The organism is Sphingomonas degradans (genome assembly GCF_053502645.1).
The window spans coordinates 2,768,922-2,824,477 of record NZ_CP177172.1 but is presented as its reverse complement, the minus strand read 5'-3'; the positions used below and the strand labels follow the sequence as shown (position 1 = coordinate 2,824,477).

Here is a 55,556-nt window from a genome sequence, read left to right as displayed (position 1 = left end):
CACCAGCGCATCGTCGAGGCTGCGGCGCGCCGGGGCCATGGGCTTGCCGTTCAGCACCTCCATCAGGTCGCGCCCCATCTGGCTGACGAGCGCCCCCTGCCAGAAATTGTCGAGGATGATGACGCAGTCCCGGTTGCGTTCCGCCCGGAGATAATAGCTTTGATAACCGGGCACGCTGCCGGTGTGCGATACGACCGGCAGCGTGGCTCCCCCGGGCAACGCATAGTCGTCCACGCCCCAGCCATATCCATAGAATTTGCTGTGGGCGCTGAGCATCGTCTGTCTCGGCTGGGCAGAAAGCAGCGCGGTTCCGTACAGCGCCTGATCGAAGCGCAGCAGGTCGTCCGCCGTCGCATAGATGCCGGCGGCGGAGAAGGAGACGCTGGGATTGATCGCGTCCGGGGGTGTCGGTCGACCACCGGGTGGGACGCTGTAGCCTTCGGCGAAAGCCTTGGGGTCGGTGTCGCGGGCGAAGACGCCGCTCGACCGCATCCCCGCAGGCGCGAAGATGCGCTGGCGCAGTGCTTCGGCATAAGGCTGCCCGGTGACTCGCTCCACAATCAGGCCGAGCAGGAAGAAGCCGTTGTTATTGTACCGCCATTTCGTGCCGGGCTGTTCGACAAGCGCCGGTTTGATCCATTGGCGGGCAAAGTCTGTCGGCGTCCACGCCTTGCGCGCCGAGGTCCGCCACCAGGGATCGTCATAGCGTCCCGGCACATCGGCGAGGCCCGAGGTGTGGCTCAGCAACTGGGCGACCGTCACCGGTGCTGCCGGTGTGCCGCGATAGAGATCGGGGAGATATTCGCCCAGCGTGCCGTCGAGCCTCAAGCGCTTCTGATCGACCAGCTGCATTACGAGCGTGGCCGTGAAGGGCTTGGTGAGCGACCCGATCCGATAGCGCAGCGCCGGATCGTTCGGGCGGCCGGTTGCGACATGGGCGATGCCGTAGGACGACCGCACCAGCACCTTGCCGTTCCGCGCGATCAGGACGGTGCCATTGAATCCCCGGTTCGCGGCATAGCTGTCGACTAGCGCCTGCAACGTGGCCGCCGAGGAGGGCTGCGCGGTCGCCGGGGTAGGCAGCATCAGCAATGCCATCAACGCGAACAGCACGCCTTTCATGCGAGTAACCATGTGCACGGACTCCCTGTGTGACTACATTTGTAGTCACACAGGCGGGGTGAGGCAATGCTGCTGCCCCGCCATGGTGCTCACCCGCGCGGCGCGGCGCCGAACAGGTCGTCGGCGAACAGGTCGATGGCCTTTTGCGAAACGCCGGTGTTGTTGAGCAGCACAATGCTTTCCCGCGTGTCGTAGCGATGGGCGAGGAGCGAGCGATAGCCGTTCAGCCGCCCCGTTTCCCATGCCGCCGGGACCGGCTTGCCCGCGATGGTCATCGTCCGCACCCGGCCGCCGAGCGCATAATCCTGTTCGGGCACGCGCACCGTGCGCAGCGTCTCCAGCGATGCCGGCGCCAGGAACTCCCGGTCGAACACCCCATGTGCCAGCCGCAGCAGGTCGGGCGCCGTGCTGTAATAGCCGCCCGAGGCGACCATCACCGGGGTGCGCAGGCTCGGCCATTCGACCGGCGGGTCGACTGTGCGATAGGAACGGGCCGAACCGGGTTCGTTCTCGATGCCGATCGTAGCGGTCGTATGCACGAGGCGCAGCGGATCGAGCGTGATCGCGCGCATCGCGTTCTGGAAGGGCATGCCGGTCACCGCCTCGACGATCGCGACGACGATGAACCAGTTGGTCAGGGCATAGTCGAACTTGCTGCCCGGCGCGAAGATCAGGTCGCCCGAGGCGAAGCGGCGAACCGATTCGGCGGTGCCAAAGTCGTGCGTTACAAGATCCGGCTCAGCCTTCACTGCGTCGGTGAAAGCGTTGGGGATGCCGCTGGTGTTAGACAGCAGATGGGCAAGCGTGACTATCGCGCCCGTGTCGGCGCGGTAGCCCGGCAGCAAGGTGGCGATCGGCGCGTCGAGCGCCAGCTTGCCGGCCTCTACCAGCTTGAGCACCGTCACGGTGGTCAGGAACTTCGAGGTCGAGGCGATCCCGTACACGGTGTCCGTAGTCGCCGGCGTCTTCGCCGCGATATTCGCCAGCCCGAAATTGCGGGCATAGACCAACCTGCCGTTTCGGGCGCGGACGATCGTGCCGGCGAAGCCGTTCGCCTTCACGAAGGCATCGATTTTCGCGTCGTCCCGATGGGCCGCAGCCGATGCGGGCGTGGACAGCAGGGCCGTGAGTCCTGCGGCAAGACCGCCTTGGAGCAGCATCCGTCGATCCATCGTCATTCGATCCCTTGCGTCGACGATGTGCGTCCCGCCCGATACGTCGTTTCGAGAACGGCGTCGGCAAGGTCGCCAAGCTTCTGATAGTCCCAGCTCGCATTGTTCAGGACGATGACGGTATGCCCGTCCGCCAGCACGCGCCGGGCCACCATGCGAAAGCCACCATTGCTGCCATCCTCCCACGCCAGATCACGCAGCGTGCCGCCGACCCTGGCCGAACGAATGCGCCCGCCGAGCGCGTAATGCTGTTCTGGCATCTGGATGGTCGTCAGCGCCTTGCGGCTCTCCGGGGTGAGCAATTGGCCGCTCAGCACCGCGTCCATGACGACGAGCAGGTCGGGCGCCGTGGTGTAGAATCCTCCGGTCATCGCCATGAAACCGGGGATCGGATTGGGCTTTGGCTGCGGCGTGGGCGACAGAGTGGAATACCCCACTGCCATCCCGGCCTGTTTTGCCGAGTCGCCCGCATAGATGCCGCTGTCCGCCAAACCCAGTGGTCGCACCAACAGGCGATCGACCAGCGCCTTGTAACTGGTGCCCCCCACGCGTTCGACCACGGCCTGCACGAGGATCCAGTTCGACTGCGAATAGTCCCATTGCGTCCCCGGCGCGAAGGCCAAGTCGCCACTGGCATAGCGCCGAACCGCCTCCTGCATGTCCAGCTCCACGCCCCGGCTCGCCGGATCGGCCTGTCGCGCCTTGAGAATGTCATTGGGAAGCCCGCTCGAATGGCTCATCAATCGCCGCAGCGTCAGCCGCGCGCCATTATCGGCCCGATAGTCGGGCAGATACCGGGCGATCGGCGCGTCCAGATCGAGCTTGCCCTGATCGACCAGCTTGAGCACGATGACGGAGGCGATCCATTTGGACATGGACCCGATCTCGAACCGCGACCGGTCGGACAGCGGGACGCCATGGGCCGCGTCTGCCACACCGATCGCAGCGACATGGTCGATCGTCTTTCCCCGCGCGGTCAAAGCCACGCCGTTGAACCCGTCGTCGCGTGCGGCGTCGATCACGTCCCGCCAATTCGCCGTCGAAACCTGCGGGCCGGGGGTCGCGGCAACGGTCGTCGCAGCGGCAGCCGCTTCGCGTGCCGGTGGCTGTCGCGTTGCCTTCAGCAAGGCATTCACCGACGCAACCGCCGAGCCGTCGCCGGTCAGCGCGACGGCGGCGAAGGCGTGGTCGGCAGGCGCATAGACGACGAGGGCGCTGGCGCCCGGCGTGCCGCCCGCATGGCCGATCCACAGCAGGCGCCGGTCGCCGTCGGGTGCATCGAACACCATCGCGCCGAGCCCATAGAAAGTGCCGGAGTCGAACATCGGATACAGCGTCCCGGTCATGTCCTGCACCAGCGCCGGCGCGATCAGCCGGCCACCGAGCAGCGCGGACCAGAAGCGCACCATGTCGCTGGCCGACCCGACGACCGGACCGGCGGCACCCGCCCAGCTCGGATCGATCGGCGTCGCCTGCGCGGAGACGAGCGGCGCCACGCCCTCGGCCCCGCCGCCCGGCGGCAGTGCCCGCAGCGATGTGAGACCGAGCGGCATGAGGATTCGGGCGGTAATGGCTGCATCGATCGACCGGCCATCGACCTGCCGGACGATTTCCCCGAGCAGGTCATAGCCGGTGTTGGAGTAGCGCCAGTTCGCGCCGGGGCAGAAGAGCGCGCCATGCTTGCGTGCGATCGCCAGATTTTCACTCGGATCGCGATAGCGCGGCGCGGCATGGGCCTTCTTGTCCTCGTTCGCGCTGAACAGACCGCTCGTGTGCGCCAGCAGATCGCGTACCGTCACGACCTCGCCATTCGGCACGCCCGGAATCCATTTGGACACCCTGCCGTCGAGCGACAATTTTTGCTCCTGCACGAGTTGCAGGACGACGATGGCGGTGAAGGCCTTGCCGGCACTTGCCCAGAACAGGGGGCGCTGGCCAGCCGCGTCGCCGGTCCACACGCCCTTGCCTTCGATTCCCACTGCCGCCGTGATCGACGGCGCATGGGTGGCCGCCTTGATCGCGGCGAGGGCGCCGTCGAGCCGGGCGGTCGTTGCCGGATCGAGCGCGCTATCCGGGATCGCTGCGGGCGGGGGCACGGCCACCGCTGGGTGCAGGGGCCGCCCGGCATAGGGCGCGCGCACCGTGCAGACGACCGGCTTATAGTCCTCGGCCCGTGCGATGGCAGGCGTCAGGCAGGAAAGCGCGACGAGGATGCCACCGGCCCTCAGGAAGCGGCTGTGCGCTCGCGCGATGCGTGCAGGCAGGTTCAGCATGGATAAGCCTTGTTGTAGCGGATGAGCCCATAGAGCGCATCGAGATCGGGCGGGCATGGCGTCATGCTCGCTGCGACAGGCGGCCAGCAGATCGGCGATCTGGGGTCCGCATGGACGCTGATCGAACCTACGCCATTCGCCCGAGAGTTCCGGTTCGGCAGCCTGCCGCCCGTTTTAAAGGAAACGCAGCTCAACAGCCGAATTCGGGGCGCTCGAAGTCCTCGATCTGCCACCCATAGGCCGCGCGACGTGCGTAGAAGGTGTAGAAGCACTTTCGCTCCCTGGTGGTCGTCGGCGTATATTCGGTGCGACTCCGCGGGTGACCATTGCCGCCGCGCTCGACCCTTGTGGTAGCATCGCCGCCGCTCGTTTCAAATTCGCTCTGCATCCACTGATAGGCACGGCGGCCGTCCGGCAGGTCGCGCACGTCGACCGGCGGGCCATAGCGCGCCATCACTGCCTCGGGAGGCCGGCCGACATAGCCACGCATGATGTCAGCGGCGCAGCCGCAGAGCAGCAAGGCGAGGGCGAAGCAACCGGGCAGGGGGCTGCGGCAACGCAGGACCGGAAGAAACGAATAGGGCTTCATACGCAAACTCCAGTGGATAGCCGCACTTGTTTGCGCTGCGAAGATTGCGTCAGCCTTGCGTCCGCGCGGCGAACTCCAGCCGGATAATCGTGCCGCCCGAAGGTGCCTCGATCGCAGCTACCGATCCGCCGTGCCGTGTCATGACCTGGCGCACGAGATGGAGACCGAGACCGGCCCCCGTTGCGCGTGGACGCAGACGATGGAAGGGCTCGAATATCCGGTCGCGTTCATCGACCGGAATGCCCGGACCGTCATCCTCCACCTCGATCATTCTTCCCGCGATCCGCACGATGATGCGGCGCCCGCCATGCTCCATCGCATTTTGGATCAGGTTCGCGAGCACACGCGCAATCGCCGCGATGTCGCCGCAGACGATCTCGCCGCCAAGATCATCGACCTCGATCTCGACGCCGGCTACGAGCACCAGCGGCGCCAGATCCGCCGCAACCTCCCGCGCGACCCCGGCGAGATCGACTGTCTGGCGCAACGGCGGGTGCCGCTCCATGCGTTGAAGATCGAGCATCTGCTCGGCGAGAGTGGCGAGGCGCGCAACGTCGCGCTGCAGCCCTCGTCCCAATTCCGTGTCGGGGGCTGCATCGATCTTTGCCTGAAGGATGGCGATCGGCGTGCGAAGCTCATGCGCTGCATCGACGAGAAAGCGCTGGTGCCGGTCATAGCCGTCGTCGAGGCGCCGGAGGGCGCCGTTCATCGCCTCGACCAGCGGCACAAGTTCTACCGGGATATGGTCTGTCGGCAGTCGCGCGCCGCGGCGATCGATGTCGATTCCGCCCGCCTTGTCCGCGATCGTCGCCAAGCCATGGAGCGCGCGCCGCACAATCACTGGCGTTGCGACGATAGTGATTAATGCCAACAGGCCGAGCACCGGGATCATCATCAGGTTTGAAAGGAACAGCACGACGAAAGTCGCGCTGAACAGGCTGCCTTTGCCGAGCACGGTCAGTTGTCCGGCAGGCCCGGAGGCGCGCCGTACGATGGCCAGATACCGGAACGGCGGCTTCGTATCGCGGATGTCGGCGAAGGTGATGGCGCCGAGGTTGCGTGCCAGCGGACGATATAGCGCCGGTATCTCGCCGAAAGTGATCGTGTCACCGCGATCGCTTCGCGCGACGAACCAGAGGTCGGCGTTGGCGGCACGCAACGCTGCGAACTCCCCCGTCTCGACGATATGGAGCCGGCCATCCGCCCCACGCGCGACGGCACGTGCCGCTACTTCGGCGAACTTGGGGCTGACCAGCACGCCCCCCTCGTCGGTGACCACCAGATAGCCGACGAAGGCAAAGCCGAACAGAAGCAGGATGCTCATCTGGAATCCCAGCAGCCGCCCGATCAGGCGACGCTTGAGCGAGCCGGGCCGTTTCCTGGTCAATCTTGCCGTCGCAGCAGGTAGCCTACGCCACGAATGGCGTGGATCTCGACCCCAGCGCCTGCTTCCGCGAGCCGCTTCCGCAGCCGGGAAACATGCGAATCCAGCGTATTCGACTGGATCGCATCGTCGAAACCATAGACCGCGTCCTCCAGCGCGCCACGCTGCACCGTCCGCCCGCGCCGCCGCATCAACGCCGCGAGCACGCGCAATTCGCGGCGCGGCAGGTCGAGCCTTACGCCACCGACAAGCGCCTCGTCGTTCGCCATATCGTAAACCAGTTCACCCAGTTGCACCTGCTGGAGCGGCAGTGCAGTCGGGCGTCGGCGGACCGCACGCATTCGCGCCAGCATCTCCTCCATTGCGAAGGGCTTTGCGAGATAGTCGTCGGCACCGGCGTCGAGCCCGGCGACGCGATCGGTGACGTCGCCACGCGCGGTGAGGACGATCACCGGCACGCCCGGATTGGTGCGCCGCAACTCGGCGATGGCGTTGAGTCCGTCACCGTCGGAGAGCGTGCGGTCGAGCAGCACCAGATCACTGATGGCAAGCGTTGTCGCTTCATGGAGTTCGGCGAGCGAGGCGACATGATCGACGACATATCCCTCGCGCTCCAGCACCGTGCGGACCGCGATCGCCATCTCCGCCTCGTCCTCGACCAGCAATATTCTCAACCTCGCGCCCTCCCAGGGCCGGGCAGACGGTCGGTCCGACCGATCGCCTGCCCAACCGTTCACGGCTCAAAAGCCGATCGACATTCCGATCTGGACCTTCGACGAAGTCAATCCGTCGCCATAGTTGACGCGATTATACTCCGCGCGCGCGAAAACTCCCGGTATGAGCGCCACCTCGGCACCGCCGCCCCACAGGAAGCCGCTCCTGGTGTTGCTGGCATGGACATCGGCAAGGTTCGTCGCCCGGAAATCCGTGGTTTCGCGCGTCCGCAGCCAGCTATACCCCGTCCGACCATATAGCAGCACGCGCGGCGCCGGCAGCACACCGACACGACCGGAGACATCCCAAGCCCATCTTGGCTTCAGCGCATAATCGCCGATGGTGCTTGCGGCCTTGAGCGTGGCGCCGCCGCGGCCGATCCCGCCTTCGCCGCCGATCACCAGAACGTTGCCGAGCTGGACATCGTAGCCGACATGACCGCGATAGCCGATCCCGCCCTCCTTCTCGTCGAGCATCGAGGCGATGCGGGGCAACGCAAAGTCGCCTTCCTGCCAGCGATAGTCGACGGACGCCCCGATCTTGACGCCCGTAAAGGTCACGTCATCGTCCGATTGCGCGCGGGCAACAGTGGGTGCCAGCGCCAGGGCGCAGAGCAGCAAACAGATACGCTTCATCACAGATCCCTTCGATCCTTCTTACGGCTGCGCCAAATGCAGCCGAACGCCCGGATGGACGTGGAACCTTGTGTCAGCATTGCGGACGCCGGATCCGGCGATCAAAGCCGCGCCCGGCAGCCTGCGCCTGCCGCATGATTCTCCCAAGATCAGGACGCCCGCGCATGGGGCGCGTTTCAGCTTTGCCCTCCAGGCGATCCCATGCGCGCTTTCCCATTGAACTACATTGCGCCGACACGGCTGCCGCGTTTTTGACTTGCCTTGACAGTGCGTTTGGCTTGATCCAACTCCGCGGTATTGGGGGGGGGAAGCATGCGCAAAGCTCTTGGCCTGGCTGCTGTGGCCATCGCGGCGGTCCTTTCAGGCGGGGCCACCCTGGCGGCGGACGGCTATACGGGGCCGGTGATCGACACCCATGCCCATGTGCGGACCAGCCAGACCAACGGTTTGACCGACACGCATCCGATGGGCACGGCGGCTCTGCGCGCCCTGGACGCTGCCGCCGGTGTCCAGCGCAGCGCCCTGATCGTCATGGCTGACAAGGGCGACATGCCCGCCACACGCGCCCTCAACGACGCCCTGCTCGCGGCGGTGGCGGCCGATCCTGCCCATTTCTATCCCATCGCCTCGGTCCATCCGGCGGACGGCGACGCGGCGCTGGCGGAGCTGGAGCGCCTGGCGCGGCTGGGCGTCCGGGAGATCAAGCTGCATCCGAACAGCCAGCAGCTGGATGTCGCCGACCCGGCAGTGGCCCGCGTGACCGAGAAGGCCGGCCAGCTGGGCATGGCCGTGCTGTTCGACAGCTACAACCCGATGGATACCAACCAGCCGGGCAAGCTGATGATGCTGTCGTTCCGGCAACCGGGCACGAATTTCATCTTCGCCCATATGGGCTTCACGGAATTTCGCGAGTTCCAGAGCCTGGCGACACTGCGCAAGCTGGGCCGCGGCGGCAACGTCTGGCTGGACGTCTCGGCCATCGCTTCGGCTTATGCGGGATCGCCGGTGGCGCCGGAACTGGTCTGGACGCTGCGCCGGCACGGCATGGACCATGTGTTGTTCGGTTCGGACTGGCCCGTGGACACTCCCGCCGAAGCTTTAAGGGCGGTCCGCGCCCTGGGCCTGACCGCTGCCGAAGAGAAGCTGGTGCTTCACGACAACGCCGTCAAGCTGCTGAAGCTGGACCAAGGCTCATGAACGCCCGCAGCGTGGAAGCGTAGGCCCGGCCAATCGGCAGGACGATCGCACCCGACAGCTCGGCCAGGCGACCGTTAGGCCCGGCTTTCGTGCCATGAAGGTGCCGGACATTGATGGCATGACTGCGATGGATGCGGACGAAATCGGGTGGTAGAAGCGCGAGGACGGCTTTCAGTGTCATCGTGACCACGATTTCACGACCATCGGCCATATGCAGACTGCAATAATCATCGTCAGCCTTCAGGAACACGACCTGGGAAGGGGCTACCAGATGGTGGCGGGCACCGTCGCGCAGTGTCACAACCGGCTCGGCGGCAGGACTCGCGACCGGCACTTCCGCGACAGATGCGGGTCGCAATATCGCCCCGACCACTAACACGATCGCGGCGATGGCGGCAGAAACGTAATAGCCCGTATCGAGGAAATCGGGGCCGGCGACGTAGGCCCAGACCGCCAGCGCCGCCGCAATCAGCGCAAGAGCGATCGCGCGTCGGTCCTTGCGGAGGGCTGCCTGCATCGTAAGCGCGGCGATCGCCAGCATTGCGATCTCGAAGATGGCCAGCGACTGGCGGTCGGGGCCGCCGATGATCAGGCACGCCACCCCCATCGCCATGCCGGTGATACCGACGACGATACGGGGCTTGAGCGGCACCAACAGGCGGCTCGTCATGCCAACCAGCAGCAGACCGACGACCACTGTCAGTCCGGTCAGCACCTCCATGCGGGCGAGGTGCCACGGATAGGTGTAGGATATCGCGATCTTGCTGATCTCGACAAAACCCTGCGCGACGATCGCAGCCAGCACGGCCATCGCCGGGGCAGCCTGTCGCCCGATCCGGCCCGCGAGCAGTAGCGCGCCGAGCACCAGGAGCGCGACGGCCGGAAGCACCAGCGTCGCCAGCGTCGGCAGATAGTGGCGCAGCGTATAGCCTTGCGCGTCGCGTGGCGGTCCGATCGCGATGCGGTGGATCGGTTGCCCAACCGGGAGCCACAGATGATGCGCGGACAGGACGATTGTCACTCGGTTGTCCCCGGCACGGACCAAGGCGCGGGGTACGGCCAGGCTGGCGCTATAGCGACCCGGCGTCTCGCTTGCCCTGTTCACCCCGGGTGAGCCGTTCGCGCCGATAACGACGCCGTTCCAGCGGACCAGCGCGCTTGCCATCGCATCGATCTCGACCGCGATCGGGTCGTTGACGGCACCGGGCAGCACGCGAAAGGTGGTGGAGAGTGTCGTGAGGGGGGCTGTCAGTCTTTCATATTCCGGCGTGACGATACGGCACAGAACCGTTCGTGCATCCTCGCACGCCTGCCAGCGAGCAGGCGCGATGGCCCAGGCAGGAAACCCGAAGCACAGGGCCAGTAGTACGGCAAAGACACGGTACGCCATCATTCCGCTGATGTAGCATGGCACTGACGGTCGTTCACCGATCCGTACGGTCGTCCACCGATCAGTGATTTCCATCCACAGTCGAACACCGGCACGGTCGCCCAATCATTCCTGCGCACGAGTAGCCCGCATGTCCCCGATTCGCTTCGCCACCCTGCTTCTATCCGTCACTGCCTCGATCGTCGCCACCTCCGCAGCAGCAGCGGAGAGCTGGATCGTGCGCACCGATCTCTGGGGTAATCCTGCCTTCTCGACGCTCACCGTCGAGCGTCGCGGCAAGGACGTGACCGGCGATCTGGATGGCGACCGCATCGAGGGGCGTGTGACGGGCGACCGGCTCACCCTGACCGCAACCGACGGCAAGGGCCGCACATCGACCTACAAGGTGAGGGTACGCGGGAACGAACTGGCCGGCACCGCCGATATGCCCGACACCAACGATCCTGCCGCTCGCGTCACGCATGCGGTGACGGGATGGCGTGTCCCCGAACGCCAGGGCGGCGGTCCCCGCACTGTCGAGTACACGCCGACGGATTATTCCAATAGCTGGAACGCCGATCGCCGTCCGGTGCTGGTCGTCTGGCCGGGCGACACGATCCATACCACCACGATCGATTCCGGCGGGGTGGACAAGGACGGCAAGACCCGCGCCCTGTTCGGCAATCCGCAGACTGGTCCGTTCTTCATCGCCGGCGCACAGCCCGGTGATACGCTGGCGGTCCATATCCGCCGTCTCAAGCTCAACCGCGACTGGGCCGACAGCCTCGATGCCATCGTCGGGCGTGCGCTCGGCACGTCGCTGGTGCCGGAGGCGGGCACGCTCAACAAACCCGTCAAGTGGCTGCTCGATCGTGAGGCCGGTCGCGCCCGTCCCGAGAAGGCCGAGGGCGCGCTTGCAGGCTATTCGGTGCCGGTGAGGCCGATGCTGGGCGGACTTGCCGTCGCGCCCGGGTTCGGGATGCCGGCGATCTCAACCGGCGACACCGGCCGCTTCGGCGGCAACATGGATTTCCCCGAGGTAGCCGAAGGCAACACCGTGTATCTTCCCGTCCAACAGCCAGGGGCGCTGCTCTATTTCGGCGACGCCCACGCCCTGCAAGGCGATGGCGAGACGACGCAATATGCCCTCGAAACGTCGATGGAGGTGACCGTCACCGTCGAGCTTATCAAGGGGCGCAGCGTGTCGATGCCGCGCGTCGAATCGCCGACGCAGATCATGGTACTGGGCCAGGCCGGCTCGCTCGACGAGGCGCTGAAGTTCGCCAGCACCGGCATGATTCAGTGGCTGCGCCAGGACTATGGCATGACGCTGTCGCAGACCGCGCAGGTGCTTGGCACGGCGATGCGCTACAGCGTTCCCAATCTCGCGGGACGCAGCGTCGGCGTCGCGGCCCGGATCGACAAGGCGCTGTTGCCTCCCAAACGCTACTGATCGCCAAGCCCGGTCAAGACAGCGATCTACCCTTTGCCGCAATCGAACGGCGATAAAGGCCGTCGAGATCTTTCCATTGGGATTCTTGGCGGACTGTCCCTCGTTGTTCTGCGCGTCTGACGAAACACCGATACGATCCGCGGCGCTCGGCGGATCGATCTCGCCTGAAAGGATGTCGAGCATGCTATCGCTTTATGCCCTTGCGATCGCCGCGTTGACCCAGTCCGACGCAGCTACCGCCTGTCCTGTCGATCCCGCACAATATCTGGCGATGCCGCTCGAGGTGTTCGATCAGGATTTGTCCAGTGGATGGCGCGGTCTTGAGCGACAGGGATGCACCGCCCAGGCTGCGGATCTGCTCGCCGCCTATCGCCGCGGGCACCGCCAACTGACCGATCGCGAACGTAGCATCCTGTCCTGGCATGAGGGGCAGGTACGGGCGATGGTCGGGGACAGCCGCCGTGCGATCCCGCTGATGATGGGCGGGGTGCAGGACGATGGCGGCGTAATCGACTTCGTCGATTACGCACTCGGTACGATCGCCTTTCTACAACGCGACTATCCGGGGCTGCAGGCGGCCCGGGCACGGCTCGCGGCGTTTCCAAAACCTGCGGGGTTCAAGGACACCGCCACGGTCATGCACGAGGGCAAGGCGCTGACGGTGCATATCACATGGCCGCCCAATCTCGACGTGCTCGACCGGCTGATCCGCTGCTAGACAAGCCGTATCGCCAGGCTTATTCATGCTGAGCGAAAGCCTTATGATCGCCGTCGAAGAATGTCGACCTGTCTGCCGATGACCCGCTCGGCGCAGCGTCGCGCGAGTCTGGTGGAGCGGCTCATGCAGCTCAGTCGGCCCCTCCGAAAAAGTCCGAACATCACGATCCGATGGGAGGTGGCCGAGTGGGAACCAAAAATCCGTACATGTTGGGAGTGTTGGAAATGAAGATGATTACGCTGATCGGATTCGCAACGCTGGCATTCGGCCAGGTCCTGCCCGCCTGTGCCCAGAAGGTTGGACCGACGGCTTCATCGTCATCCGGATCGAACGAAGACCGCGCGACCTTGGAGACGTTGAACAGTGATTGGCTCACAGCCTACAAGACGAGCGACAGGGCGGCACTCGATCGCATCCTCGCCGATGACTTCGTGGCGGTCTATCCTGAAGACCGGGTTTTGCGCAAAGCCGATCTGATGGCGGCGGCGACCGGCACGTCGCGAACGGTCGAGACGGTTTCGTGGGATCGGTTGCGGATCATGGTTTTTGGTGATGTGGCGGTTGTAACCGCCCGAAGCCATCTGACCGGCGTGGCAGCGGGCAAGAGCTTCGACGCCTCCAACGACTATGCCGATGTGTACGCCAAGCGACACGGACGCTGGCAGGCCGTCAGCGCCCACGTCGTTCGGGCGGCGCCTGCACCCTGATGGTTAGCTGCACTTCGCAAGCATAGTTTCCGAACTGGTAACCTGATGCGGGGCAGCTGGTAACTGAATGCACAGGCAATCCGGTGACAAGCTTGCCCTTCTCGAAACCTGCTCGCGATTGTGTTTTCCCGAAATGGCGCATCGGAGATGGAGAAACGGGACGATTGCTCATGCCCCAAACGACCAGTTTCCGGAGCTGATGTGGTCGATTGAACGGCGAAATCTGTGGCGCTTATTGTCCGGCGGGTCAGTGGCGCCGGTCAGCGGCTTCCGTCAAGTTCCGACGTTCGGGTCAACACGTGTGAACGGCATTATCTGGTCGCCAGCTGCCGGGAACGATGCGCCCATGATGGTGGCCTGCGGATATCCCGGAGGAAGGTGGAAAGGCGGAGTCTGGGGTACGAATCAGACACTCGCCAGGGTCCCGCAAGCTGCGGATATCGACGCCATGGGCCCCAGACCAATCCGTCAAAGTCCGTCGATTTCCAGCTACGGTTTTGCAGTAAATTGCACGTTTGTGCAGCCATTAAGCAGCTAAGCGATTGAAATCGCTGGTGACCCCTACGGGAGGCGGAAACGCAGGATATCTATTTGATAGTATTGTATAATCTATAAGACGGGACACTTCATACCATTGAACATACCATCAAATTTCTCTCGAACTTGTGCTCTCGGCTTCGACCGGCGGGCACAGGCAAGAGTCACACAGAGAAAAGAAGGTTTAACGGCCGAGCGTTTGCGGTCCCCGCCGCTGTTTGGCGGACCAGGGGAGGGTTGATTGCTGCCTATGGGCTCTAGCAGCGCCTGACCTCCTTACCCGACTTCGATGTCGCGTCGGCCTGGTCGATTGGCCGGGCCCAATCCTATTTTGCCAGCGACCTGTCCCTGCCCACGGCGGCCTTGGTGCGGAAATAGGCCTCGGACACCAACTTGTTCGGCTTGGTGAGCAACTGGTCCGCCTTGGAATAATATTCGAGCGCCGCATTAGGATCTTCGGGCAACAGTACTTCCTGGCACGCGCCCATATTGTAGAGAATCGCGATGTTAGTCTGGTTGGCCCCGGCGAAAAGCGTCTCGAAGATCGCGCAGGTCCGGTCGAGGCGGCCGGCCGCCGCAAAGGCGATTGCGTTCGAGAACTGCTCCGATTCGGGCTTGGGCAATTTGCCCGGCTTGTCCATGAAGGTCACAGTGACCGACCTGTTGTACGGCGCCACATCCATCCGGATCTTGTCGGCAACCTCGGTCCGCAATGCATTGAGCAGCGCGTCGGGCGACGCGACCACAGGCTTGGCCGGCTCGGTCTTCTTCTTCCCGAACAGGCCGCCGAGCAGGTCTCCCAAGCTCCCGGTGCTCTGTAGCTGTCCGCCGCAAACCGTATACTCCCCCTGTGAGGACACCGTTTGGGAATAGATGATCGCACCGCCCTCGACGCGTACCGCGCGCGGCGTGACCGTATACTGGCCGACGACCTTGGTGCACGGAATGTTTCGCGTCTCGTAGCGCTTGCATTTTAAAAAGCCCGCGCTCTCGGCGCAGATTTGCTCCTGCTTGATGAAATCGGTGCTGTTTATGGAAGCCGATCCGACCGTGCCGGTGAAGATCACCTTGACGCCCAGCTTCTGCCCCTGGCGTATCGCGGCCGCCACTTCCGCCTTGGAAATGTCGGTGACCGAGCGATAGTTCATGCTGTCGAGCGTCTTGACCGTGAAGATCGAGCGGCCGTCCAATTGTGCGGACTGGAGCGAGGCAGTGAGCGTCGACGCGAAGATTTCGCCATCCTTGCCGTTGAAGTTCAGAACGCCGATTGTCTCGGCGTCGGAGACGGCGGGAAATTTGGGTTGGAAGCGCGCGTCATATTTCGCGGTCTTCTGAGCGAGAGCAGGCGTCGAGACCAGCGCGCCAGCCGCCATCGCCAGCACCAGGGTAACGCTCTTCATTGTCATCTCCTGCTACCTCGCTGTATTTGTTCGCGCTATTTGCGAAGGATCACGATCGCTGTGCTGGGACCGCGCTTGACGAGCAGCTTGACGCGGCCCTGCGCGCCGAGCGCTCCTGACAACTGCGTTGCCGGAGACGCGCTTCGGCTCGTCGCCGCGGTGTTGATTGCGACGATCACGTCGCCGGGAAATAACTGACCCGAAGCGAGTCCGCGCGAATCCACTGCGTCGACCGCGATGCCTGCTCCGTCGTCGCTCGGCCGGACCCTGATCCCCAGGCCGGAGACGGCTTCGGCCGGGAACGCGACCCGCGCAGGTTCCGGTGCCGGCACCGGGGCCGGAGCGGCCGATGTCGCGGAAAAATCGGCCAGCCGCGTCCGCGCCAGATCGGCGAATTTCCCCTTCGAGTATCTGGTAAGATAGGAATCGCAGGGCGCGCGCGACGCGCCGGCGCGACACAGCGACCAGGCTTCGGCTTCGAGGTCGAGCGTCAGCGTTGGCGCAACCGAGGCGGTGGCTGCCGCCGGCCGGAAATAGAATTCCCGGCTCGACAGCGAGCCATAGGTGAATGGCTCCTGCTCGCCCGCGGTCTCCTGCAGCACGTCGTCGCGGACCTTGCGGAACACGAGATTGATTTCGTTTCCGGGCTCGATGAGGCGCCGCGCCAGCGCGCGGGCAAAGGGGCTGTTGCGCGCGCTTCCGTCCGCCGCTGTCCTGCCCGCCTTGGCGGCATAGACGACCAGGCTTTCGCCTGCCGGCTCGATCGGCGCCAGCCCGCGCGACGCCGCGCGGCTGCCGCCCGCTCGGACCATCGTCGTGTCAAAGGGATTGTTCCGGCATGCATCCAGGATCACGATCCGCAGCCGCTTGGCGCCTTCGGTCATCTGGAGGAGCGTATCAAGCTTGATCGCTTCCATTTCCGCATCGCGGTCGCGCGCGAGGCGGGCGTCGACGGGAATGAGATAGTTGGTGTTGCTCACCTCCATCCCGTGGCCGGCATAATAAATCACCGCCACATCGGCCTTGTCGGCGAGAACGCTGAAGTCGCGCAGCGCAGTCTCCATGCCGCTGCGGGTGCCATTTTCGACGACCTTGATGGTGTCGAACCCCAGCGCGGTCAGCGTCGTCTTGATCAGCGCAGCATCGGCGGCTGGATTCGCCAGCGGACGAGTCTGCTCATACTTGGAATTGGCGATAATGAGCGCGACCTTCGAGACCGAAGTCTCAGGCGTCGCGCCCGCCGGAGCAACGCACGCGAAAAATGCCAGAATCACGGCCAACAAACCACAGAAAATGACGCGTGAAGCCCCGCTCATCTCCAGCATCCCCCTTGTCCGCGAAAATCTCCACCCCAGAAAGAGTCGCAGATTACATGAAATCATAGGCAGATGGCCTGGTGTCTGCAAGGCGCGACCATGCCATTGTCGATGCAACTGCGCAGATCGAGGCTTCGACTATCCAGTCAGAGCTATTCTCTGCGGGCAGGTTTCCCGCGAGAAAATCCTGGAACTCGGTCGTGCCTCGAAAACTTTTTTCGGGGCGGCGCGCACACCCCTTCACCGGCCCCCTTGATATCTGGTCAGAGGCGCTCCCGCCTCGCTGATGGAGGGAACCATGCTGAACATTCGTCTGACGGCCGTTGCCGTTGCCTTGGCCGGCGTCCTCGGTGCGACCGCTCCTGCTCATGCGCAGCTTGCCGCGAGCGCGGAGTCGATCGAAAGCTCGAACGCGCCCTCGACCTATATCGGCGGCGATGTCGACATCGATGCGCAGACCAACGTGCTCGCCAGCATCGTGCTCGGCGACGGCTCGACGGCGCGCGCCGACCAGGGGATCGTCTACGAATCGACCTATGTGGGCGGCAATCTGCGGATGCGCTGCCGCAGCAACGTCCAGGCGGCGATCGTCCTGGGGGACAATTCGACCGCTTCGGCGAGCCAGTGCTCGATCGGCGCGCCGAAGCGCTGAGCCGAGTTCCTCCGGCCCCTCCCCGACAAGCTTCGGGGAGGGGTTTTTTATCGGCCCGCTCCAGGGTTCCGAAGGAGACAAGCTATGTGGATGCTTCGCTGCTCGACCTGGCTCATCGCATTCCTGGCTGCGAGCGCGGCCATCGCCCCGGCGCAGGCGCAACTCGCGGCGAAAAGCTCCGTCGACATAACGGGTCCCCCGAGCGGGCGCGATCTATCCGACGGCGGCTATATGGGAGCGCGTGTGGAAAGCCCGACGGTGATCGATGCTCGGAAGAACCCGGACATCCTGTCGATTACCGTGACCGGCCATATCGGTTCGAGCGAACGCGATTGTTTCATCCCGGCTTCGGCATATGACGCCAAGGTTATCACGAGCTGCGGCACCATCGGCTCCGCAGAGCGTCGCCGCATGATCGTCCTCGATGACAAGGAATTTGCCGCCAGAATGAACCTGCATCACGAGCATTGAATTGAAGGGACGATGATCGTCCGTTGCTATTCTGCAGGCGCGTGGCGTGAAACAAATTCTCCGAGGATCATTGCCCTTGTGCTTCGCGGTGGCGCTATCGTCGGGATTCCGTACTTGTGAGCGCTGAATTGTGCCGATAGCTTCGCGCATCGACAAGGGGGCATGATGACGCAACTGGGGCAGGACGAGCGCCATTGGCTCGAGTCCAACTGGACGAGCATGAGCCGGTCGGTGCTCAATATCGTGGTCCCGCTTGCCGACGACGTGATCGAAGCGACGATCACCGCCGGCGAACCCAGCGACCCATGCTGGACTCGCTTCGTCGACCGCGCCGCGCGCGCGCTCGACCGGATCCGCGCTGCCATCGCGGCACAGGAGCGCGGCGGGGCCGGCCCTGGCCGCAGCAGCATGTACGCCGCCGCGATCAGCCTTTTTGGAGATGCCGACCCGATGCGGGAAGAATTGATTCGTGCGCGCGAGCGCCTGTCGGGGAAGGAGGGCGGCGCAGTGGCCTGGGCCTGCCTGCGCAGCGGCCTCTACCGAATGCGGCTGCGCGCGACCGCCGATGTAGAGAATCGCGCGAAGACCTGGCAAAGGCTGCGGCCGATCGTCGCGCTGGTCCGCGACGGGGCGGGCTGGCACGCCGCATATGACGATCCCGCGTCAAGCTATTCGGACGAGCTTTGCGAGCTGGTCGCGGCGCATGTCCGCGCCCACCATGCCAGCGATCACAATCTCCCGCGCGAGGCCGATCGGGTGAAGGGGTTCTTCGCGCAGTTCTGCGAAGACTTTTTCGAACCCGACGAAGTCCTCGAGGTAACCGAGGATGACGTCGAGATGCTTCCCGATCTCGAGCGGGGGCTCGCCTATCTGCGCGAGTGCGCCAAGGCGCTGGTGAGCCCGTTCGCCGAAGTCTATGAGACGTCGCTCCATCGCGGAGACACGACGGTCTCCGCATTTTGCCTGCGCGCGGGCATGGACCGGCGCAGATTTCACCACATCCGCGTCAAAGCCGAAGCGCAGCTCACCGACTGTGTGACGCGCAAGCTGCGTGAGCGCATGATGGCGGCGGTACGATGACGAGTTCCGAGATACGTGCGCTCGCCGCGATCCTCAACCGCCAGCACGAGGCGGCGGAGCCCGACGCGCTCGAAGTCGCACGGCCCCGTCTCGAAGCCTATGCGCGCGGCGAGCCGTGGCGCGAGGAGGACGCCGCGCTGGTCTGGACCTCGCCCGCGGCGCGCCGCGCCTATGTCGCCGCGCGGCGCGCGGTGCTCGCCGAGCTGGAGAGCCACTGGTCGGACAGGCAGTTTGGCCGCGAGTTTCTCCGGCGCGCCGCCGACGACGGCAATTCGAACGAGCTGGTGCTTGGAGAAGCCGGTGTCACCATCCGGATCCTGCAGGCCCCGGGATCGGGCGACTGGCTGATCAGCGTCGCGCTGTCCCCCGACGCGCTGGCACTGATCCCGGTGGGGACCAAGGTCAGGCTCGTCGACAGCGGCGGCGTCACCTGGCTGGCGGGCGAGCCGGATCGCGATGGCGGCGTGGACGCGTTCTGGGAGCAGCCCGAATCGCCGATGGCCCGGCTGCGCGATCACAGCCTGTCGCTGGGATTTCTCTGATTCATGACCCGCCAGGCCGTCGCCGAGATCGCATTTCCGATCGTGGTGCTCGGCGAGGCCGTGCTGACCGAAGTGCGTGTCGAACGGATGCCCGCGCTCGATCGCGAAGAGCGGTTCGCGGTGGGCCAGCAGCGCGGCGACGCCCTCGACATCCTGACCGACGCGCGCGCCGACGAGGCGGACGAGCGACGGCTGGACGGCGTCATGGTCCGGTTCCTGCGCCGCGACTTTTCGGGCATGTCGTTCGGGCTCGCGCTTGCGCTCGCCGACAAGCGCGCGCGATATGCCGCGCCGCCCGGCCGCGTGATCGCCACTGGCCGCCTTCCGTGCGGCGGGCGCGGGGCGCTGGCGCCGGTCGAAGGGTTCGATGCCAAGGTCCGGTGTGTGCTGGCGAGCCTCGACGCCGATGGGCCGCCGCTGGTCTTTGCCTGCGCGGGCGAGAATCTGCGCGCGGCGCTGGAGACCACGCGCGCGTCGCTGGCTGCGGCGGAGAAATCGGGAAAGATCTTTGTTCGCGCCGCCGAGCAGCTCGCCGAGCTGTCGGACCTGTGGGGCAGCGCGGAGCGCGATGGCGTCGCGCAGCCAAGCAGCCGGGGGCTCCGCACATGGCAGGTTCTGGCCGGAGCGGCGGCGACTGGACTGCTGCTCATCGCCGGGATGGGCTGGTGGCAAAGCGCGCGGGACGCCCCGTTGCGGGCCTGCGAAGCCGCGTTGGAAGCGATCGAGGCGGAGGCGGCGCGCGACCGCACGGGCATTGCCGCGGCGGTCGAGCGGTGCGGCGCCGCGGCCGCCGCGACGCCCAAGTCGGGCCGTGCGCTGTTTCTCGCGGCGCAGTCGCACGCGCTCAACGGCGGCGATCGCCTCGCTTCGGCCTATTGGAAGCGCGCGGCGCTTGCCGGCGACCGCGACGGGCTGGCCGCTCACGGCCGCGACCTGTGGCTGTCGGGGCCGGGTGATGCGGATTCGATGCGTGCGGCGTTGAAATTCCTGAATGCCGCCGCGGACAAGGGATCGGCCGCGGCGCTCGAGGATATGGCGGAAATCTACCGCGACGGACTCGGCGTCCCTGCGGACCTGGGCCGCGCCGAGGCCTTGTTGAAGCGCGCGGAGCGCGTTCGGGAGGAGCAGCGCAAATGAACATCTGGTTGACGATTCCGGCGCTGATGTCGGCGGCTGCGATCGGCGCGGCAAGCCCGGTGGAGGGGATCGGGCTGAACGTCGCGGTCGACCGGCCGGCGGGAGTCTATGCCGTCGGCGACACCATTTCGCTCACGGTCTCGGTGGCGCGTGACGCGGCGGTCCGCGTCTGGCTGCGCGATCCGTCGGGCAAGATCACGCCGGTGATTCCCGCCCGTGCCGAAGGCGAGCCGATCCGCGTTCGCGCCGGCGAGCGGGCGCGGCTGCCGCGCTCGGGCGGGTTACGGATCACCCCGCCTGCCGGGAAATACGAATTCCTCGTTACCGCCACCACCGACGGGGGCGGGGACCGGTCGCTTACCGACGCCGATTCAAGACTGGCCGGCCGGGCAGTGCGCGAACAACGCAGCGTTTCCTTCAAGGTGGAGCAAATTTAGGAGTGGAAAATCGAGAGGAACGTGCACATGCTCGATTTGCCCCACCCGATACGTATTTGGGAGCGCGGCGAGTGAGACGCGCATCTGGGAGAATCAACATGCGGACGACCGTCTTTCTTGTTGCGGGTGCGATGTTCTTGACGCCGGCAATGGTGCCGGCCGCCCATGCGCAGCTCGCCGAGATCAGCGGCGACGTCGAGCAGAGGTCCGACGTCTCGACGATGGCGGCGGTCGCGCTTGGGCCGAACTCGCGCGCGACGATCGTGTCGAGCAGCGTCCAGGAAGGCGCCGAGGTCGATGGCTCGGTATATCAGCGCTCTAGCGGCGGGCTTCGCGTTGCGGTGGCCGCCGGGGCGGCTTCGCGCGCATCGATCGCGGAGTCGACGATCTGCGGCCAAGTTCATGGCGATGCGCGGCAGTCCAGCAACATCCGCACTGCGGCCTCGGTCTCGCTTCTTCCGGGCGGCGGCAGTCGGATCAGCTCGGCGTCGGCGGGCCCGGGCCATCAGGGATCGGTGAGCCTGTTCGTCTCGGCTGGCACCGTGGTCGCCACCGATTTCAACCCATGGGGGCGTTCGACGATCATTCTCGGTTCGACGAACCGCGGCTGCTGAGGGGAAAAGCAATGCGCACCGGCCTTGTTTTCCTGGCACTCGCGGGCGCCCTGACCTGGGCGTCCGCCGCGAATGCCCAGCTTGCGGATCCGCCGCGCTACGATCCTGAACTGTCCGGCCCTCCCACCCCCGCACCCATGGCGCGGCTCAGGACGCAGGAACTCGATCTGGGCACGCAGTCGACGCAGAGCTCGCTCGAAGTGGTGACGGCGACGCAGATGCTGCGCACGATGGTCGCGCCGCCCAAGCCGCAGATCGTCCGCTGCGACCCGCGCACGCTGCCCGACGCCCAGGCCAGCACGCGCGAGGGGCTGGCGCAGCCGCGCCCGGATGAACTGGTGCTCGGCAGGCCGGGCATGGCGGTGGTCGCCAACGATATCTACTTCATGGGCACCAGCGACGGCACGCAGTGCCCGCAGATCGGGGAAGCGATCCGGCTGCCGCCGTTTTTCAACGAGGTGCAGCGTTGATTGTGGCGGGCCGATGCGGGACGGCGGCACTTGCCGCTATCGCGACCCTCGCCGCCACGCCGTCCCTGGCGCAAAGCCGGCCCCATCCGGGGCGGGCGCAAGCTGCGCCGGTCGACGCGGAAAGCGCGTTCGAGCCGGCGCTGGAGTGCATGGACGAGCTCCTGTCGCGCAGCAATTCGGTGGGGGCGGGGCACATTCTGGTGCCCGTGCCGATCGCCGATCCGTCGGAAAAGGGCGGGTTTACGCGCGACATGATAATCGGCGCGGCGACGAAGATGTCGCAGCGGAGCCACTTCTTCAAGCTCATCCTCGATCCGGCGCGCGTCCCCAAGCAACAGGGCTATTTTCAGACGGGAGGCTCGGTAACCGGGTTCGAGCAGCAGATCGAAACCAAGGACACGGGAGGCGGCGTCTCGATCGCTTCGGCGATCGGCGGCACGGCGACCAACCGGACCGGCATCTCGAACCTGACGGTCTCGCTCTATCTGATCGGGCCCAACCAGGAGCTGATCGACGGCACCTATCATTCGCGAACATTGAGGTTGGAAGCGAAAGGCAAGTCGCGGTTCCTGAGCGGCTTCCTGAGCTTTCTCGGCGGGTCGCTCTCGATGACCACGTCGCGCTCGGAGGGGCCCCAGGCCGGGGTGAAGGCACTGATCGATCTGGCGATGATCGAGGCGGTCGGTTCGCTGGCGCAAGTGCCCTATGCGACATGCCTGGCGCGCGTGGCGAACGCGGAAACCACTGATGCGCGCTGGAAGAGCTTCACGCGCATGAAGGCGCCACAGCAGCGCGCCCTTGTCGTCGCGGAGCTGGTGCGTCGCGGCCTTGCCCCGGCGAACCCGGACGAGGTTCAGCTCAAACAGGCGATCACTGCCTTCGAGCACAGCCAAGGACTGGCGCCGAGCGGGCTGGTTCGCTTCGAACTCTATGAGGCGCTGATGCGGCTCGAGGACGTGGTCGCGCCCATGAACCGGCCGGCCATGGGAAGGCCCGCGGTCAAGGTGTCCGGCGTGCCGGGGCCGTTCCGCTATGCGCCCAACGCAATACCCAGGGTCAGGAAAGGCGACAAGCTGGGATTCCAGGTAACCGTTGCCGAACCCGCCTATGTCGCCTGCTATTATACCGATGCCGCGGGCAAGGTGACACGCGTGTTTCCGAACCGGTTCCGTCCTTCCTACCGGCTGTCACCCGGCGAGATATTGCGGATGCCGGGCGAGCAGGATCCCTATGTGATCCAGCCGGAGAAAAGCGGTTCGGGCGAGTGGTTCACCTGCTTCGCCGCTCGCGAGGACTTTGTTCAGCGCATCGCCGGCGCTGTCCCCGATTCGGACTTCGATCCGCTCGACGGGTTCCGTTCGGCGGGACAGCTTGTCGACGCCGCGCTCGCCGCCGACCCCACGCTTTCGACCGACACGCTCACCTTCCGCGTCGAGTAGGCGCCGGTCAGCTTCAGATGCAGATGTCGACGCGCCGGTTCTTGAAGCTGGTCAGATCGGTGGCGTCGATCGGCATCGTCGTGGCCATCCCTCGCGCCTGAACGCGATCCGCGCGAACGCCGCCCACGATGAGCCGCTGCGCGACGGCTTCCGCGCGCGCCTGCGACAGCCGCAAATTGGTCTCGAAGCTGCCCGTCGCGTCGGTATGGCCGCGGACGAAGAAGCGGACATGCGCATTTTCGGGTGTGACGAGCGCTGTCGTCAGGGCACCCAAGGTCTTCTGGGTCTGGTCGTCGGCGGATATCCGGGCGGAGCCGCGATCGAACAGGATCAGATTGAAATTGAGCGCAACCGTGCATGTCGCGGGATTCGACGCGACCGGGGAAGGCACAGGTCGAGGCGGTGGCGGGGCCACGACATCGGCGGGCCGGCGGCCGTTTCCGGTGCGATCGTCCACGCCATTCTCGATCGTGAAGGTACGGGTGTTGGATGGAGCGGCGTCGCCAGAGCGCGCTTCCGTTCCCGCTGTGCGGTGGATGCTGCGAATCATCTCGTCGACGCTCATCTCCTGCGCCGAAGCCGCGGAAGGGCACGCCAAGATGCCGGCGGCGAGAAAAATCAATGTCCGCATGGCCTGGTCCCCCAATCCTTGCCCGTAATCGTCATCATAACCGTCTTGCGCATTTGGGCAATTGGAATTGCTCGCTCAGAGATTCATCGAATACTTTCATTCTTGACGATTCTATCGCCGTTAGACCTCACCATTCATTTTGTTGAGCGTTCATGCCGGCAGTGGTTCAATCGCCGGCCGATCGGGTGGCTTGCTGGCTGTGGTCGAGGTGGCAACGGGGCTGCCACCGCTGCCGGCGGTTGCGCAATAGTCGGCGATCCGAATCGGGCTCAGGCCGCTGCTGGATTGAGCAACCCTTGGCGACAATCCTCAGGTTCATCCAGCGCGCGCAGCAACTCCGCGGAAGCGAGCGACGGCAGCGCAGACGCCCTACCGCCAGAACGCGAACGAGGCTCAGTCGCCGGCACGATAGAACATCGGATTCCTCATCCAATCTGCGACAGCTGATTCCCGCCAACCTGCGCAACGTGTGCTGATCTTGATGTTCCGCGGGAACGTCCCGTTGTCCATCTTCCGGTACATGGTCGATCGGCTGAGGCCGGTACGGGCGAGGACGCTCTTGAGGCGGAGAATGCGGTCGGGGCTGTCGGTCTGCATGGTATCACCTTGAACTGAGTACGCCTGAGTGGTGCTCCCTCGGCAAAGTTGAGACGGAATTCGGCAGGAGAAAAGACCCTCTCGGGGGCACGTAGGGGCATTGGCGGTGTTAGGCGCGATAAAGGCACCCCAGCGTAGATTGCTGTGATCACGGGCAAAGTCCCATGGCGTCTCACGCCTGCGGCGTGACCGCGCTCTACGCCGCGAATCGCGGCGCCGAGTCGCTCTGCGGCGTCTCGGCCCGTCCGGGTTTCGATCGCATGACGCGAGGGCCGGCTCCTGCCGGCAAACAGAACGCGGGGATCAGTTGAGCGCACACTGGCGGGTCTTGCGAACCTGCCAGAGGTCGCGGTGCTTTTGGTGTCCGCGTGGCACACTCGATCCGGCCGGAGGGCACGGCGGCGGCTGGCGCACAGCATGCGCGCGCACGCCGCCGCGCCGGACGTCCGGATTCGAGAGTGCATATTTTTCGGGCTCCGCGAGCCCCGGGAGCGCTGCGCGCTGACTCTGCTGCGGTCACCGCGCCTGGGCGCGGTGGCGTTGGCCTCCGGCTTCGATCTGGCGGGGTGGGCGTCGCTACCCTCTAGTCCCGCCGCGGCGTGCCGCAAGCCGAGCTACGCTCGGCTCCTCCTCTTCGTTTCGGCCCTCCGGGTGCGGCCCGCCTCTGCCGGCGGGACTGCCGGTCCGCTCCTGCCGCCCACCCCGCCATTCCGGCGCCGGTTGCGGTGTTTGAAGAGGAGTGAAGGATCATGGAACTCAAGCATATCGACATCGCCAATCTCTCCGTTTCGGCTGCGAACATGCGGGCGAAGGGGAAGCCGGACATCACCAACATCCTGCCGTCGATCCGGGCGCGGGGCATCTTGGTTCCGCTTATCGTGCGGCCAGCGCAGGCCGAGGACCGGTTCGAGATCGTGGCGGGCAAGCGGCGCTACCATGCGGCGCGCGCGCTGGCAGAGGAGAGCGGCGAGAGTGAGCCGTTGCCGTGCGCGGTGATGGCGGCGGGCAACGACGCAGCGGCGCTGGAGGCGTCGCTGATCGAGAACGTCGCGCGGCTGGACCCGGACGAGGTGACCCGATGGGAGAGCTACACGCGGCTGGTCCGCGAGGGGCGTTCGCCCGAGAGCATCGCGCTCACCTTCGGGCTGACCGAGTTGCAGGTGAAGCGGACGCTGGCGCTGGGCAACCTGCTGCCCCGCATCCGCAACCTGTACCGCAAGGGCGACATAGACGTCTCGACCGTGCGGCATCTGACTCTCGCGTCCAAGACACGGCAGCGGGAATGGCTGGCGTTGCTCGACGATTCCGAAGTCTATTGCCCGACCGGGCATCAACTCAAGGCATGGCTGTTCGGCGGCGCTTCGATCCCGGTCAGTGCAGCACTGTTCGACGTGTCCGACTATCCCGGCGAGATCGTGTCCGACCTGTTCGGCGAGGAGCGGTATTTCGCCGACAGCGCGAGCTTCTGGACCGCGCAGACCGCTGCCGTCGAGGCGAAGGCGGAGAACTATCGCGAGGCGGGCTGGACCGAGGTCGTGGTGCTGCCGACCGGCGAGCCGTTCCACAATTGGGAGCATGAGCGGTGCCCAAAGCGCAAGGGCGGCAAGGTGTTCGTCGCTGTCAGCGCGCGCGGCGACGTGGCGGTTCACGAGGGCTATATCTCGCTCAAGGAAGCGCGGAAGCGCGAGCGGGGTGAGGCTATCGAGAAGCCGGTGCGGCCCGAGGTCAGCAGCCCGATTCAGAACTATGTCGATCTGCATCGTCACGCAGCCGTGCGGGCGGATCTTGCAGGCAGCCCGGCGCTCGCGCTGCGATTGATGGTGGCGCACGCCATCGTCGGTTCGCCGCTATGGAACGTCCGGGTCGAGGCGCAGCGTGCCGCCAGCGATGCGATTGCCGAGAGCGTGGAGAGCAGCGCGTCGGAAGCGGCGTTCGACGAGAAGCGGCGGGCGGTACTGGCGGGGCTCGGGTTCGATCCCGAGACGCCCACGGTGACCGGCGGCTATGACGGCGAGCATGGCCTGGCAGGACTGTTCGCCCGGCTGATCCAGCTTCCCGATCCCGCGGTGCTGGACGTGGCGGCGATCGTCATGGGCGAGACGCTCGAGGCGGGCAGCGCGCTGATCGAGATGTTGGGTTCAATGCTCGGCACCGACATGGCCAAGGTCTGGCAGGCCGATGACGCGTTGCTCGACATGATCCGCGACCGCGAGGTGCTGCAACTGGTTCTGGAGGACGTGGCGGGCGAGAGCGTGGCGCAGGCCAACGAGGCTGCCACCGGCAAGGTCAAGCGCAAGATCGTCCGCGACTGCCTGACGGGCGAGAACGGACGCGCCAAGGTCGAAGGCTGGGTGCCGAAGTGGATGGCGTTCCCGCCAGCCACGTACACCGAGCGCGGTGGTGTCGCGACCGTCAGCCGGGCGGCGACCGTCGCCGAACTGGCAGCTTCGCCCGAGCCCGAGCCGCTGCGTCAGGCAGCCTGATCCAGTCTGGCGGCCACTGCGCCGCCAGATACCCCAAGACTTGGAGGACATCATGACCGATGATCCTGATCCCGACGTCAAGCGGTTGGAACGAGCGGTCCGCAAGCTGCCCCGGTTGCAGCGCGAAATCTTCCTCGCGGCCCGGCTCGACGACATGAGCTATGTCGAGATCGCCGAGCGCACCGGCCTTTCCGTCCGGGAAGTGGAGCGGGAGATAGCGAGGGCGCTCGTGAGCATCGCCCGCCGCATGGACCGGCAACCCCGGCGCTGGTGGCGCCGCTGATCCGGACCTCGCCGGGCTTCGGCCCGGCGAGGTTTGCGGTTGTCGCGGCGCGGGCTAGGAGTGCGATGATGAAGACTGACCTCGATCACCTTCCGAGCGGCAAGCAGCGCGAATTGCAGCATGTGGTGCGCGTGCTTTTCGAGGAGTTCGAGCGCGAGATCGGGCTTGCAACCCAGCCGTGGAAGAAGCGCGGGCGCATCCTCAAGGTAATCCTCTACGGAAGCTATGCGCGCGGCGATTGGGTCGACGATCCGGTCGGCGGCTACAAATCCGACTACGACATCCTCGTCGTCGTCAACGACGCCAAGCTCACCGATCCGGTCGAATATTGGGGCAAGGCCGACGATCGGCTGATGCGTGACGCCACCATCAACGAGGCGCTCAGTGCGCCAGTCAATTTCATCGTCCATGACCTCGCCGATGTGAACAGCCAGCTGACCCACGGACGGCCGTTCTTCGTCGACATCGCGCGGCAGGGGATCGCGCTGTACGAAGCCGAAGGGTTCGAGCTTGCGACACCGCGCGTGTTGCCGCCGGAAGAAGCGCGCGCGGAGGCTCAGAATCATTTCGACTACTGGTTTCCGAAGGTCGCGAGCGCTACTCGTGGGGCTGCACGATACGTTGAGGATGGTGAGCGCAATGATGCCGTCTTCACCCTGCATCAAGCCGCCGAGAGAGCGTATCATTGCGTCTTGCTGGTACTGACTCTCTACAGCCCGAAGTCGCACAAGCTCAATTTTCTGCGCTCGCATGCCGAGGAAGTCGCGCCCGAGCTGATCGCGGCATGGCCGCGCGCCGACAAATTCAGTCGCCGCTGCTTCGAACTGCTGCGGCAGGCCTATGTGAATGCGCGATACTCGCCGCACTACGAGATCAGCGACGAGGAATTGCGCTGGCTCGGCGAGCGCGTCGCCGAGCTTCAATCGCTAGTGAAGACGGTCTGCGAAAAGCGGCTCGCGCCGCGCGATTGATCACGCGGCGCTCGCATGCTTCAGGCGGTTTTGGCCGCGCGCGGTGCGCGCTTCGGCTTCTCGGCAGGCGCGGCTGCCGCCGCTCTGGCCTGGCGACCCTTCGATCCCAGGCCGATCTTGTGCGCCATCTCCCGACGCGCCGCCGAATAATTCTCGGCGACCATCGGATAGTCGGACCGCAGATTGTAGCGCTGGCGATATTGCTCCGGGGTGAGCCCATGTCCGGATAGATGCCGCTTCAGCGTCTTGTACGGCTTGCCATCGATCATCGAGATGATGTGATCCTTGGACGCGAGCGATTTGCGCACCGTGACCGCCGGTTGATATTCTTCCGAGACGGGTGCCTCTTCCGCCGCCTCGGGCGTGGCAGTGGAACCGCCGGCCAGTTCGGTGATAGTCGCATGCATCGTTCGCAGGAACCCCGGCACGTCTTCGGCGGCAACGCGGTTGTTCTGGTTGCCGAGCCAGGCGATCGTGAGTTCGGTTGCGAGCTCGACCGGGCTCAAAGTGTTTTCGTCGGACATGGGGTTCCCGTTCCAGTTGTTTGGCGACCACTCTGACGCCGATGATTGACGATCCCCCCGGATTGATCTGGCCCATGTCGCTTCTCCGTTTCGGATGCAACCACGGAGATGCTTAATCGTCGGCAGAATCATCGAATGCGCGCTTGCCTCGCCGTCGCCAGAGCGCGAGCGCCTGCTCACGGCGTTCGCTCCGCAACGTCGCCGCGCCTTCGACCATCAGGCCGAAGATCACGGCGCGATCGTCGTCGGTCAGCTCGACAAGTCCGGCCTTGGCGACGAGGCCGCCAAGTTCGATCAGCTGGCGCGTTCGCTCGCGGCGTTTCACGACCCATTCCCGCTTGTCGTCACGCGCGATCCTGGCGCTCAGCCGGTGACGCGCCGCCGTCGCACGCCTGAGCGCCGCGCGTGTCCTGGCGAGCGCCGCCGCCAGTCCGGCGTGAGCCTTGAAAGAACGCCGCGCCCCGCTTGCGCCAGCCCTCCTTCGCGGCGGGGTCTTTGCTGTCGACCGCACTCAGCAATGCGCCCGCAAGCTGCTCGATCGGCAACCCATCGGCGCCGGTCGCAGCCACCAGCTCGCCGAGCTGCTGCACCTTGCGTTCCTTGAGCTGCCTCGCCTTGTCGCCGAGCGCCTTCAGCTCCGAATCATAATCACGGGGTTTGCGCATGACACTGTCCTCAATTGTGTGTGGAGGATGTGTCAGTTAGTAACTGCATCGATCAGTACAAATGTCGTGAAATGTCTTGGGACGACTATTTCCCGAGAAAGATAAATTCTTTCGAGGGCGCGCTTATACGTCGTGCCGACGTCGCTTGTGTAGTGTAGATGGATTGCCGCCATGGCGATCTATCACTTCTCGGCCAAAGTCATCTCGCGGGCTGCCGGCTCTTCGGCATTGGCGTCTGCTGCGTACCGCTCGGCCTCGCGGCTGCGCGATGAGCGGCTCGACCGGAGCCAGGACTTCTCCAACAAGGCAGGCGTCGTCCATTCCGAAGTGCTGCTGCCGGAGGGCGCACCGGAGCATCTCGCCGACCGCGAGCGGCTGTGGAACGAAGTCGAGGCAGTCGAGAAGCGGATCGACGCGCAGCTCGCGCGCGAGATCGAGTTCGCGATTCCCCGAGAGATGACGAAAGAGCAAGGGATCGCACTCGCGCGCGACTTCGTCCGCGGTGAGTTTGTGGACCGCGGCATGATCGCCGACCTCAACGTCCATTGGGATATTGGCGCCGATGGCGAGCCCAAGCCGCATGCGCACGTCATGCTGACGATGCGCGAGGTGGACGCCGACGGGTTCGGCAAGAAAAACCGCGACTGGAACCGCGCCGACCTGCTCGAGAAGTGGCGCGAGCGGTGGAGCGGCCATGTCAACGAGCGGCTCGCCCAGCTCGATATCGATGCGCGGATCGATCACCGCTCGTTGGAAGCGCAGGGCATCGACCTCGAGCCCCAGCACAAGATCGGCCCGGCGGCGTCGCGGATGGCAGCGCAGGGCCTCGAGTCCGAGCGTGCCGCCGAGCATCTCGAGATCGCGCGCTCGAACGGTGAGAAGATCATCGCCAGCCCGGCGCTCGCGCTCGATGCGATCACTCGCACCCAGGCGACGTTCACCACCCGTGACCTCGCCCGGTTTGCGCACCGGCATAGCGACGGCAAGGACCAGTTCGATTCGGTGATGGCGGCGGTGCGCGGATCGCCCGAGCTGGTCGCACTCGGCAGCGACGGGCGCGGGGAGGAGCGCTTCTCGTCGCGCGACATGATCGAGACCGAGCAGCGGCTGGCGCGCGAGACGCAGGCGCTGGCGGAGCGCGAGCGGCACCGCGTCGGAGCGCGCGACCGCGAACGCGCGCTGGCAAATGCCGAACGGCGCGGGATGCTGCTGTCGGGCGAGCAGCGCGCGGCGTTCGAGCATCTTACCGATGCCAGGGACCTCGGCATCGTCATCGGCTATGCCGGCACGGGCAAATCCGCGATGCTCGGCGTTGCGCGCGAAGCTTGGGAGAGCGCGGGGTATCAGGTGCAGGGGCTCGCGCTCTCCGGCATTGCTGCTGAAAATCTCGAGAGCGGTTCGGGCATCGCCTCGCGCACGATTGCCAGCATCGAGCATCAATGGGGGCAGGGCAGGGAGCTGCTGACCGAGCGCTTCGTGCTCGTCATCGACGAGGCAGGCATGATCGGCTCGCGGCAGATGGAGCGCGTCATCGGCGAAGCCGAGAAGCGCGGCGCCAAGGTCGTGCTGGTCGGCGATCCCGAACAGCTCCAGGCGATCGAAGCAGGGGCGGCGTTCCGCGCCACTGCCGAGCGGCACGGCGGCATCGAGATCACCGAGGTTCGCCGCCAGCGTGAGGACTGGCAGCGCGATGCGACACGCCATCTCGCCACCGGGCGAACCGGAGAGGCGCTGGACGCCTATGCCCGAGCCGGAATGCTGGTCGAGTCGGAGACCCGCGCGGAGGCGCGCGAGGCGCTGATCGACCGCTGGGATGGCGACCGGGTTGCCGACCCGGCGCACTCTTCGATCATTCTGTCGCATACCAACGAAGAATGCGATGAACTGAATGGGCTGGCCCGGGACCGGATGAAGCGTGACGGGACGTTAGTCACTGAAGTTGCTGTGAAAACGACGGGCGGCGAGCGCTTGTTTGGCGCCCAGGACCGCATCATGTTCCTGCGCAACGAACGCGAACTGGGCGTGAAGAATGGCTCCCTTGGCACCATCGAACAGGTTGATCGCGCCCGCATGGCAGTGCGGCTCGACGATGGTCGGCGGGTCGCGTTCGACCTCAAGGACTACGCCGACCTCACCCACGGCTATGCGGCCACGATCCACAAGGCGCAGGGGCTCACCGTCGATCGCGTCCATGTGCTGGCCACGCCGGGCCTCGATCGCCACGCTGCCTATGTCTCGCTGTCGCGGCACCGCGACGCGGTGCATCTCCATTATGGCCGTGACGACTTCGAGGGCGTCGAACGGCTCGCCCGCACGCTGTCGCGCGAGCGGGCAAAGGACAGCGCGCTCGATTACCAACAGAGTGCGACGCGCTTTGCCGAGCGGCGCGGGTTTGATCGATCGCGCATCCTCGACGCAATGGCGCGCGCGCCGCTGGTCGACCGCAGCCACACGGCACCCGAACCGCCGAAGCGTGGCAGGTTCGACGGGTTGCGGCTTCGCGTGCACGACGCTGAGCCAACAAGGCCCCGCAGCCGGTTCGACGGCCTCAGGCTATCGACCTCTCCGGCGCAAGCCCCAAGCGATCGGCACTCCGCGCTTGGCACGGCGGTCCAGCGCTACGCCTGCGCCGTACAGGACATCGATCGCATGACCGGGCAAAATCTCCCTGCGCTCGAATATCAGAAGGCCGCTAAGCTTCAGGCTGCCCAGGCGCTCGACGCTGCCCATGCCAACGGCGCGCGCGACCTCGACGCGGCGTTCGCGCGCGAACCCGGTCTGGTCGGCGAGGCGGCCAATGGCCGCACTGCCGGCGCTATCCGCCAGATGCAGCTCGAGGCGGAGGTGCGCACCAACCCCGAGCTTCGCGCCGACCGGTTCGTCCAGCGTTGGCAGCAACTTCGCGAGCAGCGCGATAAACTCCCCGGATGGCAGGACCGCGATGCGCGCGGCGCCATCGAAAGCCACCTGCGCGCCATGGCCAAGGGGCTCGAAGCCGACCCGGCGCTCGGCGCCGCGCTCAGACGCCGTGGCGGCGAGCTGATCGGGCGGCAATGGTCGCTCGAATGGGCGCCCGGCAGCCATGACGGCGGCATCGGTTCTGCGCTCGCGGAGCAAGCGCGGACGCGGTCGATCGCCCAGCAACTGACGCTCTCGATCGATCGCGGGCGCAATCTGGGGATCGGACTATGACAGACGAGACCATTGCCCCGCAAGCAGGCGACATCGACGATCCGGAGGTCGCGTTCGCAACCATGAGCCGCAAGCTGGCGGGGCTGACCGCCGCCGTCGAAGGGTTCGCGGCGCGACAGCAGGAGCTGCATGCGCGCGATTACGGGCCTGACCTCGCCAAGATCCACGAGCGGTGGAACATGGTGGTGGAGTCGTTCGAGATGCTCGCGGACAAGCCAGGGGTTGCGCTTACCCTCGAGACGATCGGCCAACAGATCGCCGAAGCCGGCGCGCAGGTAAGGGCCGTCGACCATCAGGCATGGGACCAGGCCAACCGAGAGCTGGGCGTCGCGATCCGGTCATTACACGGCATGGTCGAGTCCGCAGCGACCGCTGAGAACCAGAAGCGTTGGATTATCGGCGTTGCCCTGGCAGCTTGGGTTCTGGGGCTCGCGCTGGGGGCGATCCTTCCGACGGCGGTCGCACGGTCGGTGCCTGAGAGCTGGCGCTGGCCGGAGCGCGCCGCGGCGCAAATGCTCGAGCGCACAGAATGGGATGCTGGCGTACACCTGCTCCGGGTGGCTGACCCGGCGCGGCTGCGCGCTTTGGACGACGCCGCTCGGCTTGTGCAGGACAATGCGAAGGCGTTGGCGGAATGTCGCAAGCGTGCCGCGCGACCCAGTGACCGGATTAGGTGCCGAATCGAGGTAGGAACGCCGAAGGTTCGTTGAAGCCGCTCGTCTGGATTGCGCCTCATAATTTGCCAGGGGCGAACTGTTTCATCGATCCTGAAAGCGGTGTTTCCTTTCTGACGGGCTGAACGTGCTTAGGTCCTGTTGACAAAGTTAGGCAGCCACCGGCGGATGGCGGCGAGATTGAGGAAGCTGGCGAACGAAAGTGCGGTCTTGTCGTATCGGGTAGCAATGCGGCGTTGATGCTTGAGGTGCCCGAACATGCGCTCGATGCGGTTCCGGTCTCGGTATCGACGGAAGTCGCAGGCGATGGGTTCGCGCCGGTTGGCCTTTGGCGGGATGATCGGCAGGATACCGCAGATCAACAGGTTTGCCCGGACCGCATCGCCGTCATAGCCTTTGTCGGCCAGCAGCGCCTTGGGCTTGTTGACCGGCAGCGCCATGAGGTCGTCGACCGCCCCGTAGTCCGACGCTTCGCCGCCCGTCAGGATGAAGCCAAGAGGGCGCCCTTGATTGTCACAGCGGGCGTGGACTTTGCACGTAAAGCCGCCGCGTGATCGACCAAAAGCCTCCTTATGAGTCCCCCTTTAGCGCCCGCTGCCGAAACATGGCCGCGAACCGTGGTGCTGTCGATCATGTGCTGCCAGTCGTCGGTCAGCCCGAAATCGACCAGCGTGGCCAGCATCGCATCCCAGACGCCTTGTTCCGCCCAGCGCCGGAACCGCACATAGACCGAGTTCCACTTGCCGTAGCGCTCGTGCATGTCGCGCCAGGGGCAACCGACCCGCAGCACATGCAGCATGCCGTTCAGAAATCGCCGGTTGTCATGGGAGGGCCGCGCCTTTCGGCCGCGCTCGGAAGGCAGCAGCCCTTCTAGCACCGACCATTCTTCGTCCGTCAGATCGCCTCGCGCCATTGCCGCTCCCCGCAAAGAGCAGCCTTGAATCAGAGATCAGGCCGTTTGGGAATCAACTTTGTCAACATGGCCTAGGACAGGCAGACAGGGCGATGACGCGAAATGTGCCTCGACCAGCGCTGGATCCGCTCTCGACATCGCCCTGTCCCTACGGAATAGAGGGACTAGATCCCTTTCGCGCCCCGCGGCAAGGAGCATTGGAAGCCGCGTGATCAACCCTCCCGTAATGGCATTGCGTCGAAGATCGGAAGAGCTCTTCGCTTCCGCTGAGCGTGAAAAGCTCCACGATTCTGACTCAGCCGCATTGCTGTTATTCTATGCGGCCGAATGTGGGCTCAAGTCCGCGTACATGCTGCAGAACAACTTGAAGTACACCGATGAAGCGCGCGGCAGCGCCAAATCTGCGCGCAGCTTCTCGCACAACATCGTCGCACTCATTCAGGCGCTGAACATTTCGCGCGCTAGTGTCAAACCGGTGCCGGCAGTGGTGACGGTTCGGCTCGGGCTGAACGGAACACCAGCGGTCCTCCACGAGGCTTGGCGCTATGGCGAAAAGATTCAGGATACTAACGCAATCTACGACTGGCTAAAATCCCTGCTGGAATGGTGTAAGAAAAACAGATGAGCACTCCCGATCATTCCCCAGTCACCTGGGTTGACGTTGCTCGCTGCCTGGCAGGTATCGATCCCGCCCGGTCGCCCTTGCCCCCGGAAATTGCCAGTGCGCGGGTTGGTTGGTTTGGCCTATTGTTCGAAGCCACCGCAGCCGTGGACTCTGAGCAGCTAACCGCCGCACTCGAAACGCTTTTCCCCTCGCGGATCAGGCAGAACCCGCTGCGGATCGAACTCGAAGGCGGCCAGTCGGCCAGCGATCTTGCGGTAGACGTCGACATCGTCACCGATCAGGGAACATCGAGACAGCCTTTCGGGGTGATAGACGGATGGATCGATTTCCGGCCTGCCGACGCGCAAGGCCCGCAGAGACAAATCCCCATCGCGGCAGCGTTGAGCGTCAAAGGGGGTACGGGTCGCACCACGACCGCCGTCGCATTTGCCCTGCATTGGGCCGCCACCAGCGAGCGTCCTATCCTGCTTGTTGACGCGGATCTTGAGGCGCCGGGAATCAGCTATCTTTTCGAAGCATTTGCTGGGCACCCCAAGACGTCCTTGGAAGACCTGATCGCCCTGGCGCATGCAGAAGAGACCGATGGTGCGCCGGAAACGACGCAGTTCGTTGCCGAACGGCTTCGCGACCATCTGCTGCCCGGCAATATCTTCGTTCTGCCCCTGCGGCGCGATATCGCCGAATTAGCAAGTTCGTCGGTCCGGCCCGAGCATCTTTCCACCCCGGAACGTCCGTTCGCGCTCGCCGACCTGCTCTCCAGCGTCGCGGCACATCTCGGCGTCGCAGGGATCGTCGTCGATGTAAGGGCAGGCTTGGTCCCCATCGGCGTCAACCTTGCGATGGATCCAAACGTCTCGCCAATCTTCGTTACTACCTTGGCCGACCAGTCAATCAAAGCAACGGCGGGCTTTGTCAGCTTCCTTGCGCGCGAATTCCGCAGGAACGGAGCGGCCCCGCGCAGACCCCTGCTGGTCGTCAATCGTGTCCCCGTTCTCTTCCGACAGACGGGAATGGACAAAAAGATCACTGAGCCCTTGACCGCCGAGCTGTTGAATTCGCTTGTCGGCGATGCTCCAGTAGAGGTCGGCGCGGGCGAGGACCTGTTCGCGAGCGCCTTTGACATCCAGCCTTTTGTCCAAGTCGATGTACCGGAACTTCCCGACATTCAGGTACCGACCGGGAATTGGCGGGACTTCGTCGAACAGCTGGGCAGCAGCGGATTTTCGCGTGCCTTGGCAAACGGTAGCGAAGAATTTGTCGCCACCGAATTGTCCTTCAAGACAGTGCCGACCACTCATGAGCCGGAAACACCATCCCCTGCAGTTGCTGATCGGCGCCAGGCGTTGAGCGCATTCGCCAACCAACTGATTTCAGCCGAGAACGTCCAAGGGACCGTGCCACGTCCGTTGGTCACTCAACCGCTCAGTGCCCTAGCGTCGCGATACAAGTCCGAGGTTCCGATCGCGATCGCGGAAGGCGCAAAGGGCACCGGCAAGACGCTCGCTGCGCGCTTCATCGTCTCGAAAGGCGAATGGAGCCAGGTCGCCGCCAATCTGGTCGGCGGCGACAATGCCATCCCTGCGGCGGTTGTGCCGATCGCCGCATCAATTCAGTCGAGCGCCATTTTGCAGCAGGAGGCGGACGACGCCCGTCGCGCCGTTGCCGAGAAATTAGGTTATGGTGCGCCGCTGAACATCTTCGAGACGACGAGATATCTCAAAGAGAAGCTGCAGAGCAATCTGAGCGAGAGCATTTGGGTATCGATCTGGCTCGATGTGATTGCATGGAGCGCCGGCTACAAAGCTAGGACCGAAGGGGCAGGCGAAGCGTTCTTCGACGTGCTTCGCGCAGGATCGACATCCATCGTGGCGGTCTTCGAAGGATTGGAGGAACTCTATTCGTCCGTCGTCGATCCGGGTGTCGAATTGGCGATGCGTGCGCTCCTCATCTCGCTTCCCCAGAAACTACGGTCCGAATTGCGGCGGCCGATCGGAATGATCGCATTTGTGCGCCGAGACACCGTTGAGGCCGCGATCCGTCAGAACCTCGATCAGTTCAGGCGCGAATATGCTGCTTTCGCGCTCAGTTGGACGGAAGACGATGTCTTGGAGCTCGCTGCTTGGCTCGCATCGCAGTCGCAGGCGATTCCGAACCTTTGGGACACGGACTTCCAGAATCTTTCGTCGGCCGAACGCGCGACGAAGCTCGAGCCGCTCTGGGGCACCAAACTCGGGCCGGACGACAAGCCAGGCCAACGTACACGGGAAGCCTACACCGCCACCTGGATCGTTGCCGTTCTTTCCGATCTGCGTGGGCGCCTCGTGCCCCGCGATCTGGTTCGTCTTCTCGCAAGCGCAGCAACGGTCGCGCCGGAGGGCGATGAAGCCGCGCTCTATGCGGGACGCTTGTTGACTCCCCGCTCGCTGCGGACCGCGGTCGAATCCACAAGCACGTCGAAGGTGGAAGAAACCGAGGAAGAGATTGGTGAACTCAAGCCTGCCTTCGCCAAGTTCAAGTCACAGGCCGATGAGCTGGCCGTACCGCTCAGCCAGGAAGTTGTTGATCAGCTCGGGCTCACGGATACGGAACTCGCAGCGCTGATCCGCCACGGCATCATCTTCGGCGACAAACCGCCCTACGAGGTGCCGGAACTCTTTCGGCGGGGGCTGGGCCTCAAGCATGCAGGGGCGCGGCGAAGTGTGGTGAACCTCTACAATCGCGCGCGAAAGCGATCCTAGAGCGGCTCCGCGTAAAGTGGATTGGTCGGGTCGCCGGGGAGAACGTCCGCCTTTGCATTTCGAGTGCCAGAAGCTGCAGTTCGGCAACCGGCCCAGCTGCTGCCGCTATTGCCCCTTGGCTTTGCGAAACTTGCCCTTGAGCACCTTGGCCCCATCGCGGAGGAAATCGAGATGGTCCGACCAGTGCTGCATCATCCGCACGCGCTCGTCCCAATACTCGCCGCGCGTGTAGGCGCGACGGACGGCGTTGTTGTCGCAGTGGGCGAGTTGGCGCTCAATCGCGTCAGCGTGCCACAGCCCCATTTCGTTCAGTAGGGTCGCCGCCATCGCGCGGAAGCCGTGGCCGGTCATCTCGTCTTGGGCATATCCCATTCGGCGCAGGGCCGCGTTGATGGTGTTCTCCGACATCGGCCGCTCGATCGAGCGCCGCGAGGGGAAGAGGTAGGAACTGTATTCCGCATCGTGCTCGATAGAGGCGATGATCTTGAGAGCCTGGCGGGAAAGGGGGATCGTGTGCGCCCGCCGCATCTTCGTCTTGTGCGCCGGGATCGTCCAAATCGCCTTGTCTAGATCAAAGTCGGCCCATTCGGCGAAGCGCAGTTCACCAGGGCGCACGAAAACGTGCGGCAGGAGCCGAAGCGCCGCCAGTGTGTTCGACTGTCCTTCAAATGCCTCGATGGCCCGCAGAAGCTCTCCCGCAGCCTTGGGGGTGGTGATGGCTGCGCGATGAACCGGCTTGGGCGCGATCAGCGCGCCGCGCAGATCAGCCGCCACATCGCGCTCGGCACGTGCCGTTGCGATGGCGTAGCGGAACACCTGCGAGCACGTGCTGCGGAGCCGCTTGGCGGTTTCGTAGCGGCCCTTGCCTTCCATCTTCCGCAGCATCAGCAGCAGCTCCTGCGCTGAGATCGCGGCGATGGGGCGCTTGCCGACGGAGGCTTTGATGAAGTCGAGCAGCCAGCGCAGCTTCTTCATCGTGACCGCCGACCGGCCTTCTTTTTCGACCTTGAGCAGCCATTCGTCGGCGACGGCCTGGAAGCTGTTGGAAGCCGCTACGGTGGCCGCGACCCGGTCGAGTTTGATCCGCTCCGCTGGGTCTTCGCCTCGCGCCAGCACCTTGCGCGCCGCATCACATTCGGCTCGAGCTTCGGCGAGGCCGGTGTCCGGCCACACGCCGAACGCCAGCGTCTTCTGCTTGCCAAGATGGCGGTAGTTCATCCGCCAGTAGCGCCCGCCCGTTGGCGCCACGAGCAGGTAGAGCCCGTCTCTGTCGCTAAGCTTGTACGCCTTGCTGCGATTCTCAGCAGCTTTGATCGCCGCCACCGATAACGCCATGATGGTATCTCCATCCGAGCGACCGGCGATCTGCCATCAGAAATACCATCAGATTGCTGGTATGGAGTGGTATTTCGCCGATCCGACTGGGATGCTTATACCACAAAAAACCGCAGAAAACAGCCACTTATGGCACATTCTCGGACGCCCTGGGATGGCGTTTTGGTGACCCCTACGGGAATCGAACCCGTGCTTCAGCCGTGAAAGGGCCGCGTCCTAACCGCTAGACGAAGGGGCCGTTTAGCGTGGAGGCGGCAACTAGGCAAAGCTTTCGCGTTGGTCAAGCCATCAATCGGCCCATGCGGCATCTTCTACGTGAATTTCTGCAGCGGGGCGGCTGCCCCAGTCGTCGATCTTGGCGCGGCCGGCGATCCACAGCTTGCGGTGGCGGGGTGCGCCGAGCAGGGCCTGGCCCAGTTCGCTGTCGGCCTGGCGGAAGGCCATTGCCTTCAGGCTGCCGCCCTCGGCACCGCTCACGATCGCGCGGACATGGCCGTTGCCCACCACATCGGCCTTGATCACGCTGACCGGCCCGGCGGCGATGCGCGGGGCGGGCCAGCCCATGCCATAGGGGCCGCCGGCCTCCATCGCCGTCACCAGCGCAGGCGACACGCCGCTGGCGCTCACCACGGCGTCGAGCAGCAGCGCGCGCTCGCCCATCGCCGCGGTGATTCGCTCGCCCAGCCGCTCTTCCAGGAAATCCTCGAATCGCTCGACGGCATCTTCGGTGATCGTCACGCCGCACGCCATCGCATGGCCGCCGCCCGCCGCCAGCAGCCCGGCGTCCTTCGCCGCCAGCACTGCCGCGCCCAGATCGACGCCGGGGATCGAGCGGCCCGAACCCTTGCCCACGCCGTGTTCGTCCAGCGCGATTACGATCGACGGGCGCCCGAACTTCTCCTTGAGCCTTCCTGCGACGATGCCGATCACGCCGGGGTGCCAGCCATGCCCGGCCACCACCGTCAGCGCGCGATTGCCCTTGGCCAGCGCGCGTTCCTCGGCCTCCAGCTGCACCTGCGCCTCGATCGCGCGGCGTTCCTCGTTGAGGATGTTGAGCTCCTCGGCAATCGCCCGCGCCTCGTCCGTGTCGCGCGTCGTCAGCAGCCGCACGCCCAGGTCGGAGCGGCCCACGCGCCCGCCGGCATTGATGCGCGGCCCCAGCGCAAAGCCCAGGTCGGTGCAGCCCGGCGCGCGGGTCAGCCGCGCCGCCTCGATCAGCGCGTTCATCCCGATGTTGCGCCGCTGGCCCATCACCTTGAGCCCCTGTGCCACGAACGCGCGGTTCAGCCCGCGCAGTTGCGCCACATCGGCCACAGTGCCCAGCGCGACCAGATCGAGCAGGTCGAGCAGCCGGGGCTCGGTCCGGTCCGCGAACCAGCCCCGCTGGCGCAGCGCGCGGATCAGCGCCGCGCCCAGCAGGAACGCCATGCCCACCGCCGCCAGATGGCCGTGCGCCGCGCCTTCGTCCTCGTCGAGCCGGTTGGGGTTCACCAGCGCATAGGCGGCGGGCAGGGTGGCGGTGCATTTGTGGTGATCGCACACGATCACTTCGGCCCCCGCCGCCTGCGCCATGTCGAGCGCCTCGAACGCCTGCGCCCCGCAATCGACCGTGACGATCAGGCTCGCCCCCTCCTGCTTCAGCCGCACCAGCGCCTCGCCCGAGGGGCCATAGCCCTCCATCAGCCGATCGGGGATATAGGGCCGCGCCTCCAGCCCCAGATCGCGCAGCAACAGGATCAGCAGCGCGGCGGACGTCGCGCCATCGACGTCATAGTCGCCAAAGATCGCCACTTGTTCGGAGCGCTGGACCGCATCGGCCAGCCGATCGGCGGCGCGGTCCATGTCGCGAAAGATCGAGGGGTCGGGCATGAAGGCGCGGATGCTGGGCGCCTTGTGCTGCTCCAGCGCCTCACGCGGGCACCCGCGCGCAAGCAACAGCTGGGTGACGAGGTCATCGGGCGCAAAGCCAGGATCGCGCGCATCCGCCGCCAGCCCCCGCCAGCGCCAGGGCTGGCCAAGGATTGAGCGGGTGATGTTGAGAACGGTGGACATGCCAAGCTTGTGGGCGCGGGGGGCGGGGTTGTCGAGGGGGGAAGCTATCTCCGGGCTCTACGGAGATGTGCGCACTCAGAGGATAAACAAGGCGACTCGACTCCAGCGAGCGTCACGGCTTAAATGATTAAGATGCCCGCGCTAACTGTATTTATCGATGAAGCTGGGGACCCGGGCGTTCGGGACGGGCTTAAATATTTGCCGGGCAGGCATGAGTGGTTCTGTTTAAGCGCAGTTGTGATTCGACATAGCCGGCGACACGCCCCGGTAGGTTGGGTTAAGGAACTACGTGAGCTGGCGGGGGCTAAGCAGAGCCCACATCTGCACTTTGCACGTATCGCGCAGGGTCGCCGACTTCACGTGTGTGATCGCTTGGCGACCAAACCTTTGAAAGCATTCTGCGTCGCGTCGCACAAGTCGAATATGCGCGAGTACATTAATCCGAAGCTTGGAAAGCTTGATCGAGGAGATCAGTTCTACAATTGGTGCATGCGGCTTTTGTTAGAGAGAGTGACGGGTTGGGCGGCCCAGTGGCATAGAAGTGAAGGGACGAATCTCGAACCGTTGGAGATTGTTTTCGCTCGGCGTGGTGGACATGATTATCGGCACATGTTCTCCTATCTCGATACTGTCAGGATGCAGGTCGCCGCAGGAACATCGAAACTAAGGGGAGTGGGGCTCGAACCGCCGACGCTTGAGCGGGACTATTGGTCCGTTGAGCCAGCTGAGAAAATCGCGGGCTGCCAACTCGCTGACACGATAGCCAGCGCGATTTATCAGGGTGCCAATTCCGCGTCCCCCGCATGGGATGGCGCCCCTGCCAAGGCGTTGCGCCCGATTATAGCAAAAGCGCCGTCAGGGGGCGCGGCGAACTGTGGCATGACCGTTTGGCCGTTACCGCACCAAGCAGAAGTGCCTGCCGAAAGCAGGCCGCTTTTCGAGCACTTTGGCTATCGGTTCTAATGTGGCGGGCCCCGGGCTCCGTTCACCCATCGGCAGCTAGGTCGTCACTGCTAGGACGGCCGTCCGACTGGCTTCCCGTGCTTCATGGAACACGAGATAAGAGATTGTTCCGGCGTCTCCCGCCATTGGCAGAATCTCATAAAAAACACCTTGGATCAAGGCTTTGATAAGTATCTGACGAGAATCGCTTTTCCTGCCCGGACGTTACTTCACCCAGCCCCAATCAACTCCCGCCCGATCAGCATCCGCCGGATTTCGTTCGTCCCCGCGCCGATGTCGAGCAGCTTGGCGTCGCGGGCATAGCGTTCCACCGGCCAGTCCTTGGTATAGCCCGCGCCGCCCAGCGCCTGGATTGATTCCATCGCGACCTTCACGGCGCTTTCGGACGCCAGCAGGATCGCGCCAGCCGCGTCGAAGCGGGTGGTGCGGCCTGCGTCGCAGTTCTTTGCCACGGCGTACACATAGGCGCGGGCCGAATTGAGCGCGACGTACATGTCGGCGACCTTGGCCTGCATCAGCTGGAAGCTGCCGATCGGCTGGCCGAACTGCTTGCGCTCGCGGACATAGGGGACGACGACGTCGAGGCACGCCTGCATGATGCCCAGCTGGATGCCCGCCAGCACGGTGCGTTCGTAATCCAGCCCGCTCATCAGCACGCCGACCCCGCCGTTCACCGGCCCCATGACGTTCGCGTCGGGGACTTCGCAATCGGTAAAGACCAGCTCGGCGGTGGGCGATCCGCGCATCCCCATCTTGTCGATCTTCTGCCCGATCGCGAAGCCGGGCATGTCCTTTTCGATGAGGAAGGTGGTGATGCCCCGGCTGCCCTCGCCGGTCTTGGCATAGACGACCAGCGTGTCGGCGTAGGGCGCGTTGGTGATCCAGAATTTGGTGCCGTTGAGGACATAGCCATTGGCGGTCCGCTCGGCGCGCAACTTCATCCCGACCACGTCCGATCCGGCGCCGGCTTCAGACATCGCCAGGCTGCCGACATGCTCGCCCGAGATCAGCCTGGGCAGGTATTTCGCCTTTTGCTCAGGGCTGGCCCAGCGCGCGATCTGGTTGACGCACAGATTGGAGTGCGCGCCATAGCTGAGCCCGATCGAGGCGCTGGCCCGCGACACTTCCTCGCACGCGATGACATGCTCGAGATAGCCGAGGCCCAGTCCGCCATCGGCCTCCGCCACGGTGATGCCGTGCAGCCCCAGTTCTCCCATCGCGGTCCAGAGTTCGGTGCGAGGGAACCAGTCCTCGGCGTCGATCCGCGCGGCCAGCGGCGCGATCTGCTCGCGGGCGAAGCGCTGGGTGGTCTCGCGGATCATGTCGGCGGTCTCGCCCAGGCCGAAATCGAGCGTCTGTTCCATCTGCTATCCTCTCAAGCGGTCACGATCATGCCGTCGCGTACCGTCACTGGCCACGGCTTTAGCCGCGCGCCGACACAAGGGCCACCCACGCACACCCCGTCCTCGACCCGGTACAGTGCGCCGTGCCAGCTGCACTGGATCAGGCTGCCGTCGTCGGTGAGGTAGCGGTCCAGCGTCTGGGCGAGCGGCACGGGCATGTGTGCACAGCGATCGACATAGCCGAACACCGCATCGCCCCGCCGCACGACAAAGCCGTGGAAACGCCCCGCCTTCAGCCCCAGCACGAAATTGCGCGCCGCCCCCTCGGCAATCAGCGTCAGCGGGCCAAGCTGCACGCCGGCAGGCGTCTCGGTAAGGCGCGCGTCCATGGGGACGGGGATAGGGGGGTGGGGGAGTTGGTGTCAAATGATACGGGATTGGAGGCGTGCTAGTGACGGGAAGCGTGGCGCCTTCGCGGCGCTTCGTCCACGTCAGGCCCTCCCCCAGCCCCTCCCGCTTGCGGGAGGGGAGCGATAACGGCAGGCGCCAGCCACAATCAATCCCCCTCCCGCAAGCGGGAGGGGTTAGGGGAGGGGCCGCACTTCTGCGGCACTTCTTCTTTCACCCCTACAACCCTTCACCCCCCACCCAATGCGCGTTGGACAGCTTGCGTGCGACGCTCCAGGTCTGGGTGCGGATGTCGGGGACCGCGACGATTTCCCAGAAGGCGCCGCGCGTCATCGGGCCGAGGGCATAGAGATTGGCGTTGGGCCGCCCGTCCGCCGCGATCGTCTGGCCCTGATTGTCGACGTCGATGCCCAGGTGCGCGGCGTCGGGGCGGATCAGCCCGCGCGCGACGAGGCGGCGGAGCAGCGGTTCGGTGGTACGCGACAGGTCGCCCAGCGGGCCGGTGCAGTTGACGATCCGCGCGGCGTGCAGCGTCTCCGCCGAGTCCGCCCCGCGCCGGCGCAGCGTCACGGCGATGCCCGCAGCATCCTCGGCAAAGCCCAGCGTGCGCGCCGCCAGTACCTGCAACTGCCCGCGCTCCGCCATCGCGGTCAGCCGGGCATGGACTTCGGGCGCGAGCCGGTGGCGGTGGACGTCCCACCAGGGGCGCAGATGGCGCAGGAAGCGGCCGCGCTGGTCCTCGCTGGCATTGCCCCACATGCCCTGGGTGAACGGGCGCAGCTCGTCCACGGCGTTGCGCCATCCGATTGCCTCGGCGCGCGCGCGGACGCGGTGGAGCAGGGCGGAGGCGCCGGTGTCGGGCCGCTCGCGCAGCCGTTCCCAATCGCTGCCCGGCGCATGGGGGCGGGGCAGCAGCCCGCGCCGCGACAGTGCAACGATTCGCCCGGCAAAGCCGCGCGCATCGAGCAGCAGCGCGACGTCGACCATGGTCAGCCCGGTGCCGATGATGACGACGGTGTCGTCCGCGCCCAGATCCTCGGGCACGCTCGGGTCCCAGGGATCGCCCTTGTACCGCTTGGGCGAAAGCAGGGCCGGGTCGAGCCCAGGCGGGTCGTGCGGGGGCAAATTGCCCACCGCGAGCACCGCGGCATCCGCTTCGACCGTGCGGTCGCCCAGCGCCAGCCGGATCGTCTCGCCCGGCTCCAGATCGGCGACTTCGCCCCGCACCAGCGTCAGCCGCCCATTGGACGTGCGCAGCGCGGTTTCCAGCAGCTCGCGCAGATATTCGCCATAGGAAACGCGCGGGATGAAGGCGGCGGCGGCATCGGCCACGCCGCGCGCCTGGAGCCAGCGGACGAAGTGCGTGGGGTCGTCGGGAAACGCGCTCATATTGCCCGCGCGCACGTTGAGCACATGCCCCGGATGCGCGGCGCCATAGGCAAGCCCTGTGCCCGCGACCGGCGCGCGTTCGATCAGCGTGGCGCGCGGCCCGTCATGGCGCAGCAGGTTGATGGCCTGGAGCGTGCCCGAAAAGCCCGCGCCGATGATCGCGACATGCTCGATCATGTCAGATTTCGTATTCGACTTGCCACTCGGGCTGCTCGAAAGACGGCGGCGCCTTGGCAAAGGCGGGCTGGCGGGCCTGCATCTGGGCATAGAGCCGCTTCACCGCATCGCTGGCGGTCCGCACGAACAGGAAGGGGAACACGGCATGGACGACGCAGGCCGCGCCGCCCGCGATCATCGTGAAGCCGAATCGGGCGGCGGTGGCGGCGTGCTCGCCATAGCTTTCACCCACGCTGCGCGGGTGGGAGAGGAAGAGGCGGTGGATCATCGCGGCAGTCTAGCCGCGGGGGCGCGCTTTGGAAAACGCGAAAGGGATGGGGCCGGCAGGGGGAATGCCGGGGCGCCACCAGTACTGCGCCACCCGCCCCGCCTCCCCACCCGACCACCAAGGATACCATCAGGCTATGGTGGTCGGGTGGGGAGGCGGGGCGGGTGGTCTGCGTCGCGTGAAACGCGACTCGCGATCAGTCGATGGAACGTGCCAGTTCGCGGTTGAGCCACAGCGCGAACAGCGTCGCGACACAACCCGAAAGCAGATAGGCGCCGGCCGAGATCAGCCCGAACTTGCTCGACAGCAGCAGTGCCGCGAGCGGCGCGAAGCCCGCGCCGAACAGCCAGGCGAGGTCCGACGTCAGCGCCGACCCGGTATAGCGGTGGCGCGGCGAGAAGCTGGACGACAGCGCGCCCGAAGACTGGCCGAACGACAGGCCGAGCAGCACGAAGCCGAGCAGCATGAACACCGTCTCGCCCACTTCGCCGCCGTCGAGCAGCTGCGGCGCGAAGCCGCTGAACACCGCGATTGCGGCGGCCGATGCGCCCAGCAGCGTGCGGCGGCCAACGCGGTCGGCGATCTTGCCCGATGCGATGATCGCCACAACGCCCAGCGCCGCCGCAATCGCTTCGATCACCAGGAAGCGCAGCGGGCTCTGGTCGGTGAACAGGAACACCCACGACAGCGGGAACACAGTGACCATGTGGAACATCGCGAAGCTGGACAGAGGCGCGAACGCACCCATCAGGATCGTGCGCCACGAGGTTGCGACGGTTTCGGTGATCGGCGCGGGCTCCAGCTCGCGCGATTCGAACAGGCGGGCATATTCGGGCGTCACGACGATGCGCAGGCGGGCGAACAGCGCGACCACGTTGATCGCGAACGCCACGAAGAACGGATAGCGCCAGCCCCAGCTGAGGAAATCCTCTGCCGGCAGCACCGAGATCAGGAAGCTGAACAACAGGCTGGCGACGATCAGGCCCAGCGGTGCGCCCAGCTGCGGCAGCATCGCGTACCAGCCGCGCTTGCCCTCCGGCGCGTTGAGCGCGAGGAGCGAGGCGAGGCCGTCCCACGAACCGCCCAGCGCCACGCCCTGGCCCATGCGGAACAGCGCGAGCAGCAGCGCGGCGCCGACGCCCAGCGTCTCGTATCCGGGGACGAAGGCGATCGCCGCCGTCGATCCACCGAGGAGGAACAGCGCGGTGGTCAGCTTGGCGCCGCGACCATAGGCGCGGTCGACCGCGGTGAAGATGAAGGTCCCCACCGGGCGCGCCATGAACGCCAGCGCGAAGATCGCGAACGAGTAGAGCGTCCCCGTCAGCGGATCGACATAGGGGAAGATCAGCTTCGGGAACACGAGCACCGAAGCGATCGCGTACACGAAGAAGTCGAAGAACTCGGAGGTTCGGCCGATGATGACGCCGATCGCGATTTCGCCCGGCGCGACCTTGTGGCCATGCGAGTCGTGGAGTTCGCGGGCATCGCGTTCGGCAGTGGTTGGGGCACTCATCGTCTTCGCTCCTTGGAGCCATGGCTCCTGGACATACATCAACGCCCGCGTCGCCGCAGGTCATTCTTTCCGCCTTCGTCTTTGATGCAGCGCAACGGGATTGGACAAAATGTCCTATGTGCGCATTCCGGGGGCAGGCCTAGGCGCGGTGCATGTTTCGACTCCCACGCCTTGAAACGCGGCGCTCGCTCTCGCGAATCCCGCTCGCCCTCGCGCTCATCCCGCTGCTTAGCAGCTGCAACATGGTCGTGCTGAATCCGGCCGGCGATGTTGCGCAGCAGCAAGGGAATCTGGTGCTGATCTCCACTGCGATGATGTTGCTTATCATCGTCCCGGTGATGATCCTGACCGTGCTGTTCGCGTGGCGATACCGCGCCGCAAACAAGGCCGACGTGCCCTATGAGCCCGATTGGGACCATTCGACTCAGCTGGAACTGGTGATCTGGGGCGCGCCGCTGCTCATCATCATCTGCCTGGGTGCGCTGACCTGGGTCGCGACTCACCTGCTCGATCCGTATCGCCCGCTCGCGCGCACCGCGCCGGGGCAGATGGTGGCGGCGGGCGTGAAGCCGCTGGAAGTCGATGTCGTCGCGCTCGACTGGAAGTGGCTGTTCATCTACCCCGAATATGGCATCGCCACCGTGAACGAGCTGGCCGCGCCGACCGATCGCCCGATCCAGTTCCGCATCTCGTCCTCGTCGGTGATGAACTCCTTCTATATCCCGGCGCTGGCGGGGCAGATCTATGCGATGCCGGGCATGGAGACCAAGCTGCACGCGGTGTTCAACCGCCCCGGCACCTATGAGGGCTTCTCGGCCAATTTCAGCGGCGCCGGCTTCTCGCACATGCGCTTCCGCGCGCATGGCGTGTCGGCCGCCGATTTCGACGCATGGGTGAAGCAGGCCAAGGGCGCCGGCGGGATGCTGGACCGTGCGACCTATCTCGCGCTGGAGCGCCCGAGCGAGAAGGAGCCGGTCCGCCGCTTCGCCGCGATCGATCCGGGCCTGTTCGATGCCGTGCTCAACATGTGCGTCGAGCCGGGCAAGATGTGCATGCGCGACATGATGGGCATCGACCGCGACGGCGGCATGGGCCACGAAGGCGCATACAACATCAAGCGCCTGTCCTATGACAAGTTCGCCGCGCGCGGGCTGGGCCAGCCGGTCGATCGTGCCATGGTAGGCGCGCTGTGTGCGCCCACGAGCATGGCCGACATGCGCCCCGATGCGGCCAAGCGCATCAACCTCGCGCCGCTCACCGGGGCCGGGCTGCGTCGCCCGAACCAGACCCCGGCACCGTCCATCGTTACCGCGGAGGCCACCCTGCCGACCGCGCGCCCCCGCTCTTGAAAGCCAAGGCTGCAATGTCTCTTCAACCGACAAGTTCGCTTAGCCCGATCTTCGGCAGGCTAAACCTGGATGCCCTGCCGCTGCACGAGCCCATCGTCGTCGCGACCTTTGCGGTCGTGGCGCTCGGCGGTCTCGGGATGCTGGCGCTCATCACCAAATACCGCCTGTGGGGCTGGCTGTGGCGCGACTGGTTCACCAGCGTCGATCACAAGAAGATCGGGATCATGTACATGATCCTGGGCCTCGTCATGTTCCTGCGCGGCTTTGCCGACGCGATCATGATGCGGTTGCAGCAGGCGATGGCGTTCAATGGCTCCGAAGGCTATCTGAACGCGCACCATTACGACCAGATCTTCACGGCGCACGGCGTCATCATGATCTTCTTCGTGGCGATGCCGTTCGTGACGGGCCTGATGAACTATATCGTCCCGCTCCAGATCGGCGCGCGCGACGTGTCGTTCCCGTTCCTCAACAATTTCAGCTTCTGGATGACCACCGGCGGCGCGCTGCTGGTGATGGCGTCGCTGTTCGTCGGCGAGTTCGCGCAGACCGGCTGGCTGGCCTATCCGCCGCTGTCGGGGCTGGCGTACAGCCCGGCATCGGGGGTCGACTATTATATCTGGGCGCTCCAGATCGCGGGCGTCGGCACGACCCTGTCGGGCATCAACCTGATCGTGACGATCCTGAAGATGCGCGCGCCCGGCATGACCATGATGAAGATGCCGATCTTCACCTGGACCTCGCTGTGCACCAACGTGCTGATCGTCGCGTCCTTCCCGGTGCTTACCGCCGTGCTGACGCTGCTCAGCCTCGATCGCTATGTCGGCACCAACTTCTTCACGAACGACTTCGGCGGCAGCCCGATGATGTACGTGAACCTGATCTGGATCTGGGGTCACCCGGAGGTGTACATCCTGATCCTGCCGCTGTTCGGCGTGTTCTCGGAAGTCACTTCGACCTTCTCGGGCAAGAAGCTGTTTGGCTATACCTCGATGGTCTATGCCACGATCGTCATCACGATCCTGTCGTATCTGGTGTGGCTGCACCATTTCTTCACCATGGGCTCGGGCGCCAGCGTCAACAGCTTCTTCGGCATCACGACGATGGTGATTTCGATCCCCACGGGCGCGAAGCTCTTCAACTGGCTGTTCACGATGTACCGTGGCCGCATCCGGTTCGAGCTGCCGATGATGTGGACGGTGGCGTTCATGCTGACCTTCGTGATCGGCGGGATGACCGGCGTGCTGCTCGCGGTGCCGCCTGCCGACTTCGTGCTGCACAACTCGCTGTTCCTGATTGCGCATTTCCACAACGTCATCATCGGCGGCGTGCTGTTCGGGCTGTTCGCGGCGATCAACTTCTGGTGGCCCAAGGCGTTCGGCTTCAAGCTCAACGTGTTCTGGGGCAAGGTCAGCTTCTGGTGCTGGGTGGTCGGCTTCTGGATGGCGTTCATGCCGCTGTACATCCTGGGCCTGATGGGCGTGACGCGCCGGATGCGGGTGTTCGACGATCCCAGCCTGCAGATCTGGTTCGTCATCGCCGGCATCGGCGCGGCGATCATCGCCGCCGGTATCGGCGCGATGCTGGTCCAGTTCGCGGTCAGCATCTGGAAGCGCGAAGAGCTGAAGGACGTGACCGGCGATCCGTGGAACGCGCGCACGCTGGAATGGGCGACCAGCTCGCCCCCGCCGGAGTACAACTTCGCGTTCACGCCGATCATCCATTCGCAGGATGCCTGGTACGACATGAAGGCGCGCAAGGCCGAAGCGCCGACGAGTGGCTTCAAGGCGATCCACATGCCCAAGAACACCGGCACCGGCGTGATCTTGGCGGGTCTCTCCACCGTGATGGGCTTTGCGCTCATCTGGTACATGTGGTGGCTGGCTGCCGCGAGCTTCGCGGGCATCCTGGTCGTCGCGATCGGCCATACCTTCAACTACAAGCGCGACTTCTACATCCCCGCCGAGACGGTGGCCGAAGTCGAGGCCGCGCGCGCCGCAGCGCTGGCGCAGGGAGCCTGAGCCATGAGCATGACCCACACCCTGACCGCGCCCGGCGAGCCGGTGCGCTTCTACGACCTGGACGAGCACGAGCATCCCGAGGGGCACAGCACGATGCTGGGCTTCTGGATCTACCTGATGAGCGACTGCCTCATCTTCGCGATCCTGTTTGCCTGCTACGCCGTGCTCGGCGGCAATTACGCCGCCGGCCCGGGGCCCAAGGCGCTGTTCGAGCTGCCGCTGGTGGCGCTCAACACGGCGATGCTGCTGTTCTCGTCGATCACCTATGGCTTCGCAATGCTGGCGATGCAGCGCAAGGCCAAGGGGCAGGTGCTGGCCTGGCTGGCGATCACGGGCCTGTTCGGCGCGGCGTTCCTGTCGATCGAACTCTATGAGTTCGCCAACCTGATCCACGAAGGCGCGACGCCCCAGCGCAGCGCGTTCCTGTCGGCGTTCTTCACGCTGGTTGGCACGCATGGGCTGCACGTCACGTTCGGCACGATCTGGCTCGTCACGCTGATGGTCCAGGTTTCGCGCTACGGGCTGATCGCCGCCAACCAGCGCCGGCTGATGTGCCTCAGCCTGTTCTGGCACTTCCTCGACGTCATCTGGATCGGCGTCTTCACCTTCGTCTATCTCATGGGAATGCTGCGATGAGCGCTGACAGCCACAATAGCGACGGCCACCACGCCGAAGGCGCCCACGGCACGCTGCGCGATTATGTGATCGGTTTCGTGCTGTCGGTGATCCTGACCGCGATTCCGTTCTGGCTCGTGATGGCCCGCCCGCTGGCGGACGGCACGACGGCGGCGATCATCCTGGGTTTTGCCGTGGTTCAGATCGTCGTCCATATGGTGTACTTCCTCCATATGAGCGGCAAGGCAGAAGGTGGATGGTCGATGACGGCACTGATCTTCACGATCATCGTCGTGGTCATCATGCTCAGCGGCTCGCTGTGGGTGATGTACCACCTCAACACCAACATGATGCCCATGCCCACGGACATGAGACAGATGCCGTGAACCCCGTCGCCCGCACTTCTCCGCGTGGAGTCGCGCGGGCGATCGTTCCTGCCGCCGGCCTGCTGGTGCTGGCGGCGGTTTTCGTGGCGCTGGGCGTCTGGCAGGTCGAGCGGCGGGCGTGGAAGCACGCGCTGATCGCCGCTGTCGATGCCCGCGTCCATGCCGCGCCCGTCGCGGCGCCTGCACCGGCAGCGTGGCCTGCGCTGACCCCCGCAAACGACGTCTATCGCCGCGTCACGGCGACCGGGCGGTTCCTGCCTGGACACGACACACTGGTCCGCGCCACCACCGATCTCGGTTCGGGCTATTGGGTGCTGACCCCGCTCGACACCGGCAACTTCCGTGTCCTCGTCAATCGCGGCTTCGTCCCGCCCGAGCGGCGGGATGCGACTGCAGTGCCCAAGGGCCCCGTCCGCGTGACCGGGCTACTCCGCTTCACCGAGCCGCGCGGCGGATTCCTGCGCACCAACGAGCCGGCGGCGAACCGCTGGTACTCGCGCGACGTCGCCGCGATCGCCGGCGCGCGCGGGCTGGGGACGGTCGCGCCCTATTTCATCGATGCCGATGTGAGCGCCAATGCACCGGGCGCGCCGGTGGGCGGGCTCACCGTCGTGCAGTTTGCCGACAACCATGCGGTCTATGCGCTGACCTGGTTCGCGATGGCGTTGCTGTCGCTGGGCGCTGCCGTCTGGCTGTGGCGCCAGCGGGGCTGGGGAGAGTGAGCCAGACCGACCTGCCCGGCCAGCCGCCCGAGGCCGATGCCGATGCCGGCCGGCGCAACATGCTGCTGCTCATCCAGCTGCGCTGGATCGCAGTGGGCGGGCAGCTGGTGACGATCGCGGTGGTTCACTGGGCGATGCACATCGCGCTGCCGATGGCGCCGCTGCTGCTCGCGCTGGTCGCGCTGATCGCGATGAACCTCGCGACGCTGCCGATCCTGCAGCGGCGCACGGCAGTGACCAACAGCGAGCTTACCGCCGCGCTGCTGCTCGATGTCGCGGCGCTGGCGTGGCAGCTGTACCACAGCGGCGGGCTCGGCAATCCCTTTGCCTCGCTGTTCCTGCTCCAGGTCGTGATCGGCGCGGTGCTGCTGAAGCCGGTGTCGTCGTGGCTGGTGGTGCTGGCCACGGGAATCGCGCTGATCGTGCTCGCCGCCGACATTCATCCGCTCGCGCTGCCGCCGCCCTATCGCAGCGATCCGATGGCGCTGTACCTGCAGGGCAGCCTGGTGTGCTTCGCGCTCATCACCACGCTGCTGGTCGCGTTCCTGACCCAGATCACGCGCAACCTGCGCCACCGCGACGCGGCGCTGGCCGGTATCCGCCAGCGCGCGGCGGAGGACGACCTGATCGTGCGCATGGGGCTGCTCGCATCGGGCGCCGCGCACGAACTGGGTACGCCGCTGTCGTCGTTGTCGGTGCTGATCGGCGACTGGAAGGCGATGCCGCGCTTCGCCAATGACGCGGAATTGCAGGAGGACCTGTCCGACATGGAAGCGGCGGTGCGCCGCTGCAAGGCGATCGTCGGCGGCATCCTCGCCTCGGCAGGGGAAACGCGCGGCGTCGCGCCCGAAGTGACGACCATGCGCGCGTTCCTGGACGACATCGTCGAGGAATGGCGCGCCAGCCGCCTGCCCGGCGAGATCGACTATGCCGATCGGTTCGGTGCGGATGTTAAGATCGTATCGGACCCCGCGCTGCGCCAGGTGATCGGCAACGTCATCGACAATGCCGCCGAAGTCTCGCCCAGCTGGATCGGGATCACGGCGTCGCGCGTCGAGGACGCGCTGGTGCTCGAAGTCGCCGATCGCGGCCCCGGCTTCGCGCCTGAACTGCTCGCCGCGTTCGGCCAGCCCTATCGCACCAGCAAGGGGCAGCCCGGCGGCGGGCTGGGGCTGTTCCTGCTCGTCAACGTCCTGCGTACGCTGGGCGGGCGGGCATCCGCGCATAACAAGGCGGGCGGGGGCGCCGTGGTCCGGCTGGTCCTGCCGCTGTCGGCACTGCGGTACGAGAAGGAAAGCGCGCGATGAGCACCGAACGCCTGCTGGTGATCGTCGAGGACGATACCGCCTTTGCCCGTACGCTGAAACGATCGTTCGAGCGGCGCGGCTATCAGGTACTGGTCGCCGACAGCCACGACGCGCTGCTGCCGCTGCTGGAGACCAATCGCCCGCACTTCGCCGTGGTCGATTTGAAGCTGGGCGGCGCGTCGGGCCTCACCTGTGTCCAGACGCTGCGCGCGACCGATGAGGATATGCGGATTGTGGTGCTGACCGGCTTTGCCAGCATCGCCACCGCGGTGGAGGCGATCAAGCTGGGCGCATCCTATTACCTGGCCAAGCCGTCGAACACCGACGATATCGAAGCCGCCTTTGCGCGCGAGGATGGCGATCCCGAGGCGCCGGTGGACGGGCGGCAATCGTCGATCAAGACGGTGGAGTGGGAGCATATCCACCGCACGCTGGTGGAGACGGACTTCAACATCTCCGAAACCGCCCGGCGGCTGGGGATGCACCGGCGCACGCTGGCCCGCAAACTGGAGAAGCGCCAGCTGCGCTGACGAACCCGCGAACCTCTTTCGTCTCTTGCGCGTTGGCTGCTACAGCGCCGCCGATATCCGTTGGCGGGGAGAGGAACGAGCGTGACGGAATTTCCCGTGCAACTCGCCCTGACGGGCGTCGAGGGACTGGACGATATTCTTGCCGGCGGGCTGACTCGCGGGCGGGTCTTTCTGTTGGAAGGCAGCCCGGGCACGGGCAAGACGACCATCGCCACCCAGTTTTTGATGGAAGGCGCGGCGCGGGGCGAGAAGTGCCTGTATGTCACGCTGTCCGAAACCGAGGATGAGATGCGCGAGAGCGCGGCCTCGCACGGATGGGACCTGAGCGGGGTCGAACTGTTCGAGCTGGTCCCGCCCGAAAGCCTGCTCGACGAGCACCAGCAACAGAGCCTGCTCTATTCCTCCGACCTGGAACTGGGCGAGACGACGCGGCGGATCTTCGAGGCGTTCGAGCGGGTGCAGCCGTCGCGCGTGGTGCTGGACAGCCTGTCCGAAGTACGCCTGCTCGCGCAAAGCTCGCTGCGCTATCGCCGGCAGATTCTGGCGCTTAAGCACTTCTTCTCGACCCAGAATGCGACCGTGCTGATGCTGGACGACCTGACGGCCGAGGCGGCGGACAAGACCGTGCACAGCGTGGCGCACGGCGTGATCCGGCTGGAGGAACTGTCCCCCGAATATGGGCCGGAGCGCCGCCGCGCGCGGATCATCAAGTACCGCGGGCGGCGCTTTCGCGGCGGGTTCCACGATTTCGTCATCGCGCCGGGCGGGGTCCGTGTCTTCCCGCGCCTGGTGTCTGCCGAACACAAGACGCGCTTCGATCGCGCGATGGTGAAGAGCGATTCGCCTGAACTGGATGCGCTGCTCGGCGGTGGTATCGAACGCGGTTCCAGCGTGCTGGTGCTGGGGCCGGCGGGCACCGGCAAGTCGCTGCTTTCGCTCACCTTTGTCGCCTCGGCGGTCGCGCGCGGCGAACGTGCCGCGATGTTTGTGTTCGACGAGGAAGTGGGCCTGTTCTTCGACCGGGCACTTGGGCTCGGCATCGACATGCAGGCGATGGTCGATGCGGGCAGCCTGTTCATCGAACAGGTCGATGCCGCCGAATTGTCCCCCGGCGAGTTCTCGCAGCGGGTCCGGTCGCGTGTCGAGCAGCACGACGTCCGCACCATCGTGATCGACAGCCTGAACGGGTTTCAGGCGGCAATGCCGGAAGAGAATGCGCTGATCCTCCACATGCACGAATTGCTGCAATATCTGAACCGCAAGGGGGCGACGACCTTCCTCACGGTGGCGCAGCACGGGCTGGTCGGCGACATGAAGGCGCCGGTGGACGTGACCTATCTGGCCGACACGGTCGTGCTGCTGCGCTATTTCGAGGCGGCGGGGCGGGTGCGCCGCGCGATCTCGGTCATCAAGAAGCGCACCGGCGCGCATGAGGATACGATCCGCGAATACCG

General features: G+C 65.4%; 51 protein-coding genes, 1 tRNA gene and 1 pseudogene (2 of these 53 cut by a window edge). 29 read left to right on the top strand and 24 right to left on the bottom strand.

All coding sequences use genetic code 11. The features are described from left to right. From ACG3SL_RS12790 to ACG3SL_RS12760, 7 genes are all read right to left on the bottom strand, one after another. Positions 1–1,134, bottom strand: partial view of a serine hydrolase gene (locus tag ACG3SL_RS12790; protein WP_448661534.1) — the 5' portion only. 336 nt of this gene lie to the left of the window's left edge; the window shows 1,134 of its 1,470 coding nt (coding positions 1–1,134); it begins with the start codon at positions 1,132–1,134; its stop codon lies beyond the left edge, outside the window. 77 nt (positions 1,135–1,211) lie between these two features. Then, complete coding sequence (locus ACG3SL_RS12785; protein ID WP_448661533.1) at positions 1,212–2,300, bottom strand: serine hydrolase domain-containing protein; 1,089 nt, start codon at positions 2,298–2,300, stop codon at positions 1,212–1,214. Then, positions 2,297–4,567 carry a serine hydrolase domain-containing protein gene (locus ACG3SL_RS12780; RefSeq protein WP_448661532.1) on the bottom strand — a complete coding sequence of 757 codons (2,271 nt, stop codon included), beginning with the start codon at positions 4,565–4,567 and terminating at the stop codon, positions 2,297–2,299. The genes ACG3SL_RS12785 and ACG3SL_RS12780 overlap by 4 nt, the downstream gene beginning before the upstream one ends. A gap of 190 nt (positions 4,568–4,757) precedes the next feature. Then, positions 4,758–5,156, bottom strand: a complete 399-nt coding sequence (locus ACG3SL_RS12775) for a hypothetical protein (RefSeq protein ID WP_448661531.1) — start codon at positions 5,154–5,156, stop codon at positions 4,758–4,760. 49 nt (positions 5,157–5,205) lie between these two features. After that, on the bottom strand, positions 5,206–6,480 hold the full coding sequence (locus tag ACG3SL_RS12770) for a sensor histidine kinase (RefSeq protein WP_448661530.1): 1,275 nt from the start codon (positions 6,478–6,480) through the stop codon (positions 5,206–5,208). A gap of 59 nt (positions 6,481–6,539) precedes the next feature. Beyond that, positions 6,540–7,205, bottom strand: a complete 666-nt coding sequence (locus ACG3SL_RS12765; protein ID WP_448661529.1) for a response regulator transcription factor — start codon at positions 7,203–7,205, stop codon at positions 6,540–6,542. Between the two features lie 75 nt (positions 7,206–7,280). Continuing rightward, positions 7,281–7,889, bottom strand: coding sequence for an outer membrane protein (locus ACG3SL_RS12760; protein WP_448661528.1), 609 nt, complete (start codon positions 7,887–7,889; stop codon positions 7,281–7,283). A 312-nt stretch (positions 7,890–8,201) separates the two neighbouring features. Here ACG3SL_RS12760 and ACG3SL_RS12755 point away from each other — a divergent pair, with 312 nt between their 5' ends. Continuing rightward, entirely contained in the window at positions 8,202–9,086 is an 885-nt protein-coding gene (locus tag ACG3SL_RS12755; protein WP_448661527.1) for an amidohydrolase family protein, read from the top strand. Here ACG3SL_RS12755 and ACG3SL_RS12750 read toward each other — a convergent pair. Continuing rightward, a complete protein-coding gene (locus ACG3SL_RS12750; protein WP_448661526.1) occupies positions 9,055–10,479 on the bottom strand; it encodes a LytR/AlgR family response regulator transcription factor in 1,425 nt (474 codons plus the stop codon). The two genes, ACG3SL_RS12755 and ACG3SL_RS12750, sit on opposite strands and share 32 nt — an antisense overlap. 127 nt (positions 10,480–10,606) lie before the next feature. On the opposite strand from ACG3SL_RS12750, the gene ACG3SL_RS12745 reads away from it, so the two are divergent. From ACG3SL_RS12745 to ACG3SL_RS12735, 3 genes are all read left to right on the top strand, one after another. Next, a complete protein-coding gene (locus tag ACG3SL_RS12745; RefSeq protein WP_448661525.1) occupies positions 10,607–11,908 on the top strand; it encodes an acetamidase/formamidase family protein in 1,302 nt (433 codons plus the stop codon). 181 nt (positions 11,909–12,089) lie between these two features. After that, positions 12,090–12,626, top strand: coding sequence for a hypothetical protein (locus ACG3SL_RS12740; RefSeq protein WP_448661524.1), 537 nt, complete (start codon positions 12,090–12,092; stop codon positions 12,624–12,626). Between the two features lie 230 nt (positions 12,627–12,856). After that, positions 12,857–13,333, top strand: coding sequence for a nuclear transport factor 2 family protein (locus ACG3SL_RS12735; RefSeq protein ID WP_448661523.1), 477 nt, complete (start codon positions 12,857–12,859; stop codon positions 13,331–13,333). 863 nt (positions 13,334–14,196) lie between these two features. Here ACG3SL_RS12735 and ACG3SL_RS12730 read toward each other — a convergent pair. Together ACG3SL_RS12730 and ACG3SL_RS12725 are read right to left on the bottom strand one after the other, a co-directional pair. Beyond that, positions 14,197–15,270 (bottom strand): hypothetical protein, encoded by a 1,074-nt coding sequence (locus ACG3SL_RS12730; protein ID WP_448661522.1) that lies wholly within the window; start codon positions 15,268–15,270, stop codon positions 14,197–14,199. A 35-nt stretch (positions 15,271–15,305) separates the two neighbouring features. Then, the gene (locus ACG3SL_RS12725) at positions 15,306–16,595 is read right to left on the bottom strand and encodes a caspase family protein (RefSeq protein WP_448661521.1); all 1,290 of its coding nucleotides are present in this window, start codon (positions 16,593–16,595) and stop codon (positions 15,306–15,308) included. A 289-nt stretch (positions 16,596–16,884) separates the two neighbouring features. On the opposite strand from ACG3SL_RS12725, the gene ACG3SL_RS12720 reads away from it, so the two are divergent. The 9 genes from ACG3SL_RS12720 to ACG3SL_RS12680 all read left to right on the top strand — a co-directional run bounded on the left by ACG3SL_RS12720 (position 16,885) and on the right by ACG3SL_RS12680 (position 23,428). Continuing rightward, complete coding sequence (locus ACG3SL_RS12720; protein WP_448661520.1) at positions 16,885–17,238, top strand: hypothetical protein; 354 nt, start codon at positions 16,885–16,887, stop codon at positions 17,236–17,238. Positions 17,239–17,322: 84 nt separating this feature from the next. Further along, the gene (locus ACG3SL_RS12715; protein ID WP_448661519.1) at positions 17,323–17,709 is read left to right on the top strand and encodes a hypothetical protein; all 387 of its coding nucleotides are present in this window, start codon (positions 17,323–17,325) and stop codon (positions 17,707–17,709) included. 162 nt (positions 17,710–17,871) lie between these two features. Beyond that, a complete protein-coding gene (locus tag ACG3SL_RS12710) occupies positions 17,872–18,789 on the top strand; it encodes a hypothetical protein (protein ID WP_448661517.1) in 918 nt (305 codons plus the stop codon). Then, entirely contained in the window at positions 18,786–19,331 is a 546-nt protein-coding gene (locus ACG3SL_RS12705) for a hypothetical protein (protein ID WP_448661516.1), read from the top strand. Before ACG3SL_RS12710 ends, ACG3SL_RS12705 begins: the two co-directional genes overlap by 4 nt. Before the next feature lie 3 nt (positions 19,332–19,334). After that, on the top strand, positions 19,335–20,468 hold the full coding sequence (locus ACG3SL_RS12700) for a hypothetical protein (protein WP_448661515.1): 1,134 nt from the start codon (positions 19,335–19,337) through the stop codon (positions 20,466–20,468). Continuing rightward, positions 20,465–20,905, top strand: coding sequence for a DUF4384 domain-containing protein (locus tag ACG3SL_RS12695; protein ID WP_448661514.1), 441 nt, complete (start codon positions 20,465–20,467; stop codon positions 20,903–20,905). The genes ACG3SL_RS12700 and ACG3SL_RS12695 overlap by 4 nt, the downstream gene beginning before the upstream one ends. Positions 20,906–21,003: 98 nt before the next feature. Continuing rightward, positions 21,004–21,519, top strand: a complete 516-nt coding sequence (locus ACG3SL_RS12690; RefSeq protein ID WP_448661513.1) for a hypothetical protein — start codon at positions 21,004–21,006, stop codon at positions 21,517–21,519. Positions 21,520–21,530: 11 nt separating this feature from the next. Next, positions 21,531–21,989, top strand: coding sequence for a hypothetical protein (locus ACG3SL_RS12685; RefSeq protein WP_448661512.1), 459 nt, complete (start codon positions 21,531–21,533; stop codon positions 21,987–21,989). 149 nt (positions 21,990–22,138) lie between these two features. Next, complete coding sequence (locus ACG3SL_RS12680; protein WP_448661511.1) at positions 22,139–23,428, top strand: DUF4384 domain-containing protein; 1,290 nt, start codon at positions 22,139–22,141, stop codon at positions 23,426–23,428. A gap of 13 nt (positions 23,429–23,441) precedes the next feature. Here ACG3SL_RS12680 and ACG3SL_RS12675 read toward each other — a convergent pair whose 3' ends face one another. Beyond that, positions 23,442–24,059 carry an OmpA family protein gene (locus tag ACG3SL_RS12675; RefSeq protein WP_448661510.1) on the bottom strand — a complete coding sequence of 206 codons (618 nt, stop codon included), beginning with the start codon at positions 24,057–24,059 and terminating at the stop codon, positions 23,442–23,444. Positions 24,060–24,452: 393 nt separating this feature from the next. Further along, positions 24,453–24,656 carry a helix-turn-helix transcriptional regulator gene (locus tag ACG3SL_RS12670; protein WP_448661508.1) on the bottom strand — a complete coding sequence of 68 codons (204 nt, stop codon included), beginning with the start codon at positions 24,654–24,656 and terminating at the stop codon, positions 24,453–24,455. Between the two features lie 749 nt (positions 24,657–25,405). On the opposite strand from ACG3SL_RS12670, the gene ACG3SL_RS12665 reads away from it, so the two are divergent. The 3 genes from ACG3SL_RS12665 to ACG3SL_RS12655 all read left to right on the top strand — a co-directional run bounded on the left by ACG3SL_RS12665 (position 25,406) and on the right by ACG3SL_RS12655 (position 28,393). Further along, on the top strand, positions 25,406–27,139 hold the full coding sequence (locus tag ACG3SL_RS12665; protein ID WP_448661507.1) for a ParB/RepB/Spo0J family partition protein: 1,734 nt from the start codon (positions 25,406–25,408) through the stop codon (positions 27,137–27,139). A 52-nt stretch (positions 27,140–27,191) separates the two neighbouring features. Next, a complete protein-coding gene (locus ACG3SL_RS12660; protein ID WP_448661506.1) occupies positions 27,192–27,422 on the top strand; it encodes a sigma factor-like helix-turn-helix DNA-binding protein in 231 nt (76 codons plus the stop codon). 68 nt (positions 27,423–27,490) lie between these two features. After that, entirely contained in the window at positions 27,491–28,393 is a 903-nt protein-coding gene (locus tag ACG3SL_RS12655; protein WP_448661504.1) for a HEPN domain-containing protein, read from the top strand. Between the two features lie 20 nt (positions 28,394–28,413). Here ACG3SL_RS12655 and ACG3SL_RS12650 read toward each other — a convergent pair whose 3' ends face one another. From ACG3SL_RS12650 to ACG3SL_RS12640, 3 genes are all read right to left on the bottom strand, one after another. Then, complete coding sequence (locus tag ACG3SL_RS12650) at positions 28,414–28,917, bottom strand: MucR family transcriptional regulator (protein ID WP_448661502.1); 504 nt, start codon at positions 28,915–28,917, stop codon at positions 28,414–28,416. 112 nt (positions 28,918–29,029) lie between these two features. After that, positions 29,030–29,242, bottom strand: coding sequence for a conjugal transfer protein TraD (locus tag ACG3SL_RS12645; protein WP_448661501.1), 213 nt, complete (start codon positions 29,240–29,242; stop codon positions 29,030–29,032). 19 nt (positions 29,243–29,261) lie between these two features. Next, complete coding sequence (locus ACG3SL_RS12640) at positions 29,262–29,582, bottom strand: conjugal transfer protein TraD (RefSeq protein WP_448661500.1); 321 nt, start codon at positions 29,580–29,582, stop codon at positions 29,262–29,264. A gap of 171 nt (positions 29,583–29,753) precedes the next feature. Here ACG3SL_RS12640 and traA point away from each other — a divergent pair, with 171 nt between their 5' ends. Together traA and ACG3SL_RS12630 are read left to right on the top strand one after the other, a co-directional pair. After that, on the top strand, positions 29,754–32,774 hold the full coding sequence (traA, locus tag ACG3SL_RS12635; RefSeq protein WP_448661499.1) for a Ti-type conjugative transfer relaxase TraA: 3,021 nt from the start codon (positions 29,754–29,756) through the stop codon (positions 32,772–32,774). Then, positions 32,771–33,484: a DUF6118 family protein gene (locus ACG3SL_RS12630; protein ID WP_448661498.1), complete on the top strand. Its 714-nt coding sequence runs from the start codon at positions 32,771–32,773 to the stop codon at positions 33,482–33,484. The genes traA and ACG3SL_RS12630 overlap by 4 nt, the downstream gene beginning before the upstream one ends. A gap of 95 nt (positions 33,485–33,579) precedes the next feature. On the opposite strand, the pseudogene ACG3SL_RS12625 reads toward ACG3SL_RS12630, so the two are convergent. After that, positions 33,580–34,361: pseudogene (locus tag ACG3SL_RS12625) on the bottom strand (IS5 family transposase). 208 nt (positions 34,362–34,569) lie between these two features. Here ACG3SL_RS12625 and ACG3SL_RS12620 point away from each other — a divergent pair. Both ACG3SL_RS12620 and ACG3SL_RS12615 read left to right on the top strand, forming a co-directional pair. Next, positions 34,570–34,986, top strand: coding sequence for a hypothetical protein (locus ACG3SL_RS12620; RefSeq protein ID WP_448661496.1), 417 nt, complete (start codon positions 34,570–34,572; stop codon positions 34,984–34,986). Further along, complete coding sequence (locus ACG3SL_RS12615) at positions 34,983–37,724, top strand: KGGVGR-motif variant AAA ATPase (RefSeq protein WP_448661495.1); 2,742 nt, start codon at positions 34,983–34,985, stop codon at positions 37,722–37,724. The genes ACG3SL_RS12620 and ACG3SL_RS12615 overlap by 4 nt, the downstream gene beginning before the upstream one ends. Before the next feature lie 105 nt (positions 37,725–37,829). Here ACG3SL_RS12615 and ACG3SL_RS12610 read toward each other — a convergent pair whose 3' ends face one another. The 3 genes from ACG3SL_RS12610 to recJ all read right to left on the bottom strand — a co-directional run bounded on the left by ACG3SL_RS12610 (position 37,830) and on the right by recJ (position 41,111). Further along, on the bottom strand, positions 37,830–39,059 hold the full coding sequence (locus ACG3SL_RS12610) for a tyrosine-type recombinase/integrase (protein WP_448661494.1): 1,230 nt from the start codon (positions 39,057–39,059) through the stop codon (positions 37,830–37,832). A 163-nt stretch (positions 39,060–39,222) separates the two neighbouring features. Then, positions 39,223–39,297, bottom strand: a tRNA-Glu gene (locus tag ACG3SL_RS12605). 50 nt (positions 39,298–39,347) lie between these two features. Further along, positions 39,348–41,111 carry a single-stranded-DNA-specific exonuclease RecJ gene (gene recJ, locus ACG3SL_RS12600; RefSeq protein ID WP_448661493.1) on the bottom strand — a complete coding sequence of 588 codons (1,764 nt, stop codon included), beginning with the start codon at positions 41,109–41,111 and terminating at the stop codon, positions 39,348–39,350. 123 nt (positions 41,112–41,234) lie between these two features. Here recJ and ACG3SL_RS12595 point away from each other — a divergent pair, with 123 nt between their 5' ends. Beyond that, positions 41,235–42,074 carry a DUF3800 domain-containing protein gene (locus tag ACG3SL_RS12595; protein WP_448661492.1) on the top strand — a complete coding sequence of 280 codons (840 nt, stop codon included), beginning with the start codon at positions 41,235–41,237 and terminating at the stop codon, positions 42,072–42,074. 209 nt (positions 42,075–42,283) lie between these two features. Here the strand turns inward: ACG3SL_RS12595 and ACG3SL_RS12590 are convergent, their stop codons facing one another. The 5 genes from ACG3SL_RS12590 to ACG3SL_RS12570 form a co-directional block, all read right to left on the bottom strand. After that, positions 42,284–43,438, bottom strand: coding sequence for an isovaleryl-CoA dehydrogenase (locus tag ACG3SL_RS12590; protein WP_448661491.1), 1,155 nt, complete (start codon positions 43,436–43,438; stop codon positions 42,284–42,286). Positions 43,439–43,449: 11 nt separating this feature from the next. Then, positions 43,450–43,806: a Rieske (2Fe-2S) protein gene (locus ACG3SL_RS12585; RefSeq protein ID WP_448661490.1), complete on the bottom strand. Its 357-nt coding sequence runs from the start codon at positions 43,804–43,806 to the stop codon at positions 43,450–43,452. A gap of 238 nt (positions 43,807–44,044) precedes the next feature. Beyond that, positions 44,045–45,391 carry an FAD/NAD(P)-binding protein gene (locus tag ACG3SL_RS12580; RefSeq protein WP_448661489.1) on the bottom strand — a complete coding sequence of 449 codons (1,347 nt, stop codon included), beginning with the start codon at positions 45,389–45,391 and terminating at the stop codon, positions 44,045–44,047. Position 45,392: 1 nt separating this feature from the next. After that, entirely contained in the window at positions 45,393–45,659 is a 267-nt protein-coding gene (locus tag ACG3SL_RS12575) for a DUF6356 family protein (protein WP_448661488.1), read from the bottom strand. 196 nt (positions 45,660–45,855) lie between these two features. Further along, positions 45,856–47,172, bottom strand: a complete 1,317-nt coding sequence (locus ACG3SL_RS12570; RefSeq protein ID WP_448661487.1) for an MFS transporter — start codon at positions 47,170–47,172, stop codon at positions 45,856–45,858. Positions 47,173–47,324: 152 nt separating this feature from the next. On the opposite strand from ACG3SL_RS12570, the gene cyoA reads away from it, so the two are divergent. The 8 genes from cyoA to ACG3SL_RS12530 all read left to right on the top strand — a co-directional run. Beyond that, positions 47,325–48,521, top strand: a complete 1,197-nt coding sequence (gene cyoA, locus ACG3SL_RS12565) for a ubiquinol oxidase subunit II (protein ID WP_448661486.1) — start codon at positions 47,325–47,327, stop codon at positions 48,519–48,521. A gap of 14 nt (positions 48,522–48,535) precedes the next feature. Next, the gene (gene cyoB, locus ACG3SL_RS12560) at positions 48,536–50,542 is read left to right on the top strand and encodes a cytochrome o ubiquinol oxidase subunit I (RefSeq protein WP_448661485.1); all 2,007 of its coding nucleotides are present in this window, start codon (positions 48,536–48,538) and stop codon (positions 50,540–50,542) included. Positions 50,543–50,545: 3 nt separating this feature from the next. Beyond that, on the top strand, positions 50,546–51,178 hold the full coding sequence (gene cyoC, locus ACG3SL_RS12555; RefSeq protein WP_448661484.1) for a cytochrome o ubiquinol oxidase subunit III: 633 nt from the start codon (positions 50,546–50,548) through the stop codon (positions 51,176–51,178). Then, entirely contained in the window at positions 51,175–51,543 is a 369-nt protein-coding gene (gene cyoD, locus ACG3SL_RS12550) for a cytochrome o ubiquinol oxidase subunit IV (RefSeq protein WP_448661483.1), read from the top strand. The genes cyoC and cyoD overlap by 4 nt, the downstream gene beginning before the upstream one ends. Next, complete coding sequence (locus ACG3SL_RS12545) at positions 51,540–52,265, top strand: SURF1 family protein (RefSeq protein ID WP_448661482.1); 726 nt, start codon at positions 51,540–51,542, stop codon at positions 52,263–52,265. The genes cyoD and ACG3SL_RS12545 overlap by 4 nt, the downstream gene beginning before the upstream one ends. A 59-nt stretch (positions 52,266–52,324) precedes the next feature. Next, positions 52,325–53,572 carry an ATP-binding protein gene (locus ACG3SL_RS12540; RefSeq protein ID WP_448665121.1) on the top strand — a complete coding sequence of 416 codons (1,248 nt, stop codon included), beginning with the start codon at positions 52,325–52,327 and terminating at the stop codon, positions 53,570–53,572. Next, a complete protein-coding gene (locus ACG3SL_RS12535) occupies positions 53,569–54,102 on the top strand; it encodes a response regulator transcription factor (RefSeq protein ID WP_448661481.1) in 534 nt (177 codons plus the stop codon). Before ACG3SL_RS12540 ends, ACG3SL_RS12535 begins: the two co-directional genes overlap by 4 nt. An 81-nt stretch (positions 54,103–54,183) precedes the next feature. Further along, positions 54,184–55,556, top strand: the 5' portion of a protein-coding gene (locus ACG3SL_RS12530) for an ATPase domain-containing protein (protein ID WP_448661480.1). 124 nt of this gene lie beyond the right edge of the window; the window shows 1,373 of its 1,497 coding nt (coding positions 1–1,373); its start codon is at positions 54,184–54,186; the stop codon falls past the right edge of the window.

What these genes read in the sequence shown, in the direction of transcription:
- ACG3SL_RS12675 (WP_448661510.1), bottom strand. Translation starts at nt 24,059, where the DNA reads ATGCGGACATTGATTTTTCTCGCCGCCGGCATCTTGGCGTGCCCTTCC.
- ACG3SL_RS12680 (WP_448661511.1), top strand. Translation starts at nt 22,139, where the DNA reads ATGGACGAGCTCCTGTCGCGCAGCAATTCGGTGGGGGCGGGGCACATT.
- ACG3SL_RS12655 (WP_448661504.1), top strand. Translation starts at nt 27,491, where the DNA reads ATGAAGACTGACCTCGATCACCTTCCGAGCGGCAAGCAGCGCGAATTG.
- ACG3SL_RS12585 (WP_448661490.1), bottom strand. Translation starts at nt 43,806, where the DNA reads ATGGACGCGCGCCTTACCGAGACGCCTGCCGGCGTGCAGCTTGGCCCG.
- ACG3SL_RS12590 (WP_448661491.1), bottom strand. Translation starts at nt 43,438, where the DNA reads ATGGAACAGACGCTCGATTTCGGCCTGGGCGAGACCGCCGACATGATC.
- ACG3SL_RS12660 (WP_448661506.1), top strand. Translation starts at nt 27,192, where the DNA reads ATGACCGATGATCCTGATCCCGACGTCAAGCGGTTGGAACGAGCGGTC.
- ACG3SL_RS12725 (WP_448661521.1), bottom strand. Translation starts at nt 16,595, where the DNA reads ATGCTGGAGATGAGCGGGGCTTCACGCGTCATTTTCTGTGGTTTGTTG.
- ACG3SL_RS12750 (WP_448661526.1), bottom strand. Translation starts at nt 10,479, where the DNA reads ATGATGGCGTACCGTGTCTTTGCCGTACTACTGGCCCTGTGCTTCGGG.
- ACG3SL_RS12705 (WP_448661516.1), top strand. Translation starts at nt 18,786, where the DNA reads ATGACGAGTTCCGAGATACGTGCGCTCGCCGCGATCCTCAACCGCCAG.
- ACG3SL_RS12730 (WP_448661522.1), bottom strand. Translation starts at nt 15,270, where the DNA reads ATGAAGAGCGTTACCCTGGTGCTGGCGATGGCGGCTGGCGCGCTGGTC.
- ACG3SL_RS12665 (WP_448661507.1), top strand. Translation starts at nt 25,406, where the DNA reads ATGGAACTCAAGCATATCGACATCGCCAATCTCTCCGTTTCGGCTGCG.
- ACG3SL_RS12780 (WP_448661532.1), bottom strand. Translation starts at nt 4,567, where the DNA reads ATGCTGAACCTGCCTGCACGCATCGCGCGAGCGCACAGCCGCTTCCTG.
- ACG3SL_RS12640 (WP_448661500.1), bottom strand. Translation starts at nt 29,582, where the DNA reads ATGCGCAAACCCCGTGATTATGATTCGGAGCTGAAGGCGCTCGGCGAC.
- ACG3SL_RS12775 (WP_448661531.1), bottom strand. Translation starts at nt 5,156, where the DNA reads ATGAAGCCCTATTCGTTTCTTCCGGTCCTGCGTTGCCGCAGCCCCCTG.
- traA (WP_448661499.1), top strand. Translation starts at nt 29,754, where the DNA reads ATGGCGATCTATCACTTCTCGGCCAAAGTCATCTCGCGGGCTGCCGGC.
- ACG3SL_RS12755 (WP_448661527.1), top strand. Translation starts at nt 8,202, where the DNA reads ATGCGCAAAGCTCTTGGCCTGGCTGCTGTGGCCATCGCGGCGGTCCTT.
- ACG3SL_RS12745 (WP_448661525.1), top strand. Translation starts at nt 10,607, where the DNA reads ATGTCCCCGATTCGCTTCGCCACCCTGCTTCTATCCGTCACTGCCTCG.
- ACG3SL_RS12630 (WP_448661498.1), top strand. Translation starts at nt 32,771, where the DNA reads ATGACAGACGAGACCATTGCCCCGCAAGCAGGCGACATCGACGATCCG.
- ACG3SL_RS12735 (WP_448661523.1), top strand. Translation starts at nt 12,857, where the DNA reads ATGATTACGCTGATCGGATTCGCAACGCTGGCATTCGGCCAGGTCCTG.
- ACG3SL_RS12715 (WP_448661519.1), top strand. Translation starts at nt 17,323, where the DNA reads ATGTGGATGCTTCGCTGCTCGACCTGGCTCATCGCATTCCTGGCTGCG.
- cyoD (WP_448661483.1), top strand. Translation starts at nt 51,175, where the DNA reads ATGAGCGCTGACAGCCACAATAGCGACGGCCACCACGCCGAAGGCGCC.
- ACG3SL_RS12690 (WP_448661513.1), top strand. Translation starts at nt 21,004, where the DNA reads ATGCGGACGACCGTCTTTCTTGTTGCGGGTGCGATGTTCTTGACGCCG.
- cyoB (WP_448661485.1), top strand. Translation starts at nt 48,536, where the DNA reads ATGTCTCTTCAACCGACAAGTTCGCTTAGCCCGATCTTCGGCAGGCTA.
- ACG3SL_RS12540 (WP_448665121.1), top strand. Translation starts at nt 52,325, where the DNA reads ATGCTGCTGCTCATCCAGCTGCGCTGGATCGCAGTGGGCGGGCAGCTG.
- ACG3SL_RS12770 (WP_448661530.1), bottom strand. Translation starts at nt 6,480, where the DNA reads ATGAGCATCCTGCTTCTGTTCGGCTTTGCCTTCGTCGGCTATCTGGTG.
- ACG3SL_RS12650 (WP_448661502.1), bottom strand. Translation starts at nt 28,917, where the DNA reads ATGTCCGACGAAAACACTTTGAGCCCGGTCGAGCTCGCAACCGAACTC.
- ACG3SL_RS12575 (WP_448661488.1), bottom strand. Translation starts at nt 45,659, where the DNA reads ATGATCCACCGCCTCTTCCTCTCCCACCCGCGCAGCGTGGGTGAAAGC.
- ACG3SL_RS12695 (WP_448661514.1), top strand. Translation starts at nt 20,465, where the DNA reads ATGAACATCTGGTTGACGATTCCGGCGCTGATGTCGGCGGCTGCGATC.
- ACG3SL_RS12535 (WP_448661481.1), top strand. Translation starts at nt 53,569, where the DNA reads ATGAGCACCGAACGCCTGCTGGTGATCGTCGAGGACGATACCGCCTTT.
- ACG3SL_RS12685 (WP_448661512.1), top strand. Translation starts at nt 21,531, where the DNA reads ATGCGCACCGGCCTTGTTTTCCTGGCACTCGCGGGCGCCCTGACCTGG.
- ACG3SL_RS12785 (WP_448661533.1), bottom strand. Translation starts at nt 2,300, where the DNA reads ATGACGATGGATCGACGGATGCTGCTCCAAGGCGGTCTTGCCGCAGGA.
- ACG3SL_RS12700 (WP_448661515.1), top strand. Translation starts at nt 19,335, where the DNA reads ATGACCCGCCAGGCCGTCGCCGAGATCGCATTTCCGATCGTGGTGCTC.
- ACG3SL_RS12740 (WP_448661524.1), top strand. Translation starts at nt 12,090, where the DNA reads ATGCTATCGCTTTATGCCCTTGCGATCGCCGCGTTGACCCAGTCCGAC.
- ACG3SL_RS12595 (WP_448661492.1), top strand. Translation starts at nt 41,235, where the DNA reads ATGATTAAGATGCCCGCGCTAACTGTATTTATCGATGAAGCTGGGGAC.
- ACG3SL_RS12570 (WP_448661487.1), bottom strand. Translation starts at nt 47,172, where the DNA reads ATGAGTGCCCCAACCACTGCCGAACGCGATGCCCGCGAACTCCACGAC.
- ACG3SL_RS12670 (WP_448661508.1), bottom strand. Translation starts at nt 24,656, where the DNA reads ATGCAGACCGACAGCCCCGACCGCATTCTCCGCCTCAAGAGCGTCCTC.
- recJ (WP_448661493.1), bottom strand. Translation starts at nt 41,111, where the DNA reads ATGTCCACCGTTCTCAACATCACCCGCTCAATCCTTGGCCAGCCCTGG.
- ACG3SL_RS12615 (WP_448661495.1), top strand. Translation starts at nt 34,983, where the DNA reads ATGAGCACTCCCGATCATTCCCCAGTCACCTGGGTTGACGTTGCTCGC.
- ACG3SL_RS12710 (WP_448661517.1), top strand. Translation starts at nt 17,872, where the DNA reads ATGATGACGCAACTGGGGCAGGACGAGCGCCATTGGCTCGAGTCCAAC.
- ACG3SL_RS12760 (WP_448661528.1), bottom strand. Translation starts at nt 7,889, where the DNA reads ATGAAGCGTATCTGTTTGCTGCTCTGCGCCCTGGCGCTGGCACCCACT.
- cyoC (WP_448661484.1), top strand. Translation starts at nt 50,546, where the DNA reads ATGAGCATGACCCACACCCTGACCGCGCCCGGCGAGCCGGTGCGCTTC.
- ACG3SL_RS12720 (WP_448661520.1), top strand. Translation starts at nt 16,885, where the DNA reads ATGCTGAACATTCGTCTGACGGCCGTTGCCGTTGCCTTGGCCGGCGTC.
- ACG3SL_RS12580 (WP_448661489.1), bottom strand. Translation starts at nt 45,391, where the DNA reads ATGATCGAGCATGTCGCGATCATCGGCGCGGGCTTTTCGGGCACGCTC.
- cyoA (WP_448661486.1), top strand. Translation starts at nt 47,325, where the DNA reads ATGTTTCGACTCCCACGCCTTGAAACGCGGCGCTCGCTCTCGCGAATC.
- ACG3SL_RS12610 (WP_448661494.1), bottom strand. Translation starts at nt 39,059, where the DNA reads ATGGCGTTATCGGTGGCGGCGATCAAAGCTGCTGAGAATCGCAGCAAG.